Consider the following 57,671-nt stretch of genomic DNA (forward strand, 5'->3'; position numbering starts at 1 on the left):
AGGAAGGCCTGAGTGAAGAGGAGATCGCCACCACTCTGGGGATCCCGGCAGGAACGGTGAAGTCCCGCTTGCATCGAGCCAGGGCCGCGTTCCGGGAGGCGTGGGAATCGTGAACGATCCAGCCATCGACCCGATCGACCGCCTTGAAATCCTCGCGGCCGCCTTGCCCGGCTCCCACGTTCGACAGCGTCGCATAGCCGCGCCGTTCGACGCCGTGTGGCAGGTCGTCGCGGACCTGGAGAACGCCACGCCTCGATACGAGCCCGGGGTCGCCCAGGTGCGCGTCATCGAGCAGGACGGCGAGTTTCTACGTCTGCAGGTGCAGGACACGGCTGGGCGCGAAGAGGAGATGGACGCCAGGCTCCGGTCGGGCTGGTGCCTCATGCAATCCAGCACCATCGTCATCGCGTTCGCCGCCCGCAGCATCGGCAGCGAGACCCTGCTGGCTCATCTTGAACATCGGCGAGTGGCAGCGTCCTCGCCCAGTCCGGACCAGTCACCTGACCACCAAGCCGCCCACGCGAAAATCGACGCGGAGCTCCAGACGATCGAACGACTCGTCACCGACTACAAGTCCTGAGTTCGGACATGGAGCGAGTCGGATTGTCAGTCGGTGGGATTAGTCTCCGTAACTGGGTTCTGCTCTGCTGCGCCTGACCTGGCGGGCGGCCGTTACAGAGCGATGGGGCGGTGGCTCATTGCGGCGTCGGCGATTTGCTCAGGTGAGGCGTCTTGGAGTTCAGCGGGAGGATAGAAGATCAGGTCCGTGATGGCGGGGTGGCTGAGACTGGCGTCCAGGATGCGCAGGTAGTAGTCGGTGCCGGGGTCCGCGGCCATGATGCGCTTGATGAGCTCGGCGACCTCGTCGCGGGTGATGTCGGGGACTCTCGGGTGTGCTGGCCTGGCCGCTTCTAGAGCGAAGTCGGAGAGGCTGCGAGAGGCCCAGTATTCGGCGAAGTCGTGTGGGGCGTAGTGGTGGCCGGTCAGTTTGTTGAAGGCCTCAATCGCCTCGGCGGCCGGCTCGTTGTGCTGGATTCGATCGGAGATTCGGGCGATCTGCTGGCTGAGCGCCTCGAGGTGTTGCTCGTTCACGAGTGGAGGCAGCAACTCTGAGCGCAGATCCATGAGCGGCAGTATGACGGGCGCGAGCGTCAGGCCTGGCGAGGGGTTGGTTGGCTGCACAGGCTGGGCATGTCCGTGACGCGCCAGGCTTACACGATGCCGGGGTGAGGGTGGCCTGTGAGCCCTCGTCAGTCATGGCGGCCGTTCAGTGCGTGGCGGCCTGGCCGTCTTCGGCGAGCTGGTGGTGGAGGGTGACCGCCAGGTCGGGGTAGGTGCGGCGGTGGTTCGCGATCGGCTACATCATCTCGGCCAGCCCTTGCGCGGCGTAGGGGTCGTGGTGGACGACGTGGCGGCGATGGCCCCATCCAGGCGGTCCAGATCGCCGCTGGGGCGTATGTCGAACGCGATGCGGGTGGCGGCCTTGCGGTCTAGGGGCCCGATCGCTCTCCTTTGGCGTGTTTTCTTGTTTGGGTGTCTCGGTTCAGTCGCACGGGGTTTGGGGTGGTTTCGGGGAGGCCTTGTCTGAAGATCACTATGCTCTGGTGCTTCTGCTCCCCTGGAAGGACTTTCTGTGGCTACGCATGCTGAACTCGTTGCGGTCTTTGGCTCGGACGGCGTCATGACGCTGGATCGGGCCGATGTCGAGTCGTATGAGGTCCGGGCGGATGTCGCTGAAGTGCTTTGCTCGGTGGGGATCCCGGTTGCCGCTGACATGCTCTTCTCGATGCAGGTGGACGGGCCGTACGAGGCTCTGACCATGTTTCAGGCCGAGACGCAGGACCGGCCAGCGCGTTTTCTGATCCTGGGAAAGGGCGGGCGGGGAGATGAGGTCGCGGGTGCCGACCAGATCCGCTATGCCGTGGAGTTGGGGAGCGGCAACGTCTTCATGCTCGCGATTGAGGACGGCGAGCTCACCAGTGACATTGAGACCATCAACACGACCTTGGGCTCCTTTGTGGAGTGCCTCTATCGGATCGAGCTTCGGCGCAGGGAGATGGCTGGTGCTTCGGCTGAGGAGGCCCGTCCTTACACCGAGAAGGTGATTGCTGAGCTGAGGGAGTTGGATGAACGGGCGCTGAGTGAAGAAGCATTTTGGGGCGGGGTTTTCGAGGCGCTTCTGAAGTCTGGTGTGCCGAAGATCGGTGAGGGTAGCCGCGGGGCGATTGCTGCTGCAGTGGAGGCTCTTGTGCCTGGGCAGCCGTTGCGGTGGTCGACCGAGACCGCCGTGGGCAAGGGCGTTCAGGAATTGAGCGCGCATGCCGGGGACGGCTACTGGCTGCTGGTCACGTGGGGATTCAGTGACCTGGACGGCCAACTTGAGGCTGTGGCGGGGCTCAGCGGACTCGGGTTCGAACTGACCATGCGGGTGCCTCGTACCGATGATGACGAGATGCCGCCCGGGTGGGCCCTTCAGACGCTGCGCAAGTTGGGCGAGTACGTCTTCGGCGAGGGATACGCGTTCGCCGACGGGCACCGGATGGGCGTCGCCGGGAAGCTTGGGCCGGAGAGCAGTCGACTTGATGCGTTGGCGTTCGTCACCGACCCGGAGCTCGGCGCGATCGACACGCCTGGTGGACGGATCGAGTTCATCACGGCGGTGGGGGTCACTCGGGAAGAACTCGCTGAAGCCAAGGCGACCAGCAACGACGAGGTCCTGGCCCAGTTGTCGGTGATCACCGATGTCAGCCGCTGACCGCGCGTCGCACCGCGTCGTGCCGGCCGGGGCCGCAGCGGACTAGGGACCTAGAGCATCTTGGGCCTGGAGTGCCCAGTGGCCTTGAGACCTGGTGGCCTGGTCGGCTAGTGGCCTGGCCGCCCCGCGGCCTAGGGCCTGACGGGCCTGGTGGGCCTGGTGGCCTGGGCCTAGAGGAGACTTAAGGGCCTCGGGTTTGAGAAGCCTGGTCTTGAAGTGCCAGGCCCGAGGGCCGAGCCCTCAGGCCTGGAGGTCTGGCCTCTGGCCTGGAGGTCTGGCCTGAGATCTGGAGGTCTGGCCTGAGATCTGGAGGTCTGGGGCTTGAAGGTCTGGAGTCTGCCAGGGGCCGGGGCCAGAAGGCCTGAGGCCTCGAGGTCTGGGCCCTATTAAGGGCGAATTGGCGGGGGCAGCACTCCTGGTTCGGCTCCATGGGCCGCGCTATGGCTGTGAGAGACGGGCGCTGTGGCCGTGAGCGGCCGGGGTTGGCCGCTCACGGCTCACTGGTCGGTCAGGCGCCCGTTCTGTTGAGCGTCATCTCGACCTGGGTGGGCTGGTTGAGCGACGAGGTGCCGCAGACCCAGACGGAGCCGGGCAGGTTCGGGTCACCGTTCTGGACGGAGACCTGGAACTGGGCGGTGTGCTCGGAGCGGATGACGGTCGCGGCGGTGAAGAAGCTCGTACCGCCTTGGGAACTGATGAGCTCGCCACGTCGGATGGTCCAGTCGATGGCGACACCGTTCGGGTGGGCGGCGTTGAACGCGAAGCCGTTGGCGGCCAGGAACTCGCCAGTGCCGAGGCGCACGTTGATCGGTCCGGCGCACACGGTGGTCCCGCGAGTGATGGTGCCCTGGGCGGAAGCGGTGTCCGAACCGGTCGCCGCTGAGGAGGCGGTGCTGAGGGCCAGCACGGTCGCCAGCGCGGTGACACCGGCGGAGGCGGTGGCGATGGCGGCCTTGTGCTGGGACAGAGGCGACCGAAGCCGCGCAGGAATGGCAGGACGCATGGATGCGACCCCTTTCACGAAATGAAGCCGGATGAATCAAAGGGGCCGCATCCCCTCGTAGGCTTCACGGAAAGGGCGTGGGCGGGGTTCAATCGCACGAGTGTCCGTATGCGGCCGAACGCGTCCACGTTTGACCCCGCCCACACACCACGCATTCGGTGCAGCGACCTACTCTGGCTTAGCGATGGCCTACCCCGGCCAGAGGAACGCTCTGAACACAGGCAATGGTGGTCATAATTGCCGCGCCCGATGGTTGTTATTGGCCTGCCGAGAGGATCGCACGGACTGCCGCATCGGTGTCGGTCAAGGAATTGAGGACCAACTCGGCACCGGCTTCTTGGAGTTGAGACTTGGTGCTGGAGCCGGTCGCCACGGCTATTACGCGGGCCCCGCCCTGGTGACCTGCAAGGACGTCGTTAGGAGTGTCGCCGATCAGGACGGTCGTGGCGGCGTCGAAGGTCTCGCCGTATTTGCTGGTCGCGCGATCCTGAGCCAGGCGGACGAGGGTCGGGCGTTCGGCGGCGTCTTGGCCGTACGCGCCCACCTCGAAGTCGACGAGGTGGTTCAGATCGAACGCGGTCAGCTTGTATTCGGCGACCGGTTTCATATTGCCGGTGAGGACGGACTGGATCACATCCGTACGGTCTGCCAACGCTTCCAGAACTGCTCGGGCTCCGTCGAGGGCGCGGCCTCGGGCCTTGATCTCGTGCCGGCGTGACGAGAATGCCTCGGCGAGCGCGCCCATGAACGCCTCTATTAGATCGGGGCTAGGAGTGATGCCATGGTGTCGGAGGGTCTCTGCCGTGATGGCCAGGTCAGTTTGACCGGCCATGCTCGCGACCTTCTCCGTTGGGCGGCCGGTGATTTCAGCGAAGACGTCCGCATAGATCTCACGGCTGAGGCCGTCGATGCTGACGAGGGTGTGGTCGATGTCCCAGAGCACGAGCGTTCGCACGGAACGAATTCTGTCGCATGGGCGTGAGAGCCTCGGAGTCAGCAGCCCTTCGGAGGACACCATGGACACCACCACCTCGCAGGACGGCAGCAGGATCGCCTACGAGTCGTTCGGGAACGGGCCGGCCGTCATCCTGATCGGCGGGGCGTTCAACAACCGCGGATCGGTCTCCGCCTTGGCGCAGGCCCTGACGGGGCATCGGGCGATCGTCTACGACCGGCGCGGCCGGGGAGACAGCAACGACAAGGCCACGGGCTTCGACCCTGCCCGGGAGATCGAGGACATCGCCGCCCTGATCGAGGCGGTCGGCGGGCAGGCCAGTCTGTTCGGCCACTCCTCCGGCGCCGTGCTCGCCATCGCCGCCGCGCTGCACGGGCTGCCCGTGACCTCCCTGATGGCGTACGAGCCGCCGTACGCGGTGGACGGCGCCCGGCCGCTCCCCCGCCCGGAGGTCCGCGGGCAGATCGAGGCCCTGGTGGCCAAGTACGATCGCGACGGCGCCGCAGCGCTCTTCCTGGAAGGCCAGGTCGGCGTTCCGGCACAGGTCGTCGCCGAGATGCGCAAGAGCCCCATGTGGGCCGACATGATCACGCTGGCCCACACGCTGCCGTACGACGTCGCGATCTGCGGCCCGGAGCTGGCCCTCCCCGACGGCCTGGGCGATCTCGCCACCCCGACCCTCGCGATCAGCGGAGACCGCACCCAACCCTGGATGACGGTCGCCGCCAAGGCCTTCGCCGCCGCCGTTCCCAACGGCCAGTACGTCTCCATCCCAGGCGAAGACCACAGCGTTCTCCACCGCCCAGAAAACCTCGCCCCTACCCTCAACAACTTCCTCAGCAAGACCTGACCCCCGCGCCACGACGCTGGCAGGCCACCAACACCACGCCCGCAGTGCCCGCAATGCGCGTGGCCCCCGTACGAGCAGCACAGACAGCGGCCGCAGCAACCGCAGTGTGCGTGACGCGCCAGCACGTAGCGCGGGCAGGGCACAGTCCAGGCAGCGTGCAGTGCTGGCAATGCACGGCACGGACAGCGCACGGTCCGGCCAACACGTGGCGCGGGCAACCCATGACGCAGACAGGGCGTGGTGTGGGTAGCAAGCGGCGCGAGCAACGCGCGAGCGAACAGCACATGGCTCGGGGCGCGATGCGGGCAGCGCGTGGCGCGGACAGCGCGTGACCAGGGCGGCGCACGTCCGGGCGCCACATGGCGCCGACAGCAGATCGGGCAGGCAACACGCGGTCCGGGCAGAGCACAGTGCGGCAGCGAACGGCACCAGCAACGCGGGGTGGGGGTGGGCCAGCGCAAGCAGCGCGCGGAGCACGCAGCGCGTAGTGCGGACAGCACGTAGCGCGGACAACGCATGGCGCGAGTAACGCGCGGTGCGGACAGCGCGTGCCAGGGCGGCGCACGTCCGGGCGCCACATGGCGCCGACAGCAGATCGGGCAGGCAACACACGGCGCGGGCAACACGTGTCCGGGCAGCGCGCAATACGGGCAGCCCACAGTACGGCAGCGTGCGGCGCCAGCAATGCGGAGTGCGAGCAGCACATGGCGCGGATTGGGGCGGGACGGGCGGCGCGCAGTGCGGGCAGGGCATGGTGCGGGCCAGCGCATGCAGCGGGCGGCGCGCGCAGTGCGTCGCGCGGGCAGCGCGCGGTGCACGCAACACGTGGCGCGGACAACACGTGGCGCGGACAACGCATGGCGCGGACAACGCATGGCGCGAGTAACGCGCGGTGGGGACAGCGAGTGCCCGGGCGGCGCACGTGCGGGCGCCGCATGGCGCTGGCAGCAGATCGCGTAGGCAACGCGCGGCGCAGGCAACGCGAGTGCGGGTAGTGCGGGGTGCGGGCGGCTCGCGGTGGGTGTGGTTGTTGCTGTGTGGGTTGGGCGTGTGGTTGTGGGGGTTACGGGGATCGGGGGGTTGTGGGGGTCAGCCTTTTACGGCGCCGGCGGTCAGGCCTGTGGTTACTCGGCCTTGGAGGATGAGGAAGATGGCCAGGACGGGGAGCATGAAGAGGGTTGAGGCGGCCATGGTGGCTCCCCAGTCGGTGCCGAAGACGTTTTTGAAGGAGGAGAGCCAGACGGGGAGGGTGCGGTCTTCCTGGTTCTTGATGATGAGCATGTTGGCGAAGGCGAACTCGTTCCAGGCGGTGATGAAGCCAAAGAGGGAGGTGGCCAGGAGGCCGGGCGCCAGGAGGGGGAAGACGACGCGGCGGAAGGCTTGGGCTCGGGAGCAGCCGTCTACTTGGGCGGCCTCTTCTAGGTCGACGGGGATCGCGGCTAGGAAGCTGCGGAGGGTGACGATGGTGAAGGGCAGCGTCATCATGAAGTAGACGAGGCTCAGCATGGCCAGGTGGTCGAGCATGTCGGTGTCGCGGGCGATGATGTAGACGGGGATGAGCAGGGCCTCCCAGGGGGCCATCTGCGCGATGAAGACCATCAGGATGAACGGGCGGCGGCCCTTCCAGCGGAGGCGGGCCACGGCGAAGGCGGAGAAGAGCGCGACTGCCAGGGCCATGAGGACGCCGGAGAGGGTGACGGTCAGGCTGTTGGCCCAGAACGTCCAGAAGCCGTCGACGTGGATCGCCGTGCGGAAGTGGTCGAGGGTGACCGCGGTGGGGATGAAGCGCGGGGTGTCGGACTGGATGTCGCGCGTGGGCTTGAGCGCGGTGATCAGCATCCAGTAGACGGGGAACGCGGCGATGGCGATGGTCAGGAGGGCGGCCACGTTGAGGGCGGCGCGTCTGGTCATGTCTGGGCCTCCTGCCGGTACACCTGGCGGAAGTACGCGATGAGGACGACGGTCAGGATCAGCACGGTGAGCATGGAGATCGCGGCTCCCAGGTCGTACTGACGGAGGGACTGCGCGACCTGGTAGGCGTAGACGGGGAGAGTTGTCGTCGCGCCGTCGGGGCCGCCTCGGCTGATGGCCCAGATCTGGGCGAACGCCTTGAAGACCCAGATGACCTCCAGGGACGTGACCAGGCCGAAGATGGGCCGCAGCATCGGGAAGAGGATCGAGCGGAAGATGCGGGTCGGGCCCGCGCCGTCGATGCGGGCCGATTCCAGGACCTCGCCGGGGACCGTGGTCAGGGCGGCGTAGAGCGTCAGGGCGCCGAACGGGACGGACTGCCACACGATGAGGATCACCAGGACGGAGAAGGTGGCCCAGCCGTGGGCGAACCACGGGTATTCGGAGTAGCCGTCCATGCCGAGTCGGGTGAGCAGCCAGTTGACGACGCCGTAGCGCGAGGCGAAGAGCCACTGGAAGACCGTTGTCGCGGCGATGATGGGCATGGCCCACGTGAGGACCAGGGCGCTCATTACTGCCAGGCGCATTCGTTTGCCCAGGCGGGTCAGCATCAGGGCCACCAGGGTGGACAGCACCATGATGAGGACGACGTTCAGCGCGGTGAAGAGGAACGTGCGCCGAACCACCGTCCAGAAGTCGCCTTCGGAGAGGACCGCGCGGTAGTTGTGCAGGCCTACCCAGGTGGCGTGGCCCCTGATGAGCTCGCCGAAGCGGAAGTGCTGGAAGGAGATGAGGAGGTTGCGGAGGAGGGGGTAGAAGAGCAGGAACGCCGCGCCCGCAACGGTCGGGGCCACCATGAGGTAGGGGCCCCAGACGCGGGGACGCCAGGCGCCGCGCAGCCGCCCGGCCGCGCGGGGGCGAGGCGGCGGCGCGGGCGGGGTGCGGTGTTGCCGGGTCTGAACGGACTGCATCTCAGGAGTTCAGGGCCTTGGTGATGATGTCGTCGGCCTCCCGGGCAGCTGCGGCCGGGTCCCCGCCTGTGAGCACCTTGGTCTCGTACTCCTTGATGGGGTTCTTGGCCTCGACCGCTGCCCAGTCAGGGGAATTGGGGGTGGCCCGGCCGTTGACCGCTGCTGCGGCCATGGCGGCGGTGCCCGGCTGGGAGCTGACCGCGGAGGTGAGGGTGAGCTTGTTGGGCACGTAGCTCATCGCTTGGGCGAGTTCCTTCTGCCAGCGGTCGCCGGTGAGGGACTTGACCACCTCGATGGCCTGCGACTGGTGCTTGGAGGCCATGGGGATGATGAGGTCGGAGCCGCCGGTGAAGACCGTGCCCGGCTTGTCAGCGGTCTTGCCCGGGATGGGGAAGAAGCCCATGCGGTCCTTGAGCTTGGGGTTGGCCTTGGCGACCAGGTTGGCCGCGCCGGGGGTCGCGATGAACTGGGCGACGTCGCCCTTGGCGAAGACGTCGATCTGGTTGGGCTTGGCCTCGTCGGAGTCCTTGGGGCCCTTTCCGAGCGCCTGCAGTTTTTTGTAGAAGTCCATGCCGGCGAGCGCCTGAGGGGTGGAAAGCGCGCCCTTCCACTTGCCGCCCTCCTGAACGGCAAGGTCTCCGCCCTCGTCCCAGACGAAGCCCGACAGGACGTACCAGTTCTGGCCGGGCAGGTAGATGCCCTGCTGCTTACCGGTGTTGAGCTTGCCGGTGTCCTTGAGCCACTCGTCGCGGGTCTTGGGCGGCGCGGTGATGCCCGCCTTGCTGAACTTGCTCTTGTCGTAGATGACGACACGGTTGGCCGCGTAGAACGGGATGCCGTACTGCTTGCCGTCGACCTTGCCCGGCTCGGCGAGGCCGGGCAGCCAGTCCTTGCCGCCCCACTCGGCCGCATGGTCGGACAGGTCGGTCACGCCGCCGCTCGCGGCGTACTGGGCGACCTGGGTGTTGCCCACCTCGATGACATCGGGGGCGTCCTTGCTGGCCAGCGCGCTGCTGATCTTCTCGCCGATGCCGTCCCACTCCTGGATCTGCACGTCCAGGCGGACGCCCGGATGCGCGGCCTCGAAGTCGGACTTGTAGGCCTTGACGAAGTCGTCGCTGGCGGTGTCGCGCATCAGCCACACGGCGAGCGTGGTCGAGCCGGTCTTACCGCCGGACGAGGCGTCGTCTCCGGAGCCGCCGCAGCCGGCCGCGGCCACCGCCACGGTCGCCGCCCACGCCGTCACCCCGATGGCGCGCAGCAATCCCTGCTTCACGGGCCATCCTCCTTGAACTCAACTGGTCCACTCACTGGTCTGCACCAGTGCGCGAACATTGGCATGGACCAGTTCGGCTGTCAAGAGAGGAATGCGAGGCCTGAGGAGCCGCCCAAGGAAGCGCCCGCCGAAGCGGCCCGACGAACGGCTTCGAGGGCGGGGCTCAGAAGGCGGGCTGGACCTCGCCGACCGTCGAGCTCGGCAGGTCACCGCGATAGGCCAGGTCATCGGGCGGAATGCCGGGGTGGTGCTCCCCGGCGGCACCGGCGCGCGGCGCACCCGGTGACCCCTCGGAAGGCGCGCCGCCCGGCTGATCCCCCAGCGTCAGCCGCGACACCGTCCGGTAGCGGTCGCCCCGGTAGATCGAGTGAACGTACTCGACCGGCCGCCCGGTGGTGTCGGTGGTCAGCCGCTCGAACAGCAGCGCCGGCGACAGGTCGGGAACGGCCAGCAGCTCCGACTCCGACTGCTGGGTGACCGTGGCCTCCATCGACTGCACGGCCTCGTGAACGTGCACGCCGTGCCGGTCGCGCAGCCGCTCGTACAGGCAGCCCGACTCCAGGTCGTCCAAGGTCAGGCCGGGGGCGATCGCCTGCGGCAGGTAGAGGTGCTCGATCGCCATCGGTTCGCCGTCCACCAGGCGCAGCCGCGAGATGTAGACCGTCGGCGCGCCGGGCGAGATGTGCAGGCGGCGGCCCACCCGCGGGCCGGCGGGCATGGTCTCGAACGTCAGCACCTGGCTCTCCCACACGCCCTGCGCCTGCGGGAGGGCGAGCGTCCGGTCCTCCGCGACCAGTTCCTGCGTGATCTTCCGTTCGGCGACGAAGGTGCCCCGGCCGTGCTCGCGGACCAGCATGCCCGCCCGCACCAGCTCGTCGATCGCCGAGCGCAGCGTCGGCCTGGCCACCTCGAGCTCGGCGCACAGCACGCGCTCGGACGGGATGGCGTCCCCCGGGGACCGCGACTCGACCAGTTCGAGCAGGAAGTCCCGGACACGTTCGCGCTTGAGCGCGCCCTCCTGCTTGGCCATCGCTCCCCCTCGGTCGCTCGGTCGGCTCGGCACGACCATTTTCCGCCCATTTCCACCGGCGCCCGGCGTACATACCAGCCGTTGCCCGCGTGCGGACCAGTATGCCAGTTCAGGCCACTGGTTAGGTAACCACCTCTTGACGAGCCAACTGGTCTATGCCACTTTCCAGTCTGGCTTTACCAGTTGAGCCGTCGCGAGTCCGCCGTCGCAAGACCGTGTGAGTCCTCAGGAGGCCCGGTGATCGTTCCCCGTCCCGTCAAGCTGGAGGCTCCCGGCGGCGCCTTCGAGCTCGATGCCGCGACCTCCCTGCGGGCGCGTCCAGGTGCCGAACGCGCGGCAGACCTGTTGCGCTCCTCGCTGGCCCCGGCCACAGGCCTACCCCTGCCGCCGTCTCCAACCGGGTCGATCCGTTTTGAGCTGGACGCCACGGATGGCATTGAGCCCGAGGGTTACCGGCTCCGCATCGACGAAGACGGCGTTCACGCACGTGCGGCGACCGAGGCGGGGCTCTTCCACGCCGTTCAGACGATCCGGCAACTGCTCCCCGTCGAGGCACTGAGCCAGAACCCCGCGCCCGCCGGCGTGCCGTGGCGCATCCCGTACGGGCGCATCGACGACGCGCCGCGCTTCGCCTGGCGCGGGTTCATGCTGGACGTCGCCCGCCACTTCCAGCCCATCCCCTACCTGCGCCGCCTCGTGGACGTCCTGGCGTTCCACAAGCTCAACGTGCTGCACCTGCACCTGACCGACGACCAGGGCTGGCGGATCGAGATCGACCGCTACCCGGCGCTCACCGAGGTCGGCGCCTGGCGCACCGAGAGCCTGATCGGACCGGCGGGCACGTCCCACCGCGACGGCACCCCGCACGGCGGCTTCTACACGCGGGCCGAGCTGCGCACCCTCGCCGCCTACGCCGATGAACGCGGCGTACGGCTCGTTCCGGAGTTCAACATGCCGGGACACGCGCGCGCCGCGCTCGCCGCCTACCCCGAGCTCGGCAACCGGCCCGGCGAGCGGCTGCCGGTGTGGTCGGACTGGGGCATCAGCGAGCACGTCTTCGGCGTGCACGACGCCGCGCTCGGCTTCTGCCGGAACGTGCTGGACGAGATCATGGACACCTTCCCCGGCCAGTACGTGCACGTCGGCGGCGACGAATGCCCGACCAGCGAGTGGAAGGCCGACCCCGCCGCGCGCGCCCGCGCCGCCGAACTCGGTCTCGCCGCGCCCGAGGATCTCTACGGGTGGTTCGTCGGCCAGATGACCGGCCACATCCTGCGCGCCGGACGCCTCCCCATCTGCTGGGACGAGGCCGTCGCGGGCGGCACGCTCGACCCGGCCGTCACCGTCATGGCCTGGCGCGACATCTCGTACGGCACGACCGCCGCGCGCCGCGGCCATCCCGTCGTCATGGCGCCCTGGCGGCACACCTACCTGGACTACGCGCAGACCGACGGCCCCGATGAACGCCCTGGCCAGCCCGGACGCACCACCACACTTTCCGACGTCTACGCCTTCGAGCCGATGCACGCGTTCGAGCCGACGAACGACTCCACGAACGGCCCGGCGAACGCCTCCGAGTCAGCGAACGGCTCCGCGAACGGCTTCTCGAACGACTCCACGAACGGCCCGTCGAACGGCTTCAGCGTCCTCGGCACTCAGGCCCAGCTGTGGTCGGAGTTCGCCCGTACGCCCCACGACGTGGACTACCTCACCTTCCCGCGCCTGTGCGCCCTCGCCGAGGTCGCCTGGTCGGCGGTGCCGCGCGATCCCGCCGACTTCCAGGAACGCCTCGCCGGGCACCTGGCACGCCTCGACGCCCTGGACGTCCGTCACGCCATGAGAGCCGTCACGCCATGAGATCTGTCACGCAATGAGAGGAGATCCATCGTGACCTCACCGCCCCGCCCCCGACCGCAACGGAGACCCGGCCGCCCAAGACCAGACCGCAGAACCCTCGGCGCCGCGCTGGCGGCGACGACCGCGACGGCCGCGGCGGGCGTCGCGCTCGTCGCCGCCGCCCTGCTGACCGCCGCGCCCGCGTCCGCCGCCGACGAGATCCACGCGCAGTACCGGACCAGCGCCACCGGGGCCACCGCCGACCAGGCCGAACCCTGGTTCAAGATCGTCAACCACGGGTCGCAGGCCGTTCCCCTCAGCGGCCTGACCCTGCGCTACTACTTCAAGACCGACGCGGGCGCCTCGTACGTGTTCGCCTGTTCGTGGGCCGTGCGCGGCTGCGCCAACGTCCACGGAACGTTCGGCACGCTCAACTCCTCGACCGCCGACCGCTACCTCGAGGTCTCGTTCACCTCCGGCGCCGGGTCCCTCTCCCCCGGCGCCGACACCGGTGACCTGCAGCTGCGCTTCTACCGCAGCAACTGGGCCACGCTCCGGCAGAGCGACGACTACTCGTTCGGCTCCGCCCAGACCTCCTACGCCGACTGGTCCAAGGTGACCGTCTACCGCGACGGCGCCCGCGTCTGGGGTACGCCCCCGGACGGCTCCGACCCGACCGACCCGCCCACCGATCCCCCGACCGACCCGCCGACCGACCCGCCCACGAGCGGTGTGCTGTTCGACGACTTCTCCTACGCCTCCAGCTCCGACGCCCGCATCAGCCAGCGCGGCTGGACGGTCCGCTCGTACTCCGGCGGGCCCGGGGTGCCCGGCGCGACCTGGGACCCGTCCAAGGTCACCTTCCCCACCGTCGGCGGCAACCCCGTGATGCAGCTGGAGAGCTCGACCGACGGCACCGGCGGCGGAACGAGCCAGACCGAGCTCTACCACCAGCGCAAGTTCCGCGAGGGGACCTACGGCGCCCGCGTCTACTTCAGTGACGCGCCCGCGACCGGCGGCCCCGACGGCGACCAGCTCGTCCAGACGTTCTTCACCATCACCCCGCTGAACGCGCCGCTCGATCCCGACTACGGCGAGATGGACTTCGAGTACCTGCCGAACGGCGGCTGGGGCGAGCAGAGCAACATCATCTACATGACCAGCTGGGAGACCTACCAGAACGACCCCTGGCAGGCGATCAACACCCACAACGAGATCCGGCAGAGCTTCGCCGGCTGGCACGACCTGGTCATCCAGGTCGCCGGCGGCCACATGAGGTACTACATCGACGGGCAGCAGGTCGCCGACCACGGCGAGCCGTACTACCCGGAGACCCCGATGTCGATCAACTTCAACCAGTGGTTCATCTCCGGTGGGCTGCAGGGCGCCTCGACGCCGCGCGCCTACCGCGAGCAGGTGGACTGGGTGTTCCACGCCCAGGGCGCCACGCTCACCCCGGCCCAGGTCACCGCCAAGGTCAACGCGTACCGGACGGCGGGCACGACCTGGGTGGACACCGTCCCCCAGCCCTAGTTCCGCAACCGACGACGTGACCCGGCGCCGGTGTCAGTACCGGCGCCGGGTCGGCCGCGAACCGGTCAGGCGACGCCGCCGCTCAGGCGACGTCGAGTTCGCGGCGTCGCTCGGCCCACTGGAGCGAGTGCCGGATCGCGTCCCCGATCGTGTACTCGGGCTTCCAGTGGAGGAGTTCCCAGGCCTTGACCGGGTTGACGAACGCGCCGACGACGTCGCCCGGGCGGGCGGGGGCCTCCTCGGCGCGGAAGCCGTCGCCGACGACCTCCTGGAACGCGGTGACCAGCTCGCGGACCGTGGTCCCGTCGCCGGTTCCGAGGTTGATGACCTCGTACGGCCGCTGCCGTCCGGCGGGCTGCACCGGCGGCAGGATCGCGTCGAACCGGCTCGCGGCCTCGTAGAAGGCGCGGGCGATGTCCCACACGTGGATGTAGTCGCGGATGGCGGTGCCGTCCCGGGTGTCCCACTCCACCCCGGTGATCTTGAACGGCACGCCCAGCTCGTACGACTCGATCATCTTGCCCAGCGCGTGGGTCGGCTTCTTGTTCTGCAGGCCCGTGCGCAGTTGCGGATCGGCCCCGATGGGGTTCAGGTAGCGCAGCGAGATGACCCGCAGGCCATTCGCGGCGGCGAGGTCGGCGAGCATCAGCTCGGCCATCATCTTCGAGCGCGTGTAGGGGTTCTGCGGCGCGAGTTCGGACTCCTCGGTCACCGAGAGATCGGCCTCCGGCAGGTACATGCCGGCCGTGGACGCGAAGATCATCCGGTCGCAGCCGTTGCGGACCAGGTGCCCGGCGAGGTCGAGCGTCTTGGTCACGTTGACCCGGTAGTAGCGGATCGGATCGGTCATGGAGTCGGGCACGACGATGAGCGCCGCGCAGTGGACGGTGACGGTGATGTCGGGGTGGTCTCGGAAGATCTGGTCGACCAGCTCTCCGTCCCCGATGTCGCCCTGGTAGAAGACCTTTCCGTCGATGAATTCCTGCCGGCCTGTGATCAGGTTGTCGAGCACGATCGGGGTGACACCGCGCTCGGCGAACGCCGAGGCGATGGTGCTACCGATGAACCCGGCTCCCCCGGTAATCAGGACCTTCACGGCACATCCCCTGAATCCGTTGAGCTTCCCCTTGGATCTGTACGCACAGGATCAACAGGGGGTTGCGGACGGTCAACGTCGCATCCTGCAACTGACCGAGTGCGGACGGGCGTGAACCCGTGCCCCCGAACGGGCGTCCGCGCGCGATTCGCCCCGGGGACGGACCCGGCGTCCGGTTCGGTCGGGTCCGCCGGCGCGTTCGTGCGGATCCGTTTTCCACCTCGGGGCGCGCCGCGCCGTCGCAGCCCGTGCACGTGGCCTCACCCGGCCCCCGAGATGCGAGTACAGCGTTTGCAGGATCCGCCGCGGCCGCGCACGCGGCATCGTCGGGGCATGCAGCCCATCCGCGTCCTGATCGTGGACGATCACGCCCTGTTCGCCGAGGCGCTGGCGGCCCGGCTCGGGCGGGAGCCCGACCTGGTGATCCTGCCGGTCGCCCCCGACGGCCGCCGCGCGCTCGCGCTCGCCGCGACGGAGGGTCCGGACGTGATCGTCCTGGACATGACGCTGGCGGTGGAGAACGGCCTGGACGTGCTCGACCAGGTCCGCGAGCGGCATCCGGACGTGCGCGTGGTGGTGCTGACCGCGATGAGCGACCTGGACGCGATGGTGCAGGCGCTGCGCCGGGGCGCGATCGGGTGGCTGTCCAAGACCGAGAGCGCCGACCTGGTCGCGCAGGTGATCCGCAGCGCGGCCCGGCGCGGCGGCTGGATCCCGCCGGAGATGCTCGGCGACGTGCTGCGCCGGCTGCTGGACGACCGGCCCGAGCCGGGCGGCGGCGGTCAGGTGCTCGCCGAGCTCACGCCGCGCGAGCGCGAGGTGCTGCAGTGCATGGTGGACGGCCTGAACCGCGCGGAGATCGCGGCGCGCCTCGGCCTGTCGGCCAACACCGTGCGCACCCACACCCAGAACCTGCTGGCCAAGCTCGACATGCACTCCGCGCTCGAGGCCATCACCCTCGCCATGCGAGCGGGCATGCGCCCCAGCATGCGCCCCGGCCACGCCGACTGACCGTGCGGCCTCGCCACCCCGGCTACCCCGACTGACCCGCGGCCTCGCCACCCCGGCTACCCCGACTGACCCGCGGCCTCGCCACCTCGGTCACTGCGGCTGACCGCGTCTCCGGCTGCCCGCGGCCAACGCCCGCCTCAGGCGCCGAATCCTGGCGCGGTGGTGCAAACGTCGTAGCGGTCCATCGTCTCGTTGGGCGATTCGGCCCCTCTGACGGCTTCTTACGCTCGGCGCAACGGAGACCGGAGGGGATTGATCGTGGAGATCGACGAAGTCGCCGCGCGAGTGGTTCGCAGCTACTGGGCGCTCCTGCTGGTCATGACGGTTCTCCCCATGTTGCTCGTGGGATACGTGATGAGCGGGCAGACGCCTCCGTACGCGGGCAAGTCCCGGCTGCAGGCGACCAGCAAGGCCACCGACGCGGCACCCGGGGACGCCGGGGTCAGCATCGTGGTGAGCCAGGTCAAGGCGTTCGCCACCAGCCACAACCTGCTGCAGAACGTGCTGCAGGCGCAGCACGTTGACCGCAACGCCGACAAGGTCGCCAAGCAGATCTCGGTGACCGGCCTCGGCACCTCGACGGTCGTCGAGCTGTCGGTGAAGGACCGCGACGCCACTGTGGCGCGCAAGCTCACCGACGCGATCGGCACCGCCGTGGTGGACGAGATCAACGAGTCCAACCAGGGTTCGATCAACAGCCAGCTGAAGGACATCGACAAGCGCGTCCGCGACCTGGAGAAGCGGCTCGGCCCGCTGGCGCAGAAGGCCGGGCAGGTGCCGGTGCCCGACATCGCGGCGGGCAACGAGCGCGAACGCGTCCAGGCCGAGCTGACCGACCTGCGCGACAGCCGCAGCGAGCTGCGTACCCAGCTGTCGGCGGCCGGCGAGGCCTCGGTCGTGCAGCCGGCGGTGCTGGCACCGCGTACGAACCCGGTCGTGATGATGGCGGCGATCGGCGGCCTGGTCGGGCTGATCGCGGGCATCCTCATCGCGGTCGTGATGGAGATGGTGCGGCCGACCATCCCCGGGCAGGGCCGGGTCGCCAAGCGTCTCGGCGTTCCGCTGCTCGGCTGGGTGGACCGCACCGACGCCGAGCTCGCCGACCTCGGCCGCCGCATCCGGCTGTCGGCCAAGCGCGCGGGCGTCACGCAGGTGACGCTGGTGAACGCGGGCAGGGAACCGCTGCCCGCGGAGCTGATCTCCAAGGTCGCCGCGGCGGTGTACGGCGACGAGACCAAGCTCGTCACCGCCCGCGCGGGCGCCGCGCCCGGGGCGCCGAAAAAGGTCGCGCCGAAGGCCGCCCGCGATGACGACGACGGGAGCGCCGCCGCCGGGGCGAACGGCCAGGTCAAGGCGCCCGGCAAGGACGGCGGGACGCCCAAGGACGGTGGCAGCACGTCGGTCGTACGGGCCGGCAAGGGGTCCTCGGTCATGACCAAGCAGTCGTCCGGCGAGGTCGTGTCGCCGACCGACGTCACCCAGCCCGTGCAGCCGGTCATGCTGCGCGCCCAGTGTCACGTGCACGCCTTCGAGGACATCGACCCGGGCTCCGACGACGAGGTCGGCGTGGTCGCGGTGGCCGGTCCGGTGACCCTGATCTCCGACCTGGAGTCGGTGCAGGACCTGGTCACCGCCGCCGGCTGGCCGCTGCTGGGGGTCGCCGCCGCTTCAAAGAAGATCAAGGGGTAAACAGCGGATGAGCACAACCAACGCCGAAAAGACCGGCGCCGAGCAGACCGGCGGCGACAATGCCTCCGGGCAGCAGGCCCAGAGCACCGTCCCGTTCGCGGTCCCGTCGTTCGCGGGCGAGGTCTCCGACGCCGTCGTCAAGGTGCTGGACTCCGGGTGGGTCACCACAGGTCCGCAGACCGGCGCCTTCGAGCAGGACTTCGCCGACTATCTGGGCGCCGCGCACGTCGTCGCGGTCGCCTCGTGCACCACGGCGCTGGAGCTGTGCCTGCGCGCGATGGAACTGCCGCCCGGTTCGCCGGTGCTCACGCCGAGCCTGACGTTCTGCGGCGCGATCAACGCGATCCTGCACGCGGGGCACCGGCCCGTCCTGGTCGACATCGACGAGGACACGCTCGTTCCGAGCGTCGCGACGACCGCCGCGGCCGCCGCGCGGACCCGGCCCGCAGCGATGATCGTGCAGAACCAGGGCGGCTACCCGGTGGACGTGCCCGCGCTCACCGAGGCCGCCGGGCTCGACCGTACGCGCGTCATCGAGGACGCGGCGCACGGACCGGGCGCGGCACGCGACGGCGTTCCCGTGGGCGCGAACTCCTATGCGGCCTGCTTCAGCTTCTACGCCACCAAGAACATGCCCATCGGTGAAGGCGGCGCGGTCGCGTCCAGCGACCAGGGCCTGGCCGACCGGGTGCGGGCCATGCGGCTGCACGGTATGAGCAAGGACTCCTGGCGCCGGTACCTGCCCGGCGGGAGCTGGCGGTACGACGTGAAGACGGTCGGCCTGAAGGCCAACATGACCGACATCCAGGCGTCCATCGGCCGGGCGCAGCTAGGGGCACTCCCTGGCTGGCAGCAGCTACGCGCGGAGATAGTCGCCCGCTATGACCAGGCTCTGAAAGACCTGCCCGGCCTGGTCCTCCCTCAGCGGAGCCTGGACGGCGTCCAGCACGCCTGGCATCTCTACCAGGTGCGCGTCCAGAACCGTGACGCCCTCATCGCCGACCTCGAGGCGGCGGGCGTCGGCACCTCGGTGCACTTCATCCCCGCCAGCCACATGACCTCCTACCAGGAGATCCTCGGCGCGGACGAGTGCGCGACCGTGCCGGTGACCGACCGGGTCGCCGAGGAACTGCTGTCCCTTCCGCTGTACCCGGGGCTGTCGGTGGACGGCCAGGACCGGGTCATCAGCGCCGTCACCGAGGCTCTGCGGACCCGGAGCTGACCGTGCGCAGGTTCTCGTGGCGCCGCGTGCGCACCACCGCCACCACCGTCCCGGTTCCGGCCGAGACGTCTCCGCTCGCCCGGCTGATGGGCCGGGACGAGGTGGTGCTCGCGGGGCTGCGCGGACGCCGGGCCATCGCGGCGCGGCGGGTGCTGATCACGGGAGCCTGCGGCACGATCGGCTCGGCGCTGAGCCGCCAGGTCGCCAAGCTCGATCCGGCCGCGGTCTGGCTGGTCGACAAGGACGGGCCGAAGCTCAGCGCGCTCGGCGACGAGCTGCGCGAGCTCGACATGAGCCGGATCGACCTCGCCGAGGCGGATGTGTGCGACACCGGGGCCATCCACGACACGCTGCGGACGGCCCGGCCCGAGCTGGTCTTCCACGCGGCCGCGCTGAACGAGCTGGTCAAGGTCGAGTGCGCGCCGTGCCGCGGCGTCACCGACAACGTGCTCGGCACGCGCAACGTCGTGGACGGCTCGGTGCGCCACGGCGTCGACCGGCTCGTCTTCGTCTCCTCCGACAAGGCCGCCGACCCGACGTCGGTGTTCGGCGCGACGATGCGGCTCGGCGAGATGCTGCTGCAGGGCGCGACCGGCGGGCCGACCTGCTTCGCCGCCGTACGGGTGGGCAACGTCATCGGCGAGCCCGGCTCGCTGCTCAGCATCCTCGCGCACCGCATCTCCTCCGGTGAGGTCGTCACCATCACCCATCCCGAGGTCGCGCGCCACTTCATGACCGTGGACGAGGCCGCCGGGCTGCTGCTGGAGGCCGCCGCGCTCGCCGAGGAGGCCGAGACGTTCGTCCTGGACATGGGCAGCCCGGTGCCGGTGATCGAGCTCGTGCACCGGTACGCCGAGCAGCTGCGGCTGCCCGAGGTCACGATCCGCTTCAGCGGCCTCGGCCCCGGCGAGAAGCTCGCCGAGAAGACCTTCTCCGACTCCGAACGCCGGATCCGCACCGCGCACCCCAAGATCTGGGCCACCCGTCCCGCGCCGCCGCCCGCCGGGCTGCCGCAGCTGCTGGACGCCCTGTGCGGCGCGGCCCGCGACGGCGACGAGGACGAGGTGCGGCTGCTGCTGCGCCGGCTGCTCCCCGAATACCACCCCGCACGCCGCCCGCGTCCCCAGCGCGGACCGGGCGACTCCCCCTCGTTCTGCGACGCGGGCTGCAGCCCCGACCCGCCCGGCCTGTGAGGTGCCCGTGAGTACGAACCGCAAGCTCAGAGTGGCCACGGTGATCACCCGCTTCAACGGCGGCGCCGGCCAGGTGGCGCTGAACGGAGCGCTCGCGCTGCCGCCCGGCGACTACGAACGCGCGATCGTCACCGGCGCCGTCGGCATCGACAGCGCCAGCAGCGAGACCGACGCGGACGTTCTCTACGGCGACGAAGCGGTGGCGAACGCGGCGGCCGGCGACATGACGCCGCAGGCGCACGCCGCCGGGATGGAGATCGTTCAGGTCCGGCCGCTGGTCCCGCAGATCTCGCCGCGCGACGACATGGCGGCCCTGAAGACGCTGACCCGGGTGCTGGCCGAGGGCCGGTACGACGTCGTGCACACCCACAGCGCCAAGGGCGGCGTGATCGGCCGGGTCGCGGCGGCGCGCGCCGGGGTGCCGCGGATCGTGCACACCTGGCACGGCTTCCCGTTCAACGAGTTCCAGTCGTGGGCGCGCCGGACCGCCTACATCAGGCTGGAACGGATCGCGGCCAAGCACACCGACGCGTTCCTGGCCATCGGGTCGGAGACGATCACGACGGCGCTGCGGCTCGGCCTCGCGACGCCCGAACGGATCCGGCTGTCGTGGCCCGCGGTCGACATCGGCGCGTACGCCACCGCGCCCGGCTCGCGCGCGCAGGCCCGCCGCAGGCTCGACCTGCCGCTCGGTGTGAAGGTCGTCGGCTCGATCGGGCGCCTCACGTTCCAGAAGGGCCCGGAGATCTTCGCCAGGGCGCTGGCGCGGCTGCCCGACGACGTGTTCGGGCTGTGGGTCGGCGGCGGCGCGATGGCGGACGAGCTCGCCAAGCTGACCGCCAAGCTCGGCATCGAGGACCGGATGCGCTGGCTCGGGCACCGCGACGACGTCGCCGATGTGCTGCCCGCCTTCGACGTCATGGCGATGAGCAGCAGGTGGGAAGGCCTGCCGTGCGTGCTGGTCGAGGCGATCGGCGCGGGCATCCCGCTCGTCGCGACCGCCGTGCCGTCCAACCAGGACCTGGTGCAGGCCGGGGAGACCGGGATGCTCGTGCCGCCCGCCGATCCCGAACAGCTGGCGGGCGCCATCGGCCATCTCCTCGACAACCCGGCCGCGGCTGCGCGGATGGCCGAACGGGCCCGCAACCGCGTCGGCGACTGGTTCTCCCCCGGCTACCTCGGCGGCGTCCTTGACGACACCTACCGGGGCAACTCGCAGCGGCCGTACCGGAAGCAGGCCGGATGACGACGACGGACGTACAGCCACCGGAGCACAGGCCCGCCCCGCCCTCGGCGGGCCTCCCGGGCCCCGCCCGAACGCCGCAGGCTCCGCCGCGGCGGGAGTTGCGGCGGAAGCGGCAGGTCACCACGCTCGTGCTGGTCGGCGGCATCGCCTCGCTGCCGATGCTCCAGCCGTTCGGGATGGGACCGGGCCCGGGCAACACCGGCCTGCCCGACCTGACGCTGGTCATCGTCACGGCGACCATGCTGCTGTGGGCGGGCACGCGGCGGCTGCCGGTGCGCTGGCCGTACCTCATCCCGACCTGCCTCACCATCATCGCGGGCGGCATCGCCGCGATCGTGAACGACGGCGCGGGCGCGCTCACCCTGGTCAAGGATCTGTTCGTGCTGCTGTGGGCGGTCAGCATCGCCAACCTGTGCCGCGATCCGAAGACGCTGAAGTTCGCGATGCGCGCGTGGGTCTGGATCGGCACGTTCTATGCGCTGGTGATGATCGTCGGCTTCGTCCTGGGCATCGAGGCGCTGTCGGGCAAGCAGCTGGACGGCGAGCGCGCGCAGTTCACCTTCGGCGACGCCAACTACGCCTCCAACTGGTTCATCTGCGTCTACTTCATCTCGCGGGCCTCGCACATCCCGGAGAAGACCTGGCAGCGCTGGACGGTGTGCGGGATCCTGCTCGCCGCCGAAGGCCTGACCGGCTCGAACGGCGGCGCGCTCGCGCTCGGCGCCGCGATCTTCCTCGGCTACCTGTTCCGGCTGGTCCGCGAGGGCAAGGCGCACCACGCCATCGCGGTCGGCGCGCTGGCGACGATCGTCGGGGGCGGCGGGATCGCCGTCCTGTCGGTCGTCGACATCCAGCCCTACCTGCAGCAGGCCAGCGACGCCTCGCCGATCCTGCGCGACTCCATCGGCCGCACCACCGGCGAGAGCACCAACTCGCGCAGCACCGTCCTCAGCACCACGGTACGGATGATCAAGGAGCAGACCCATCCGTGGGGCATCGGGCCCGGCCGCACCGAGAAGGACATGCTCTACAACCAGGAGACCTACGTCCGCGAGGCCCACAACGACTACATCGCGGCGGTGCTGGAACGCGGCTTCCTCGGCGGGATCGCGCTGATCGTCCTGCTGTGCACGGTGCTGCTGCAGTGCGTGCGGATCGCGCGGCGGAACGCCCTGAAGCCCGAGTTCGCCGCCGTCGTGCCACGGCCGGAGCTGTTCGGGTGCCTGATCGCGGTCTTCCTCATCTCCGGGCTCTTCTACGAGGTCCTGCACTACCGCCATGGCTGGGCCTTCTTCGGCCTGATAGCGGCGGTCTATCTCTTCGGGCGCAAGGAGACGGAGACCACGCGATGACCGAGACCCAGCGACCCGTAGAGCCCGTAGAGATAGAGGCCCCGGCACAGCGGCGGACGGTCAGCAAGAAGATCGTCGCGTTGATGGCGGGCAACATGGTGGGCCGCGTCGGCGCGCTCGCCTCGCTCGGCCTGGCGACCATCATGGTGGCGCGGATCGGCGGGCCCGAACTGGTCGGCGCGTTCACGCTCGTACGGATCCTGCCGGGCCTGCTCTGCCAGCTGTCGAACGCCGGGCTGCCCGCCGCCGCGCCCTACTTCCTTGCCGACGGCAGCGCCAGCGGCCGGGTCTACGACCAGTCGCGCGTACGGCCGACGCTGGCCTGGCTGACCGTCGTCGGCGCGCTCATCGGCGGGCTGTCGTGGCTGGCGCTCACACCTCTTCTCTACCTCGTCTTCTTCAAGTCGTTCGGGATCTGGGTCACGGTGGCCGCCGCGGTCCCCTCGTTCACCCAGGGGTACGTGTCGGTGGGCAAGGGCCTGCTCCAGGGCACCGAGGACATGCGCGGCGCGAGCATGGCGATCGCCGTCGAGGAGTTCGTCTTCCTGCCCATCTACGGCGTGATCCTCATCGGCTGGTACGGTCCGGGCGCGCTCATCGCCGGGCTGGTCCTCGCCGACGTCGCCGCCGCGGCCTGGATCGCGCGGCGCCTCGCCCGGCGCGGGTTCTTCGCCGGCTGGGGACGCCCCGACCTGCGCCTGGCCCGGACGATCTCCAGTTACGGCTTCCGCGGCTATCTCGGCCAGCTCATCGACCTGCTCCAGCTGCGCTTCGACATGGCGCTGCTCGGCGGCCTGGCCGGGCCGAAGGTGCTGGGCGTCTACACGGTCGCCAGCAAGTTCGCCGAGCTCGTGCAGCTGCCCGGCCTGGCGCTCAACTACGTGCTGTTCCCCGACTTCGCCAAGGACGACAAGGCGGAGGCGACGCGCCGCACGCGCAAGCTGATCCTGCCCGCGTTCGGGGTCTCGGTCGTCGCCGCGCTCCCGCTCGCCGCCATCGCGGGCACCGCCCTGCCCTGGATCTTCGGCGACGTCTTCGACGACGCGGTGGTGCCCACCTACATCCGGCTCGCGGGCGTCGTCACGTTCGGCGTCACCGGGCTGATCATGGCCTACCTGTACGGGGTCGGCCGGCCCGGCGCCGCCTCCACCTGCCAGGGCATCGGTCTCGCCGTCGTCGTCATCGCCGGCGTCATGCTGATCCCGTCGTTCGGCGCCGAGGGCGCCGCGACCGCCACCGCCCTGTCCTTCGTCGCCACCACCGCCGCGCTGCTGGTGTGGTTCTTCCACGTCGAGAGGGCCGAGAGGAACGGCCGGGCCGACCAGGCCGTGAAGGTCGAGAAGGTTGAGAAGAAGGGGTGACCGCCGTGCCCGAGAACCCGTCCGAGAAGGAGCTGGAGACCCGCTCCGTCGACCCGTCCGACGGTGTGCCGCCCTCGGCGGCCCGCCGAGTGCTGGACGTCGCGGGCGCGCTCACCGGCCTGATCCTGCTGTCGATCCCGCTCTTCCTCCTCTATCTCCTCGTACGGCTGTCGAGCTCCGGCCCCGGCGTCTTCAAGCAGACTCGCGTCGGGCAGGGCGGCCGCCCGTTCACCATGTTCAAGTTCCGCACGATGCGGCAGGGCGTCGGCGGCCTCACCGTGACCGCCAACTGCGACCCGCGCCTCACCAAGGTCGGCAAGCTGATGCGCGAGTGGTCGCTGGACGAGCTGCCGCAGCTGGTGAACGTGCTGCGCGGCGACATGACGCTGGTCGGGCCGCGCCCGGAGACCTACGACCTCGCCGTGCACTACGACGCGCACTGCCGCTGGATCTTCGACCACCGGCCCGGGCTCACCGGCGTCTCGGAGGTGCGTTTCCGTGACTTCGATGTGCTCCCGCCCGGCGAGGAGGTCGATCTGGTCAACTACATCGAACGGATCGTGCCCGCCCGCGTCCAGGTGGACGCGGTTTATCTGGCCGACCCTTCGATGGGCGCGACGTTGCGGGCACTATGGGACACGGTGCGGCACATTCTCGGCTTCACCATCCCGCCGCTCGAGGTGACCGCCCACGGCACCGTCACCGAGCGAAGCCCGCACCAGCCCGCCGACGCGCAACGGCCGGCGGAGGAGCCCGGCTCCGCCGCCTGAGCCCCACTTCATCGGGGAGAAAGATGGACATGCGTTTCAAGGTCTCGGCCGTGGTGGCCACGTTCATTCTGGTGGTGGGCTTCCTCTACTTCGTGCAGCGCAGCTCGGACGATCCCTACGAGCCGTACCGCGGACCGCTGGCCAGCCCCGGCACGACGCCGCCCAACCCCGGCGCCACCCGGCACATCGCGCTGAACACCGAGCCGAAGGACTACCCCAAGCTGAAGGAGCTCGGCTACAACCTGCTCGACGTGGACCCCGACGAGGTCGCCTCCATCCCCGAGGGCACGCAGGCGCTGGTGTGGGTCGGCAACTTCCAGTGCGAGAAGTTCGCGACCTCCTACGAGAACTTCACCGCCGCCGTCCAGCGCCTCGGCCACGACCCCAAGGTGTACGGCTGGTACCTGTCCGACGAGCCCGACCCCGGCACCTGCCCCAAGATCGCCGACGAGATCAAGCGCCGCGCCGCCTACGTCCGGCAGCAGGCGCCCCGGCAGATCAGCTTCATCTCCCTCACCGACTTCCCGATGGAGCCGGTCACGCCGAAGAAGGTCGGCGTCGACCTGGTCGGGCTCGACCCGTACCCCTGCAAGGGCTCCGCGCAGGCCCGCGACGAGTGCAACGTCGACGCGATCGACCGCATGGTGCGCATGTCCGACGACGCCGGGATCCCGCGCCGCCTGGTCGTCCCGGTCTTCCAGGCGTTCGGCACCGAGTGCTCCAGGGGCGCCAAGCAGTACTGGATGCCGACCGTGGACCAGTACAAGCAGCTCCTGCGCCGCTGGGACCGCCTCGTGCCGAACCCCCTGATGGACATCTCCTACTCGTGGGGCCACCAGGGCGAATGGGCCTGCCCGACCCTCGCCGACGCCAACGGCCAGAACGGCCGCCCCGACCTGCAGACGCTAATGAAGCGTCACAACGCGAGCAAGATGCCCGGCTGACCAACACGCCGATCTTGCTCTGAGCGCCCTCATTTCCCCCCGGAAAGGGCGCTCAGAGCAAGATCGGCGTGTTGTCGGGGCGGGGTTAGGGGAGTTTGCGGCTCGTGAGGTTGGCGGAACGGGCGTTCACGCACTCGCCGCTGGCGAGGTCGAAGGTGAAGTTGTGCGCCAGGCAGCGCAGGCGGCCGTTGTCGATGACCGCGCCGACCGACAGGTCCTCGCCCGCGTGCGGGCAGTAGCGCGGGATGTCGTAGGAGTGCCCCGCCGAACGGACCGTGATCCGCTCGCGCTCGTCGCGGCCGGTCTCGTACGCCTCGACGGCGTCCAGCGCCATCGCGTTGGCGTGCTTCAGCAGGCCGACGAGGTAGTCGTTGTAGACGTCGGGGTCGCGATAGAGGCTGAGCCGCATCGAGATGAGCAGGTCCTCCCAGGCCAGCTTGCCGGTGAGGACGCCGTCCAGCCAGCGGCCGGCGGTGGTGATGCGGTAGTGCGGGCGCACCGAGGCGCTGGCCTCGCCGACCTTCAGGCCCTCGGGCGAGAAGTCGACGTCCCACGTGCCGCCGTTCGGCCCGGTGATCTCGAACCGGACGATCATGTTGATCTGGCCGCGGAAGTAGTCGCTCAGGCCGCCCAGGAACTCGAAATGGTTGCGGAAGCGGTCGAAGAGCCCCGCGTCCGGGATCGGGTACCCGGCCATCTCGCCCTCGATGAGCTCGGCGCGGTCGGCCGCGTAACGTTCCAGGTAGCCGGGGCGGAACGCGTCGGCGAACGAGAACCGGGCCGACACCGGGTCGCGCGTGACCTCGCCGGTGACCAGGTCGACGGCGTCGCCGGGCTTGAACGACTCCCAGCGCTGGTTCGGCAGGTGCTCGCGCAGCCAGCCGGCGCTGACCTCGGGGTCGCAGAACGCCCCGTCCTCCTGGTCGAGCACCCAGTTGAGGTGGTGCACCTCGGGGTCCAGGAAGCACGGCGGCCCGGCGAACGGGACGGCGAGGTCGGGCTCGGTCTGGCGGACGAGGCGCTGTGCCGCGCGGAGCTTGGCGATGCGCTTGTCCATCGAGACCTTGGCCATCTCCTCCGGCGGGTACTCGTAGCAGATCGGGTGCCAGGAGGCGCCCGAGGTCTGCAGGGCCATCAGGCTCAGCCCACCGGCCAGATGCTTGGCCCGGCGCGCCTGCGCGGCGGTCAGCCTGGCGTCGTTGCAGTGCAGGATGCCGTGCCCGTCGGCGACGACGAGAAATGCGGCGTCATGACACATCGGCGATAGTTCCGGAATCACCGTGATCCATGATCCGCGATTGTCGAGAGGGAATTTCTCCCAGGCCCCTATCTCGATTACCTGACGACTGCCCGCGGCCGCCAGCATCCGTTCCCGGAAGGCGGGGCCCGGATAGCCCGGAATGAGGATTCGGGTGCGCTCGGGAAGCCGCTCGATGACCCAGGGATCGAAGTGATCTAGATGTTCGTGCGACACCGCGACCCAGTCCGCGTCGAGCACCGCGGGAACGCCGAGGTGATCGTTTCTCGGGTACTGGTGCCACGCACCGAGAAACGCGCCTGTTGGAGCGAGCCAAGGGTCCGCTAGCAGGCGGAACGCCGCCCCCTGGACCGCCAGCCCCGCATGTCCGAGAAAAGTGACCGTTGGCATACGGAGACTGTCTCTCCGGGGACTGGCGTTCACACCCATCGGAATGCGCAAGACGGCTACGCCGTAGGCATGAAAGAGCGGATAGGAAAAAATGGCGGGAAGGAAACCGACAATCCTGACTTAGACGCCCCGACAATGGGGGCGGTTTACCACACTTCACCCCTGTCCGCTTCCGGCCATACGCTGGTCGGTTGCGGTCAATTGACTGGACACAAGTGACCTTCGGGGCGACGGTCGAGAGGGTGCTGGTATTAGGGACGGGGGTCTTCCATGAACCACGGGCAGTCTCGGTCTTCGCCGGACGACACGCCCGCTTTTGCCACCACGCTCCCCATGCGGAGCCCTTTGGAACCCGAGCCGGGGGACCCGGGTCTCTGGCGGCGACGGCTGCGGCACGACATCAGGCACGAGCTCGGCACGATCATCATGCTGGCCTCGGCGGTCGTGGTGGCCGACGACATCGGCGCCGGCAGCCGCGAGCGGATCGAGCAGCTGCTCGGTGAGACCCGCTGGCTGGACCATCTGCTGCGCCGCCTCGACGAGGACGACGACCCGCAGCCGCTCCCCTGCCCGGAGCGCATCCGGGTGGACGGGCTGACCGCCGAGGTCGTCACGGGCCTGAGCCTCGCGACTCCGCACGAGGTGTGCTTCCAGGGCTCGGAGGCCTGGGCCCACATGGACGCGGTCGCGCTGTGGCGCGCGCTGCGCAACGTTCTGGACAACGCCTGCCGGGTCGCGGCGGGCCGGGTGAACGTCAACGTCGCGGTCGACCACGGCTGGGTCGTCATCCAGGTCGACGACGACGGCCCCGGCTTCGGCGCGGGACCGGGCACGAGCGCGGGCACGGGCGCGCCGCGCGGCCTGGCCTCTCTCGGCCTCGGCATCGTGCACGACCTCATCTCCGGCTACGGCGGCAGCCTGGAGATCCGCACCTGCGAGATGGGCGGCGCGCGCGTGCGGATGTCGCTGCCCTCGGCGCCCCCGGTGCGGATGAGCCCGGCCGTGAACCCGGCCGCCGTCATCGGCGCCGACGACTGGCGGCCGCATCGATGAGGGTCATCATCTGTGACGACCACGCGGTCTTCGCCGACTCGCTGTCCCTGGTGCTCGGCGACGCCGGCCACATCGTCGCGGGCGTGACCTACTCCCCGCAGGACCTGCTCGCGGTCCTGCGGGGGCGGCGCGCGGACGTCTGCCTGATCGACCTGCACTTCCCGTCCGGCACCGCGCTGGACTGGATGCCGAGGCTGCGCGCCGCCGCTCCCGAGACCATGTTCGTCGTGCTGACCGGCTTCATGGACCAGGAGGTCCTGGACGCCGGGCTGGCGGCGGGCGTGCGCGGCTTCGCGCACAAGGGCCAGCAGGCGCACGACATCCTCACCGTGCTGCGCCGGGTCGCGGCCGGCGACGTGGTCGCCGACCTCGGCGGCCGCGGCGGCGCGCGGCACGGCGGCGCCGCGGCGGGCGCCGGCGGCGACGCGCGGACGCGCAGCCAGGCCCAGAAGGTCGCGCAGTTCCTCACTCCGCGAGAACGCGAGGTCCTGACCAGACTGGCGCGCGGCGAGTCAACCCAGGCCCTGGCCAAGGCGATGGGCGTGACCCGCAGCACCGCCCGCAGCCACGTCCAGAGCGTGCTCAGCAAGCTCGGCGTGCACTCCCAGCGCGAGGCGGTCATCGAGGCGGCACGGCATGGACTGGTGAGCGTGGAGACCGGTGAGTGGCTCGCCGGCTGAGGAGCGTCGAGACCAGCGGAGGACCCGCCGGTCGACGACCGAAGCGGCCACGCGAACCCCGACTCCCGTCAGATCGTCCGGGTTGCAGGCATGCGTAGGCCAAATCCGGACATAGAGGCTTCGGTGCGAACCGGGTTACGTTCCGGGTGAAGAGGAGGTGCCCCCATGCCTCAACGACGAGGCGCGCTGCCCATCTCCGACGCCGAGGTCCTCGGGTGTCCGGACACCTATGTCCGCGGCGTCCCCTACGACAGCCTGGATCGGCTGCGCGCCAAGACCCCGGTGGTGTGGCTTGATGGGCGACTGGCCGACGAGCCCGGCTCGTGGGCCGTCCTGCGGTACGACGACGTACGAAGGGCGCTCTCCCGGCCTGAGCTGTTCACCCCCGTTCTCTATGACGCGCTGCACGGCCCGGTCTACGACGACGACAGGACGCAGGGTCACCCCGACGGTGGCGAGGAAGGCGGCGGCGAGCCGGAGGCCGCGGCGATGCTCATCGACATGGAGCCGCCCGCCCGCGCCATGCTGAGCCGCGTCACGGGCACCACGGTCGACTTCATCCACGACGTGCTCGCCGAGATGCCCGAGACCATGCGCAACACCCTGGCGGGCGGCGTCTACGCCCTGCTGCGCAACCCCGACCAGTACGCCCGGCTCCGCGCCGCGAAGCTGACCGCCGCCCAGCACGAGGGCGACGGCTACCGGGGCGACGGCAACGGTTCCCGAGCGGACGGCGACGGTCATCGGGCCGACGGGGACGCCTACGGGCAGGCGGAGGCCCTGCTCGACAGCGCGGTCGAGGAGATGTTGCGCTGGTGGACGCCGGTGCTGCACGTCCGGCGGCTCGTACGGCGGAACACGGTGATGGGCGGCGTGCCGCTGCTGGCCGGTGAGCACGTCTCGCTGTGGCTCACCGCCGCCAACCACGATGAGGCGGCGTTCGCTCAGCCGACCCGGTTCGTGCCCGAGCGGTTCCTGGAAGGGACAGACCATCACCTGAGTTTCGGTCAGGGCACAAGGGCCTGCCTGGGGGCCCGTCTTGCCCGGGTTCATCTCCGCGCGATGATCAATGCCGTGCTGGAGCGCCCCGGGCGGCTGGAACCGGCCGGCGAGGCCGTCCCCGTCCGCTCGATCGCCCGCCATGGCTTCGAAAGACTCCCCGTGCGCTGGGCGAATGGTCCTGCCTGAGATCAATCTCACGCGCTCGTCACCAGACCAAGCACGGCCGCGGCTGAGACCCCTGAAACAGGGCGCAACCTGCCGGACAAGGACATTCTGAAGACGTTCCGGCGACGCCCCGCGGCTACGATCATGACCGTTGGCTTAACGTTCGCTGGAACTCTCCTGCATGCCAGTTGAGTTGTTCATTGCGCGCCCATGCCGTCGGGGGCAGGGTCGATCGGACGAGGGGTGCCGTCACGTGGGACTGACCAGCGGGGGGCTGATCGCGCTCCTCAGCGTGCTGACGATCGTCGCCCTCGCGGGCACCGTATGGGTGTGGCCTCGCCTCACCACCGGCGGGATCCGCTTCCTGGCGCTGCGCGCGGGCGTGCTGCTCGGCGGGCAGACGCTGATCGTGCTGCTGCTGCTCGTGATCGTGAACGCGTACTACCAGTTCTACGGCAACTGGAACGACCTCATGGGCGCGGCAGGCGGCAAGACCACGATCCACCAGCACCCGCAGACGCGGCCGAACGCGGCGGCGACCACGCAGGTCACCCGTACGATCACCGCCAAGCTCGGCCCCGGCCACGGCGAGCGGCCCTCGCGCGACGGGCAGCTCCAGCACCTGGAGATCCACGGGGTGCGCACCGGGCTGAGCGGCGACGCCTACGTCTACCTGCCGCCGCAGTACTTCAAGAAGGACGCCGCGACCAAGCGCTTCCCGGTCGTGATGCTGATCGCCGGCTACCCGTCGGTCGACCACCTCACCTGGATCGACAAGGGGCACGTCCCCGACGAGGCCGCCAAGCAGCTGAACGCGGGCCAGATCCAGCCGATGATCTACGTGATGATGCGGCCCACGGTGGAGCCCGGCTGGGACACCGAGTGCGCGGACGTGCCCGGCGGGCCCAAGGTCGAGACGTTCTTCGCCCAGGACGTTCCAGAGGCCGTGCAGAGCGCCTACCGCACGGCACAGACCCGCAAGGGCTGGGGCATCGCGGGCTACTCCACCGGCGGCTACTGCGCGACCAAGATCGCGATGCTGCACTCCGACCGGTTCAGCGCCGCGGCGAGCATGGCGGGCCACTTCAACGCCATTCTGGACCGCACCACGCGCAACCTCTACGACGGCAGCGCCGACCTGCGCCGCGACAACAACCTCACCTGGCGGCTGAAGAACCTCCCGCAGCCGCCGATCTCGCTCCTGGTGGCCTCGGCCAGCATCGGCGAGAAGACCTATCCCTCGGCCGTGCAGTTCATGAAACAGGCCAGGCCGCCGCTCATCGTCGACGAGAAGCTGCTGCCGACCGGCGGCCACAACTTCAAGACGTTCCGCAAGTACATCCCGCCGGTCATCCACTGGATGAGCACCCACCTCCAGGGGGAATGACATGCCATTCGCCGACATGCCCCTCACCGCCGGAACGCCCCTCAGCTCAGGCACTCCGCTCGCCGATGCCGGGCCGTTCGAGCCCACCAGCGCGGGCCTGCTCCTCCCGATCTGCCTGCTGGCGGCCGCCGGCTTCGTCCTCACGCTGTGGGCGTGGCGCCGCACGGCGGGCCGCAGCGTCCTCGCCGTGCTGTCGCGAACGGGCCTGCTGCTCACCTGCCAGGTCCTGATGACCGCGACGCTCGTGCTGCTCGCCAACAAGTACTTCGTCTTCTACCAGTCCTGGAACGACCTGTTCGGCAGCGACCGCGTCAACGTGGGCGTCAAGAACGTACAGAACAGCAAGGGCCAGGAGACCAACCCCGCGGACCTGATCAAGCGGACCACGACCGACCTGGCGCCCAAGCGCAAGGGCCGTACGCCCGACCCCGCCAAGGACGGCCGGGTCGACAAGCTGGAGATCCGCGGCGCGCGCAGCGGCCTGGACACCGAGGCCTACGCCTACCTGCCGCCGCAGTACTTCCAGCCGCAGTACGCCAAGAAGCGGCTGCCGGTCACGCTGTTCATGTCGGGAGGGAACGGTCCCTCCGACGACAAGCTCGCCTGGATCAAGCAGGCCAAGCTCGCCGAGGTCTCCCTCAAGGAGGCCGCCGACGGCCGCGCCCAGCCGATGATCTTCATCATGCTGCGCTCGTACGCCGGGCTGAACCCGGCCAAGCAGCCCCCGGCGGGCCCCGAGGCGACCAAGGGCCTGCCGAAGACCCAGCCGGTCGGCGGCGGCCACCCGACGACCTGCCTGGACGTGCCGGGCCTGCGCGGTGCCCAGGCCGAAACGTTCTTCGCCCAGGACCTGCCGGTCTCGCTCGCCGACACCTACCGGCTGCCCCGCACCCGCAAGGGCTGGGGCGCGGTCGGCTACGGCACGAGCGGCCAGTGCGCCGCCCGGCTGGCGATGTTCCACTCCGACAGGTTCGCGGCCGCCGCCAGCATCGACGGCAACTTCGACCTGCCCGACGGCGGCGTCGGCACGACCGCCAGGGGCAGGCACGCCGACCTGTACGGCGGCAGCAAGGCGTTCCGCCAGGACAACGACCTGCTGTGGCGCATGCGCAACCTGCCGCAGCCCCCGATCGCGATGTTGCTCGCCGCCGGGACCGGCAGCGGCAGGCCCGCCCAGCAGGCCACCGAGTTCGCGGGCCTCGCCCGGCCGCCGATGAAGGGCGACAAGATCCTCATCGACGGCGTCCCCAACTCCCTCAAGGCCTGGCACGCCGACCTCCCCGCCATCGTCGACTGGCTCGGCGCCCACCTGCAGAGCGAGACACCGGAAAGCGCCTAACCAGGGCATACGCCTGCGGGAGTACGGGCGATCACTCCTCCCAGCCGACGCAGCCCGGGTGTCCGGGTAGTTAACGTGCAGGAATGAGCGCTCTACTGCCCGTGGGGGGACGACCCCCCACACCCCCCGGCGTGAGGGAGGGGCTTCGCCGATGAGCACTGCCGAGCCGCATCGTCCGCGCTGGCCGCGCCCGTCGCGCTGGCCCGTGTGGGTGGTCCCGCTGCTCCTGCTGCCGTTCCAGATCGGCGGCTCGTTCGGCGCTCAGCACGGCGGCGGACCCGGCGGGCACGGCCCCTGGGACTCCGGCGGGCAGGGCCCCTGGGACTCCGGCCGCCCGGCGGGGAGCCATCGGGATCGCCCGCCCTGCGAGCCCCTGGACGCGTTCGGCGTCCTGCTGCTGATCGCCGGGCCCGCGCTGCTGCTGTTCCGGCGGCGCTACCCCCGGGCGACGCTCGCCGGGGTCGGCGCGGTCACGGTCGTCTACTTCCTGCACGGCTACGTCTACGGGCCGGTCTTCCTGTCGGCGGTGGTGGCCCTGGTCGCCGCTGTCGTGGCCGGACACCGCCTGGCGGCGTGGGCGGGTACCAGTGCCACCATCGCCGTCTATTTGGCCCTCACAGCCCTGTTCGGGCAGAACGTGCGCGGGCACGGCTCGGGGCTGATCCAGGCGGAGAAGCCCGACTGGGGCGGCACGATGATGGTGATCGGGTGGGCGCTGGTCACCCTCACGGCCGCCGAGTTGATCAGGCTGCGGAGCGTCCGGCTGGCCGAGGCGGCGCGGACGCGCGCCGAGGAGGCACGGCGGCAGGCCAGCGAGGAACGGCTGCGGATGGCCCGCGAGCTGCACGACGTGCTGGCGCACAACATCTCCATGATCAACGTGCAGGCGGGGGTCGCGCTGCACCTCATGGACGACGACCCGCAGCAGGCCAGGACGGCGCTCGCGGCGATCAAGGACGCGTCCAAGGAGGCGCTGAGCGAGATGCGGTCGGTGATCGGCGTGCTGCGGTCGGACGGCGAGACCGCGCCGCGTTCGCCGACCGCCGGGCTGGACCGCCTGGAGGAGCTGCTGGAACGGGCCCGTACGGCCGGGTTGCCCGTGGACGCCCAGATCGAGGGCGAACGGCGGCCGATCCCCGCGGGCGCCGACCTGGCCGCCTACCGGATCGTCCAGGAGTCGCTCACCAACGTCACCCGCCACGCCGGGACAGGCCCGGTGACGGCCACCGTGCGGATCGCCTACGGTGATCGGGACATCGCCGTCCAGGTCGACGACGACGGCCGGGGCGTGTCGCTGCTGGACGACCACCCCGAGGGGACCGGAAGCGGGATCCGCGGGATGCGCGAGCGCGCGACGGCGCTGGGCGGCCGGTTCGAGGCCGGACCGCGGCCCGGCGGCGGCTTCCGCGTCACCGCGACCCTGCCGATCGACGGGAGCTCACCATGATCAAGGTCCTGCTGGCCGACGACCAGGTCCTCGTCCGCGCCGGGTTCCGGGCGCTCCTGGACGCCCAGTCCGACATCGAGGTGGTCGGCGAGGCGAGCGACGGCGAGGAGGCGGTCGCCCAGGCGCGGCGGCTGCGCCCGGACGTGATCCTCATGGACATCCGGATGCCCGGCATGGACGGCCTGACCGCGACCCGCCAGATCGCCGCCGACGAACGGCTGGACGGGGTGCGCATCGTCATCCTCACCACGTTCGAGCTGGACGAGTACGTCTTCGAGGCGCTGCGCGGCGGGGCCGGCGGGTTCCTGGTCAAGGACACCGAGCCGGTCGAGCTGATCCACGCGGTCCGTGCCGTCGCCGCCGGGGACGCCCTGCTGTCGCCGAGCGTGACCCGGCGCCTCATCGCCGAGTTCGCCACCCGGGCCAAGGAGCCCGCGCCCTCGCCCCGCCTGAACGCGCTGACCGAACGCGAGCGCGAGGTGATGGCGCTCGTCGGCGAGGGGCTCACCAACGAGGAGATCGCGGCGCGCCTGGTCGTGAGCCCGGCGACGGCCAAGACGCACGTCAGCCGGACGATGGTGAAGCTCGGCGCCCGCGACCGCGCGCAGCTGGTCGTCTTCGCTTATGAGTCGGGGTTGGTCAAACCGGGCTGGCTGTCCTGATTCTCTCACTCTGCGCGGATCCGCTGTCACGCCGCGCGAGGACATGACAGGGTGTAGGGGTAGACGCCCGTGCCGAATCGGGCCGAGGGGAGAGTCGAGGGAGAACGGTGCCGCACGCGACGAAGATCCTCGCCGTCGACGACCGCGAGGAGAACCTCACGGCCCTCGCCGCCGTCCTCGACTCGCTTCCGGTAGACGTCGTCACCGTCACCTCGGGGCGCGACGCCCTGCGCGAGCTGCTCCGCGAGGAGTTCGCGCTGATCCTTCTCGACGTCGTCATGCCGGACATGGACGGCTTCGAGACCGCGGGCCACATTAAGAGCCGCGCCCGCACCCGGGACGTCCCGATCATCTTCCTCACCGCCGCCGGTTCGGCCGGTGACCAGGCGTTCCGCGGTTACGAGGCGGGCGCGGTCGACTACCTGACCAAGCCGTTCGACCCCTGGCTGCTGCGCGCCAAGGTCTCGGTCTTCCTGGAGCTGCACCGCCGCGACCTCCAGGTCCGGCGGCAGGCCGCGGTGCTGCGCGAGGCGATCTCCGACGGCGTCGGCGAGGCCGCCTCCGACCGGGTCCTGAAGTCGCTGCACGACGGCGTGACGCTGATCGAGGACGATCTGGCGGAGCTGCGCGCGCACGCCGCCGGGGCGGCCGCGCTGGACCGGATCGAGGGGCACGTCGCCGAGCTGCGCGCGACGCTCGACACCCTCGCCGAGGGCGGCTGAGCCCCCGATTCCGGCCGTCCAGGGCGGCCGATCCGGCGTTCATCGCCACGCTGCGTAGCCGGATTTCAGACGTCCGAAACTCCCACTATTGACGGCCTGTCGAATATTTCCCCAGGTCAGACGCCCGAGTTTTTACCTTTTGAGGTTGTATTTGGGTTTTGCGCAAGTAAGTACTTGGGGGTAACTTCGCACCAGAACGTCACGTAAGTGACGGGCGTCACCCGTGTCCGGTTTCCCGGGCCACCTCCCCCTGGAGTGCTTCATGACCAACTCTCCCGAGGCCCCCCTCGGCCGCGTCCGCTGGAAGCGGCTGGCCGCCATCGCGGCCCCCGCCGCCCTCGGCGCCGGCGCGCTGATCTTCATGACCGCGTCCGGCACCATCGCCTCGTCCTTCGCGGTCTCGGGCAGCAGTTTCAAGGTCAGCGCCGACTCTCTCGACGGCAAGGGCTTCGTTCAGTACGGGGACGTCGACCAGTCGAAGAACGGCGACAAGCACCCGGTGCAGATCTCCGGCATCCGCTCGGCCACGATCAAGAACATGTGCCAGTCGGTGAAGGTCGGCCCGTTCACCCTGCGGCTCACCGCCGGCACCGGCGGCAAGCCCGTCGAGGCCACCAACCTGGTGCTGGACGTGGAGCAGCTGAACGCCGACGCCACGTTCAAGAACATCCAGATCGGCCAGGACGCCTCCACCCTGTCCAAGGGCCCGAACGGCGTGAAGGGCCAGGCCGGCGGCTTCGGCCAGCAGGCCAACGAGGTCCAGCTCAACAACGTCAAGCAGGTCGCCTGGGCGACCACCGCCGGCACCTTCAAGCTGAGCAACCTCAGCATGAAGCTCGGCGACGAGTGCTTCTAGAGTCCTGAGTTCCGAGGTCTGAGAGACGTATGACATCCGCCGAACCGCACGGGTTCCGCCGCTGGCGGCGGACACGCCCCTTCTGGGGTGGCGTGTTCGCCATCCTCGGTGGCATCGAACTCATCGCCATCCCCATGGCGCCCATGCCCCTGACCATCCACCAGGGCATGGCCGGCATCGCGAGCTGGCTCATCGGAGCGCTGCTCATCGTCGCCGGTGCGCTGTTGTGGTTCCAGCCGGCCCAGCGCAGCTTCTACGGCATCCTCGCCGTGCTGCTGTCGCTGGCCTCGTTCCTCACCTCGAACTTCGGCGGCTTCCTGCTGGGCATGCTGCTCGGCCTCATCGGCGGGACCATGGGCTTCGCGTGGTCGCCCATGGCCCGCCGTACGCCCCCTGAGCCGCCGCAGAACGCCGAGCCCGACTACCTCATCGAGCCCAAGCCCGCCGTGCACGCCGATCCCCTGCCCACCCGCACGGGTCCCCGGCACGGCAAGATGATGGCGTTCGCCGCCCCCGCGATCCTCCCGATCGCGCTCGGCGCGCACTTCTTCTCGCCCTCCCCCACGCCGACGCCCTCCTCGCCGACGGCTCCGGTCACCAGCCCGACGCCGGCCCCGAGCACGTCGACCACTCCGGGTCCGGACGCGACGCCGACGCCCGGCACGAGCGCGACGCCCGGCGCGACGGACGACGCGGCCAAGGCCAAGGAGTGCCCCGAGCTTCCGGCCGACACCTCCGGCCTCTCGCAGGCGCAGGCGGGCATGCTCCTGAACGAGCTGAAGGACGCCAAGAACCCGCAGTCCTGCCTCAAGGACGTCAAGACCAAGTCCGCCGGGTCCGGCTTCCACGCCTACACCGACCTGTCGACGCTGCGCGCGAGCTCGCTCACCATGTCGGGCCTCAGCTACGACGGCGTCGCCGAGCTGGACACCCCGAGCGGCACCGTCCGGGCGCTCAAGTTCTCGATGAGCAAGGCCGTGCTGAAGAACGTCGACCAGACGACCGGGCACGGCGGCGCGAGCAACAGCCTGAAGACCGGCAACCTGACGCTGAACGACGGCGTGACCATGTACACGACCAAGATGTCGTCCAAGCTGATCGGGATCCCGCTCACCTTCACCCCCGACAGCCCGCCGCCGCTGGTCCTGCCCTACATGATCATGACGGACGTGGTGTCGGAGCAGGCCGCGGTCGACGCGGGCGGCGCCCAGATCTCCGGCCTGACCGTCAACGCCTGACCCCTCGCCTCAGGCCGCTCAGCTCACCCTCGGCTCAGGCAGCTCAGCTCACCTTGAAGGTGGCGAAGGCCGTCGTCCTGACCTGCTCCATCTTGGCCCAGTCGGCGGCCGGGGTACGGAAGTAGATCGCCCACTGGACCCCGTTGATCACGACGAACCGGTCCTTGACGTGAATGTCCTGGCCGCCGAGCTCGGTGAAGGTGAACTCCCAGTCGGCGGCCTGATGCCCTTGATAGAGAACCGGTGCCGGTGCGGTGACCGGCTTGTAGTTGCGCCTGATCCGCGGCGAGGTCGGCGCCTGGGCGTTGGACAGCTGGGCCTGCGCCATCGGGTTCGCGGCGACCCAGCTCTTGGAGTCGGCCAGAAGGAACGACTTGCCGTCCGGCGACTGGAGCTGGGGCTTGCCGTCCTTGTTGTTCTTGAAGGCCCAGTCCTTGGGGACCGTGACGCTGTAGCCCACCCCTTGGATGACCTTGGTGGCCTGCGCGCTGCCGGTGATGCCGCCGGGGCCGTTCGAGCCGTTCAGCTTCTGGCGCAGGATGACGGCGCCGACCAGTACCGCCGCGACCACCAGGACGACCGCGAGGACGACGATGAGGACGGTCTTGGTGCGCTCGCGGCGCGGGTTCGGCGCGGGCGTCGGCTGCTGGGTCCACTGGCCGGGCAGCGCCTCCCAGGGCGCCTGCGTCCGGTGCGACTGCTGCGGAGCGGCTCCCCAGTTGCTCTCCAGCAGCGTGCGGGACTCGGGGTCGGCGCTGACGTTCGGGTCCGGCCGCTGGACTCCCGAGGGCGGCGAGGCGGGGCCGCCGTGGGGAGCGTCCTGGCGGGTGGCCGCCTCGATCTCGGTCGAGTCCAGCACGGTCTCACCGGGGAGCTCGGCCGAGGCGGCGATCGGGAACTGCGCCGGCGGCTCGTCCATCATCGTCTCGTCGGTGATCGACAGCGGGCCCTGACCGGCCGGGGCCTTGGGCGCCGGCGCCGGCATCGTGGCGACCTCGGTGAGCAGCGGTGCGGCCTGCGCGGCGTTCATCCGGTTCACCGGCTCGCGCGCCAGCAGCCCCTCCAGCACCCGGTTGAGCGGGCCCGCGTTGCGCGGCGGCGGCACGGGCTCGGCCAGGGCCGCCGCGAGCGAGGCCATCGCGTCCGCCCGCTCGTAGGGCGAACGGCCCTCCAGCGCGGCGTACATGGTGGCGCCGAGCGCCCACAGGTCGGACGCGGGCACGGCCCGCTCGCCCTGAGCCCGTTCCGGCGGGATGTAGGCGGGCGACCCCATCACCAGGCCGGTCTGGGTCAGCGTGGCGTCGCCCTCGACCTGGGCGATGCCGAAGTCGGTCAGCACCACCCGGCCCGCGTCGGTGATCAGCACGTTGCTGGGCTTGATGTCGCGGTGCAGGATGCCCTTCTCGTGGGCGTGCCGGAGCGCCTTCAGCATCTGCAGGCCGATCTCGGCGACCTCGCGGGGCTGGAGCAGCCCCTCCTCGATCATGTCCTGCAGCGACCTGGCCTGGACCAGCTCCATCACGATCCAGGGCCGGCCGGTCTCCTCGACCACGTCGTGCACGACCACCACGCCCGGGTGGTTGAGGCGGGCGGACGCCCGCGCCTCCCGGAAGGTCCGCTCGTAGAGGACGTCCCGCTCGGACGCGCTCAGGCCCGGCGGGAGCACGACCTCCTTGACGGCGACCTCGCGGTCGAGCATGACGTCATAGGCGCGCCACACCGTGCCCATCCCGCCGCGGCCCACCACCGCGTCCAAGCGGTAGCGGTTGCCCAGCAGATGACCCTCTGCCATGACTAAATGGTCCCCCGTAGTACAGGTCGTTGCCTAGACGAGCGCCCCGTGCCCGTCTCAACGGCAACTCTCGTAACTGGGACGCGCCGAGCGGTCGTGGAGTTCATTGGGCGGTCACGGCCGGAAGCCGCCCAGGACATTCTTCACGGTGTCCCGGTACTGGTTCCAGCGCGACGCCGGAGCCACGAACGCCAGCGCGTAGTGGCGGCCGTCGGCGGTGAGGATGCCCCGGTTGACCGCGCGCATCGTCCCCCCGCTCGTCTGGAACGTGTACTCCAGGTCGACGGCCTTGGCTCCCGGCACGGCGGCGGGGCTCGGGCCGCCGATCCGGTTGTAGCCCTTCAGGTCGTTCTTCGCGACGACCGTGTTCTCCCACTCGAGGGCGTGCTCCCTGGGCTCTCCACCCCACGGAGTGAGATCGAACTGGACGTAGGGGATGCCGGAGGTGCCCTCGCTCCAGAAGAAGGCCTGCTTCCTCTTGTAGGTCCGCCAGCCGGCCGGCACCTGGAGCGTGGCTCCGTCCCTGACGGTGCGGGCCATGCCGGGGGCCGTCACCGGCGACGCCGGCGGCGTCGGCCTGCTCCCGTCCGTGGACGTGCCGGCACCGTCCGTGGTCTTGCCGCCCGCGACGGGACTGGAGGACGCGGGGCCGGGCCCGGGCTTGTCGTCGCCCTTGTTGTTGAGCGCGACGAAGACGCCGACCGCGACTCCGGCGATCAGCACGGCCGCCGCCAGCGGGATGAAGACCTTGCGGGCCTTGCCTCCGCCGCCGGGAGTCGCCGGGTAGGTGGGCGGGCCGCCGATCGCGACCTCGGTCAGGTCGGGCGTGGGAACGGGCACCGGCACGGGAATCGAGGCGATGGGCGTGCCCGAGGGCGGCGGCGAGACCACGGGAGAGGCGGCGGTACGGGGCGCCGGGACGTGCTGTCCCCTGGCGACAGAGGCGAGCGCCTCCTCGGCGTCCGCGGCGGTCATCCGTTCCACCGGGTCCTTGGTCAGCAGCCCGGCGAGCACCGGGGCCAGCGGACCGGCCTTGCGCGGCTCGGTGGGCCGCTGGGTCATCACGGCGGCCAGCACGGCCATGGCGTCGCTGCGGTCGAACGGCGGGCGGCCCTCGACGGCCGCGTACAGGGTGGCGCCGAGGCCCCACATGTCGGCGGCCGGGGTGGCGCGCTCGCCGTTGATGCGCTGGGGCGACATGTAGGCCGGCGAGCCCAGCAGGCCCCCGGTCGAGGTCAGCGTCGCGTCCCCGGCGATGTGCGCGATCCCGAAGTCGGTCAGTACGGCCCGGCCGTCGCTCGCCAGCAGCACGTTCGCCGGCTTGACGTCCCGGTGCATGATCCCGATCGCGTGCGCGGCGCTCAGTGCCCCGACCACCTGACGGCCGATCTCGGCGACGCGCTCGGGCGGCAGCGAGCCGTCCGCGTCGATGATCTCCTGCAGGGAACGGGCCGCCACCAGCTCCATGACGATCCAGGGACGGTCGTCCTCGTCCACGACGTCATGTACGGTCACCACGCCCGGGTGGTTCAGCCGGGCCGTCGCCCGCGCCTCCCGCAGCGTCCGCTCGTGCCTGCTCTCGCGCTCGGCGTCGCCCGCGCTGTCGGTCAGCTGCACTTCCTTGATCGCGACGTCCCGGTGCAGCACCTCGTCGACGGCGCGCCAGACGGTCCCCATGCCGCCGCGGCCGACCACCGACACCAGCCGGTAGCGCCCGGCCAGGATCCGTCCGGCCCCCTGAACAGCCTGATCCCCCAATGCCATGGGAGGGGACACTACCGACCTCACCTAACAGAACGGCATACAAGGTCCGGATCGGTATCCCTCGGACCGCCTCGCGCCTGGGTCCCGCCCTCGGTCCCGCCTCGGTCCCCGGCCGCGCCGTACGGTCAGTCAGCGGGTTTGAACTGCTCGTATACGGGGGCCAGGTCCGCGAGGGACTTGTCCCAGCCGCTGTCCTGCGTGACGAGAACGATGGCGTAGCCGATCCCGTTCATCACGAAGCCGCGGTTGAGGCCGTGCATCCGGCCGCCGTCGCCGTCGTAGGTCCACTCCCAGTCGGCGGACTTGGCGCCGGTCGGGTCGCTGATCGGGGACCCCTTGGCCACGGGCGCGATCTTGATCTTCTTGTAGCCGGGGAAGCGGCCGCGGGCGCTGGGCTCGTACTCCTCCCAGTCCTTCAGGGCGCTGGGGTTCGGGTGCGAGGTCTGGTCGACCTGGATGTAGCCGCCGTGCGGGGCATCGAAGAAGACGCTCGACTCGGAGCTGCCGCGCTTCTTCGGCCCCTTCCAGCCGTCCGGGACCAGGATGGAGAAGCCCGTCTTGTCATCGTGCTTGTGGAATCCCGCGGGGACGGACGGGCTGGAGGGCTTGGCCGAGGTGGGCGGGGCGGAGGTCGGGGGCGCGGACGACGCCTTGGTCTGGGTGGCCTTCGTCGAAGGAGACTTCGTGGGGCCGGCGTTCTTCTTGTCGCCGCTGGACATCGCCATCGCGACGCTGACGATCGCGATCAGGAGGATCACGACGATGGCGGCGACGATCAGGATGTTGCGGCCCATCGGGACGACGGGCCGGTGCGGGGCGTGGGTGACCGGCGGGAAGTGGGTGCCCGCGGGCTCGGTCGCCGCGGGGCCCGGCCGGTCGGCCTCGGCCAGGTCGGCGGGCATGGAGCTCACGCGGGTGCGGTTGTCCTCGGCCGGAGGCTCCAGGTAGGCGTCGTCGAACTCGTGCTCACCGAAGGTGCCGAACGAGTCGTCGTAGGCGTCCGACGGCTTGGGCTCCTCGGGCTCGGAACGGCGCTTGACCGGCGCTTCCAGGGGAAGCTCGACCGCGAGGGTACGCTGAGTGTCGACAGTCTCACGGCGGACGATCTCGTCCAGCATGATGCCGGCCTCGATGGCATCCATGCGCTGGTCGGGGTTCTTGCGGAGCAGGCCCTCGATGACCGGGGAGAGCCGGCCGGCGCCCGCCGGGGGCTCGGGGTCCTCGGAGATGATCGCGACGAGGGCCGCCATCGGTTCACTGCGTTCGAACGGGGACTTGCCGTCGACCATCGCGTAGAGCGTGACGCCCAGGGACCACAGGTCCGAGGCCGGTCCCGCGGTGCGCCCGCGCGCCCGCTCGGGGGCGATGTAGGCGGGCGACCCCATCACCAGGCCGGTCTGGGTCAGCGTCGCGTCGCCCGAGGCGGTCGCGATGCCGAAGTCGGTGAGGATCGCGCGGTCGCCGCGGGTGAGCAGCACGTTGCTGGGCTTGACGTCGCGGTGCAGCACGCCCGCGTCGTGGGCGGCGTGCAGGGCGGCGAGCATCTGGCGGCCGATCTCGGCGGCCCGCCGGGACTCCATCGGCCCGTCCTGCTTGATCACCTGGTCCAGGGACCGCGCGTGGATGAGCTCCATGACGATCCAGGGGCGGCCGTCCTCCTCGACGACGTCGTAGACGGTGACGACGCCGGGGTGGCCGAGCCGGGCGGCGGTGCGGGCCTCGCGGAAAGTGCGCTTGTGGTGCACATCCCGCTCCTCATCGGTGAGACCATGCGGCAGGATGACCTCCTTCACCGCAACGTCACGACCGAGGACCTCATCGTGAGCCTGCCAGACCGTGCCCATGCCACCGCGACCGACCTGGGTCACCAGTCGGTAGCGGTGAGCGAGCAACCGCTCGCCGGTGGACTCGTTCGGCATATCCGCGACCATATCGACTTTTGCTGACAATCTTGGACTCGGCCCTCGCGGGCCTCGCCCCCCACTATCCCCCCACCTGTACGACGTCCGGTGTAACCCCCGAGTTCACGCCGGACAATTGACCGACAGAGCGTGATGGACGTGACAACCGGTACAAATAAGAGACCACGACAGCACCGCGACGGGGGGACCATGGCGGAGAAGGGCCAGCGGGCCGGGCACGGCGCTCCGGCAGGTGGTCTGCGCGGAACGTGGCAGAACATGCTCGAGGCGGTCCCGACCGGGTTCTTCTGGTACACGCGGCTCTCGGGGATATTGTCCCTGCTGGCCTGGGTCTCGTACGGCCTGATCGAGGAGATCCTCGACTTCTGGGCGATGCGCTGGATCAAATTCCTGGCGATCTTTCCCAGCGTGCCGATCGGCCTGATGTGGATCCTGCTGTCGATGGGCGTACGGCGGCGCAAGAAGGCCGCCTGGCGGGTGCTCACGCTGCTGTTCGGCCTGTTCGCCGCCCTCAGCACGCTCGGCATGGTCGCCACGCTCTTCGACCCGGGCGAGCCGACCCCGATCCGGTTGATCATCACCACCGCGCTGTACGTCGCCGTCCTGGCCCTGCTCGTCGCCGCGCGCGGACAGTTCACCACGCTGCCCGACCGGGCCAACCGCCGGATGGCCGCGGCCGTCTTCTCGGTACTGCTGATCACCATCGGCGGCGTCGGCACGCTGCTGGTCCGGCTGACCGACAGCAACCCCGAGAGCCGCCACGGGTTCTGGGACCACCCGCTCTACGTGGTCCTGCAGACCGTCCTCGGCCCGCGCGTCGGCGGCAAGCTGACGACCGTCGACGTGCCGATCTGGGTGGACGGCATCCTGTGGATCCTCGGCACCGGGCTGCTGATCGTCACGGTCTGGGCACTGTTCAAGCCGGGCCGCCGCGACCCGGTCCTGTCCCCCGAGGAAGAGCTCCCGGCGCGGGCCCTGCTGGCCGAGTACGGCGACCAGGACTCGCTGGGCTACTTCGCGTTGCGGCGCGACAAGGACTTCATCACCGCGCCGAACGGTAAGGCCGGAATCGCGTACCGGGTAGAGGGTTCGGTCTCCCTGGCCAGCGGCGACCCGCTGGGCGACCCCGAGTCCTGGGACCAGGCCATCGAGGCCTGGCTGGACGAGTGCCGGGCGCACGCCTGGATCCCCGGCGCGGTCAGCGTGAGCGAGCGCGGCGCGCACATCTACCGGCGGCACGGCTTCGACGCGCTGGAGCTCGGCGACGAGGCGATCATCGACCTCACCGACTTCAACCTCGACGGCCGCGAGATGCGGCAGGTCCGCCAGGCCGTCCGCCGCGTCGAGCGGGCCGGCTACACCGTGCGGATCCGCCGGCACTCGCAGATCCCCGACTGGGAGATGGCCAAGCTGATCCGCAACGCCGACGCCTGGCGCGGCGAGAACACCGAGCGCGGGTTCTCCATGGCGCTCGGCCGCCTCGGCGACCCGACCGACGGCCGCTGCGTGATGCTGGAGGCGTTCGACGCCAACGGCGAGCTGCGCGGCCTGCTCAGCTTCGTGCCGTGGGGCCGCGCGGGCCTGTCGCTTGACCTGATGCGGCGCGACCGTTCGGCGGAGAACGGCCTGAACGAGTTCATGGTCGCCAAACTGGCCGAGAAGGCCGCCGCCGTCGGCGCCCAGCAGCTCTCGCTGAACTTCGCGATGCTGCGCTCGGCGTTCGAGCGCGGCTCGCAGATCGGCGCCGGACCGGTCGCCAAGGGCTACTACCGGATGCTGTCGTTCGCCTCCAAGTTCTGGCAGCTGGAGTCGCTGTACGTCTCCAACTCCAAGTACAACCCCGACTGGTTCCCGCGCTTCATCTGCTACACCCAGAGCCGCGATCTGGTCCGCCTCGGCCTCGCCTACGCCCGCGCCGAGGGCTTCCTGCCGAGCTTCAACCGGCCCAAGCTGGAGCGGGTGGCCAACGCCGCGCCCTCACCCGACCTGGTCGCCCGGATCAAGGAGATCGAGGACGCCGCGGACGCCGCCCGCGCGCCGCAGCGCCGGCTGTCGGAGCAGGAACGGGTCCGGCACGCCAAGCTCGACCAGATCCGCGCCCAGGGCATGGAGCCCTACCCGCTCGGCTTCGAGCGCACCGCCTTCGCCGCCGACATCCGCGAGCGCTTCGCCGGCCTGGAGCCGGGCGCCTGCACGGGCGAGCACGCGGCCATCGCGGGCCGGGTCGTGCTGGCCCGCGAGCACGGCAAGCTGATCTTCGTGACGCTGCGGGACGAGACCGCCGACATCCAGGTCATGCTGACCGCCGACGCGCTCGGCGAGGACTCGCTGAACTCCTGGAAGTCGCTCATCGACCTCGGCGACCAGGTCGGCGTCGCCGGTGAGGTCATCGCGTCCAAGAAGGGCGAGCTGTCGCTGCTGGCCGGCGAGTGGAAGCTCACCGCCAAGTGCCTGCGGCCGCTGCCCAACAAGAGCACGGGCCTGTCCGACCCCGAGGCGCGCGTCCGCCAGCGCTACGTCGACTTCATCGTCAACGACGAGTCCCGCAAGATGCTGCGGATGCGCGGCGACGCGGTCGCGGCCGTACGGGACGGGCTGCGCGACCGCGACTACCTCGAGGTCGAGACGCCGATGCTGCAGCCGATCCACGGCGGCGCGACGGCCAGGCCGTTCACCACCCGCATCAACGCCTACAACATGCAGCTCTACTTGCGGATCGCGCCCGAGCTGTACCTGAAGCGGCTGCTGGTCGGCGGCGTCGGCAAGGTCTTCGAGCTGAACCGCAACTTCCGCAACGAGGGCGTCTCGCAGAAGCACAACCCCGAGTTCACGATGCTGGAGGCCTACGAGCCGTACGGCAACTACGACACCATGGCCGCGCTCACCCGCGACCTGGTCCGCGACGCCGCCCGCGCCTCGCTCGGCACGACCGTCGTGGTGCGCGACGGGGTGGAGTACGACCTGGCCGAGCCGTGGCGCGAGATCACCGTCTACGGCTCGGTGTCGGAGGCGCTCGGCGAGGACGTCACCCCGGACACGCCGGTCGCCGCCGTGCGGAGGTTCGCCGAGAAGGCCGGCCTGAACGCGGCGCCCGAATGGGGCCAGGGCAAGATCGTCCAGGAGCTGTTCGAGGCCCTGGTCGAAGAGGAGCTGATGGCGCCGACGTTCGTCCGCGACTACCCCGCCGAGACCTCGCCGCTCACCAGGCCGCACCGCAAGGACCCGCGGCTGGCCGAGAAGTGGGACCTCATCGTCTTCGGCATGGAGCTCGGCACCGCCTACTCCGAGCTGATCGACCCCGTGCTGCAGCGGCAGCGGCTCACCGAGCAGTCGCTGCAGGCCGCGGGCGGCGACCCCGAGGCGATGGAACTGGACGAGGACTTCCTGCGCGCCCTGGAGTACGCCATGCCCCCGGCGGGCGGCATGGGCATGGGCATCGACCGGCTGCTCATCACCCTCACCGGCCGCAGCATTCGCGAGACGATCCCGTTCCCCCTGGTCCGCCCCGGCTACTGACCCTCGCGGACGAGTGCCGCCTCAAGCTCGCGCGGGGCCGCCAGAGCTCGCGGGCTCGCCTTGAGCTTGTGGGCTCTCCTAGAGCTTGTGGGCTCTCCTGGAGCTTGTGGGCTCTTCTAGAGCTCGTGTGGGGCGGAACGGTAGCCGCGCGCGGCCAGCCAGGCGCGGGCGCGGCCACGGGAGGCCTCTTCGGAGTACGGGACGCCCCTCGGCTCGGGCGTGAAGACGAGCCAGCGGTGCGGGTCGTACTCCTGGCTCCGGGCGTCGAACGCGGGGGCGCCGTCCAGCTCGTCGATCGAGAGGACCTCGCCGCGCAGCAGGTCGAGAACGTGCGGCCCGCTGCCCGCGCGGCCGTCGAGCGCGCCCGCGAGATCGCCGAGCGGGACCGGGGCCCGGCGCAGGCCGGTCGAACGCCTGCCCAGGGCCACCGCGAGCTCGGTTGCCAGTTCCTTGTCCCCGGGTTGGCCGCGTTCGGCCAGCTCGCGCAGACAGTCCTCGGCGAGCCGCCCGGCCTCCGGAACGCCCGCCTCGACCGCCACGGCCAGCACGTCGCCCGCGTACTGCAACACCGGTCCCAGCGGCCTGACCTGCAACAGCGCGACGCCCGTCGCGCCGAGACCCCGGTTCGCCGCGCCGCGCAGGGTCGCGAGCGCCTCCTCGTCCCAGCCGATCACGCGTTTCATTGTGTCGATGGTCCTCAGAAATTTCTCGGGCATCGCTGAAACTTTGGGCCACTGCCGGACATTGTCTCTATGTCGTATCTGAGTCGGCGAATGCCGGTCGGACGTTCCGCGCAAAGAAAGCGGGAACGGGACCCAGCTCGCCACTGCGACGTACTCCCCGATCATGCCCGTGCCCCTCCACGGGCGTCGTTCGCGTGCTCGCGCGAACGCTGGAAAACGGAGGACTGTCATCAGCAACAGACGTTTTCGCCTAGGACGTCCGATTGCCATCACGACCGCGGCCGTTTCACTGCTCGCCATGGGCGCCGCACCCGCGGCGCTGGCCGCCACCAAACCCCCGAAACCCAAGCCGACGCTGAGCCTGCTCGCCGCCACCTCCGCGGTGACGCTGGACAAGTACAAGGACGGCGGTGACCGGGTCGGCCTCGACCTGGGCATCCATGTCGGCGCCCCGAACGCGCCCTTCGAGATGCGCGTTCACCGCAAGTCCTACCAGGACCCGATCGTCGCGGAGCAGATCGTCCGGCAGGGCGGCAAGACCCGTACCAAGACCCTCCCGAAGGGCCTGGTGAAGAGCTTCTCGGGGTTCACCAGGTTCCTGCACGTGACGGTCACCGACGCCAAGGGCAAGAAGGTCGCCGACCTCTACCAGAACGTCTGCCCGTCCAGCGAGCAGGCCAGGATCCGGCCGGGTGCACCGAGCACCTCGCCCTATCCCACGTCCTGCTCCGACAACCCGTGGACGCGCGGCTCGGTGTGGGGCATCCAGCGCGGCTGGGCGAGCAAGGTCTCCGGGTGGAACGCTCCCCAGGTCAAGCTGGCCGACGGCAAGTACACCGCGACGGTCGGCGTCACCGCGCCCTACCAGAAGGCCTTCGGGCTCACCGCCGCCACCAAGAAGATCGCCGTCACGGTGCGGACCGTGGACGACGGGCACGGCAGGCCGATGTCGGGGAAGGCGGCTCTCAAGGCCGGGCCGAAGCCGAAGGGTAACGGCAGCGTTCCGAAGGGCCCCAAGCCCGACCTGGCCGCCCTGCCCGCGTGGGGCATCCAGCTGAACCACGGCGAGGACGACATGCCTCCCGGCCCCCCGCCGACCAACCCGCCCGCCCCCGGACCCAAGCGCGACTACCTCGCGTTCAGCGCCACCGTCTGGAACGCCGGGCCGTCCCCGCTCGTCGTGGACGGATTCCGCGTCAAGCCGGGACTGATGGACGCCTACCAGTACTTCTTCGACGGCCATGGCAAGCAGGTCGGCTACGCCAAGACCGGCGGCATGGAATGGGACCCGCGCGAGGGCCACATGCACTGGCACTTCAAGGACTTCGCCAGCTACCGGCTGCTCGGCAAGGACAAGAAGGAAATCGTCCGCAGCCAGAAGGAGGCGTTCTGCCTCGCCAATACCGACGCCATCAACCAGCTGGTGAAGAACGCCAACTGGAATCCCGACAACACAGACCTGCACACCGCCTGCGGCGACCTGTCCTCGCTGTCGGTACGCGAGGTCCTGGACGTCGGCTCCGGTGACACCTACGCCCAGTTCCGTCCCGGCCAGTCGTTCGACGTGACCGACCTGAAGAACGGGACGTACTTCATCCAGGTCATCGCCAACCCGAGCCACCGGCTCTTCGAGGGGACCGCCAAGAACAACATGTCGCTGCGCAAGGTGACCCTGGGCGGCACGCCGGGCCACCGCACGGTGAAGGTCGCGCCGGTCGGCCTGGTCAACGCGCCCTAAGCGGTCCCTGAGGCCTCGGACGGTTCGGAGGCCTCGAACGGTTCGGACGGTTCGGAGGGCTCGCGGAAGGTCTCGACGGCGTAGTGCAGGCGCGCGCTCACCAGCAGCGTCTCGTCGTCGGGGCAGCCGAGGATCTCTCCGGCCCTCTCGACCAGCTGCTCGTCGGACAGGCCGGGCTCGCCCGCGTCGATCCGCCCGATGAGCTCGACCAGCTGGGGCCGCTTGTACGCGACGATCGACCGCCCTCGTTCGATCGTGAGGGCGGGCGGCGGGTCGCCCTGTTCCGGGGCGGCCCGCTGCGGCGCGACGAGCTGCGGCGCGACGAGCTGCGGCTCAGGCTCGGCTGCGACGGCGACCGAGGCGGCCCTCTCCGGCGCGGGTCGTTCTCCCGGGGCGAAGCGGGCGCGGAGGGTCTCGAAGAGCGGGGCGGTCGGCGTGACCGCGCCGTCCAGCACGTCCGCGATGAGGTCGATGGTCCCCTCGGGATGCGGCAGTTCGGGGCCGCCCTCGCCGACGAGGATGACCCGGGGTGCCAGCCACAGCAGGAACAGCGCCTCGGCACCGGCGCCGTGCTCGCCGTCGACGATGACCACGTCGAACGAGTCGGGCACCGCCGGGAGCAGTTCGGGGACGTGCCACAGCGGAGCGATCCAAGCGGGTGCCTCGGAACGGGACAGGCACGCCTCCCATGCCTCCGCCGTGCTCAGTTCGGCGCTCACCTCGGCCTGGCGTTCCTCTGCCTCGGTCAGTGCCTCGCGCAGCCGGTCCTCGGCCGGGGATCCCGGCAGCTCAGCGAGCCGTACGGACGCGTGCGCCCAGGCCCACGCCTCGTCCCAGTGCTCGGGAACGGTCCCTCCGATGAGCGCCTCGGCCAGCTCTGGGTGCACGGCGCGCACCCTGTCCAGCAGCGCCTCGCAGCGCATCTGCAGCCCCCGCTCGTGCCGCGCCTCCAGCAGCGCGGTGAGCGAGCGCGCGTAGCCGTCGGCGTCGCGCGAGTCGATCGCGACGAGGGCGGACAGCAGTTCGGGCGGCTGGCCCTTGTGGTCGGTGCTGATCGAGTCGCGCAGTGCGTTCAGGTCGGCGCTCGCCCGGTTGACGCTGAGCTCGGACAGCGCGCTCTGCAGCCCGACGACGTAGCCGTGCCACTGCAGCGGATGGGTGATCGGGATGCCCAGGCCCGCCAGGTGCCCGGCCGACTCCTCGATCGCGGGCAGCACCTCGCGGATGCGGGCCAGCCGCAGATGGGCCCGGCGGAACGCGGCGACGCGCTGGTCCAGCGGCCCGTCCTCGAACGGCATCCCGGCGGCCTCCCAGACGTACTCCAGCTCCTGGAGCGACATCCGGACCATCAGCACCGAGAAGACGGCGTCCAGCAGCTCGGGCGTGGTCGGCGGCCTGCCGTCGACGCGCGCGCCGGTCAGCAGCGGCTCGGCCTGGCGTTGCGCGACCGAACGGAGCGGGCCGCGCTTCAGCGTGCCGCCCTCGGACAGGTGGTTGCGCAGGTCCTGCGCGGCGCTCGCCAGCCGCCGCAGGTGCAGCTCGCCGGGCGGCAGCTGAACGCGACGTCCCCCGAGGGAGGCGAGTGCGTGCTCGGCCCATTCGGCCTGGGGCGCCATCTCCGCGACGCGGGCCCAGATCGTCGGGCGCCGGCCCGCGAGCGCGTCGCTGAACGCGCGCGCGGCATGATCGGTGGGGTCCCACTCGCTCGGGTGGCCGTCCAGGCCGAGGTCGTGCAGCGCGGCGTCCACGGCACGCGCGGCGGCCTCAAGACGGGCCAGCAACGCGACGTCGAGGTCGCGCAACCGCCGCGACAGATCGGTCTGCGAGCGGGCGGCCCGTTCGACCTCCGCCGCCTCCGCCTCGATCAGCGACCGCACGTAGGGCGCGCTCGGCAGCGACCCGGGATCGACGTCGCGCTGCCAGGTGCGGGCCCGCCGCCCCGGCGTCTCCTCGTCGATCAGCGCGACCAGCTCTGCGACCTCGGACGCGGTGAGCGGCGGATCCGCGGGCATGCCCGTCCGCGGCGTCAGCCACGGATGGCTCTCGGACCGCAGCCTGCGGGTCAGCTCCGCGCGCGTCCCCCGGTAGCCGGGGCCAAGGTCGCAGGCGTCGGTCGCCTCGGTCAGCGCGAGCCGCGCGTCCAGCTCCGACACCTCGCGGTCGGCGGCGTTCTTGCGTTCGGCGAGCTCCTCGACGTACCGGCGGTGGCCGGCCGGGTCGTGCTCGAAGGCGCGGGCGCGCATCCGGTCGACGACCGAGGACTCCTCGGTGAGCGCGCACAGCCCGGCGACGTCCCCGGGCAGCGCGGCCAGGATGCGTTCGGCCTCGGGCGTGGTCACCAGCACCCGGCGCCCGCGCGCCAGCAGCCCGGCGAGCAGGTCGGCGATGGTCTGCGGCGAACGCTCGGCGACCTGCATGAGGCGGGCCGAACGTTCCGGCTCGATCAGGCGGCCGAGACCGCCCGGGACATCATGCATCCGGGCGAGCTGCGCGAGAAGGTCCTCGTAGTGGTCGGCGAGCGCCGCCCGGCCCGGTGGCCGTACGACGAGGGCGGGCGCGAGCCGCAGCTGCGGTACGCCCGGCGAGGCCTGCGCCGGGGTCCAGTCCTCGCGGAACGCGGCGCCGAACTCGGTGAAGGCGATCGAGCACCACTTGCGGAGCACGTCCGACACCGAGGCCCGCAACGCGAAGCCCTGGCCGGCGCGTACGGCGTCCCAGACCCAGTCGGTGCGGGCGGGACGGAACCCGCCGAGCCCGCCGAGCAGGTCCCGGTCGCGCAGCGAGGTGTGCCCGGCGAGGACGACGTCGACCCGTTCGGTCCGTTCGTCCACGACGATGCGGACCGGGGTGGTCAGCAGGTGGTCGTGCACGCCCTCGCCGTCGGGCGGCTGCCAGGTCAGCAGGCCGGTCGCGAGCACGACCTCGGCCCCGGCCAGGTCCCGCAGCGTCCGGTACCAGTGCCGCAGGCCGATCCAGCCGTCGAACTCCTCCAGCACGGTCGGCGGCGACAGCGGGATGACCGGGATGCTGAACAGCACCTCGCCGGGCCCCGCGTCGGTCTCCAGATAGACCTCGGCGGGCAGTTCGGCGAGCCAGCAGACCTGCTCGTAGGCCCCGAGGTCGCGCGCCGGCTCGCGGCGCGCGCCGGCCAGATCCCGCAGGAACCCCAGCAGCCGCGCCGCGGTGGCGTGCACGTCCGCTCCGGGCGCCGGGGCCTGGTCCAGCACGGTCGATTCCTCCCGCCCCTAGCGAAGTCCGTGCACTGATCTAACACTGCCGTTGGCACGGCGCCAAGGGACGGGAGGTGACGAGGGGCGGGCGAAGATGATCTATGGAGGTCAGGGGCCGCGGGCCGAGTGTCAGTAGCCGCGGGCCATGTGGCGGTCCTCGCTCGGGAGCATGACCCACAGCACCAGGTAGACCACGAACTGCGGACCGGGCAGCAGGCAGGACAGCAGGGCAAGGATGCGGACGGTCCAGGCGCTCATGCCGAACCGCCGGGCGAGGCCGGCGCAGACGCCACCGATCATGCGTCCGTTGCGCGGACGGTAAAGGCCGTTCATATCGTTCGTCTCCCCGTTCAGGTCGATCCGTATGTACCCGCGATCTGCGGTTACGTGTTCCACGGTACGAACCGGAGCCCCGGGTACGGATCAGCCGAACGGGCGGTCTTGCGCCCATACTCGCGAATTAGGGGATGCCCCTTAGGGGGTGCTCAGGGGGTGTCCAGGGGCTGGGCATTATGGGCGGCGACCAGCGCCGGAAGGTCGATCAGGTCGTCCAGGACGAAGCGGCACCGCGACAGGGCCTCGTCGTCCTGCTGGATGTGCCCCCACGGGCCGCGCCGCAACAGCGCCATCTGCATGCCGTACGCCAGCCCCGGCCGGATGTCGTTGTCGATCCGGTCCCCCACGTACAGGACGTGCTCGGGCAGGACGTCCGCGAGCTGCGCACACCGTTCGAAGAACTCCATGGACGGCTTGCTGATGCCCCAGACGTCGGAGATCCCGACGACGTCGGCGTCCAGCCGCAGCGCGGCGATCTGCTCGGCCGCCTCGACCGGCTGGTTGCCCGCGACGCCGACGTACAGCCCCAGGTCGCGCAGCCCGGACAGGCAGGCGCGGGCGTCCGGGTAGAGGTCGTCGGCGCCGAAGCCGTTCGGCACCCCGGCGGCGGCCCGCTTCTTCTCCTCCTTGGCCAGGTCGAACCCGGGCCGGAAGTACTCGAAGAGGTCCATGTGCGTGCCGCCGGTCACCAGGATCGCGCCCAGCTTGGTGAGAAAGGTGTGCCGCGGAACGCCGAGCCAGTCGGCCCAGCGGCCGTAGATCTCCCCCTCGTTGATGAGGGTCTCGCCGATGTCGAAGAAGACGGCCTCGATCTTCACGCCGCTCCCGACAGGTCGACCGACTCGCCGGGCTTCAGGCGGCGGAAGTCCTTGCCCGCCTCCTTGGCCGCGTTGCCCACGTGCGTCTCCATGATGCCGAGGCCGAAGTCGTTCAGGAGGCCGTCGTGGATCACGAAGGCCCGTTCGGGCGCCACCTCGCGCACGTAGGTGTACATCTCGGGGACCTTCATCCACGGCGCGTTGCCCGGCAGGCACAGCGTCGGGACCCGCGCCTCCGGAACGGTCAGGGCGTCGCCCGGGTGGAAGACCTCGCCGTCCACCAGGAAGCCGGTGTTGGGGATCGGCGGGATGTCGGGGTGCAGGATCTCGTGGTCCTCGCCGTAGACGTGGACGTCGAAGCCGGCGGCGGTCACCGCGTCGCCGTGCCCCACCTGGTGAACGCGGGATCCCAGGTCGGCGAGGCTCTCGGCGACCACCCGGGACGTCCACACCTCCAGCAGCGCGTCCTCCGCCATGGCCTTGCGGAGCGCGTCGGGCTGGAAATGGTCGGGGTGCTCATGGGTGATCAGCACCGCGTCCGCGCCCACCAAGGCCTCGGCCGCCGCGCTGAACGCGCCCGGGTCGATGACCAGGGTCCGATCGTCCTTCTGGAGCCGTACGCAGGAGTGTCCGAGCTTGGTGAGACGCATGTGGCCGATTTTTCCACGGCGCGCACTCATGCCGAAATGGCGGGGGGCCATAACAAAAGCGAGCGCTTGACCGGGTGTTCACCCCTTGGTAGAACACGTTTCACTTTCTGCTTTTCGAGGCGGCCCCGGCTCGGAGGAGTGCGCATGCCCGTTCCCGACCAACGAGACCCCGAGGTCACCCGCGCCGTTCTCACCACCTGGCTGGACCGGCACCTGCCCGGCGTCCGCATCCCCATGATCGAGACCCCCAAGACCAGCGGCTTCTCCAGCGAGACGCTGATCTTCGACGCGGAGCACGAGGGCGAGCACGAGGCGCTCGTCGCCCGCGTCGCCCCCGCCCACTACCAGATCTTCCCCGAACCCAGGTTCGAGGAGCAGTACCGCCTGATGCGGACTCTGGACGAGCACACCGACATTCCCGTCCCCCCGATCCGCTGGTACGAGCCGTCACCCGACCTGCTCGGCGCGCCCTTCTTCGTGATGGGCCGCATCGACGGCGACGTCCCCACCGACATGCCCCCGTACCACCAGGACGGCTGGGTCACCCAGGTCCCCGACCAGGAACGAACCGAGATGTGGTGGCGCCCCCTGGAGATCCTGGCGCGCCTGCACAAACTCGACGTCGAAGCCCTCGGCCTGGGCTTCCTCGACCAACCGGCCTGGGGCGCCACCGGCCTCGACCAGCGCCTCAACTATTACGAGCACTACCTGCACTGGGCCTACCCGGGCCCGCAGGAGATCGCGCTCAAGGCCCTGGACTGGCTCAAGGCCAACAAGATCGACGAGCCCGACCCGCCCCGCCTTCTGTGGGGCGACGCCCGCATCGGCAACATCATCTTCCAGAAGGGCGAGCCCCGCGCCGTCCTCGACTGGGAGACCGCCATGCTCGGCGCCCCCGAGGAGGACCTGGCCTGGTACATGTTCCTCGACCGCCACCACTCCGAGGGCATCGGCGTCCCGCGCCTCTCGGGCTTCCCCTCCTACGAGGACACCATCGCCCGCTACGAGGAACTGCTCGGCCGGCCCCTCCGCGACATGGCCTATTACGAGATCCTCTCCGGCTTCAAGTTCTCGGTCATCATGGCGCGCATCGGCCAGGCGATGATCGACTTCGAGTGGATCGAGCCCGACAACGACTTCCCCTACAACAACAACTGCACCCAGCTCCTGTCGCGCATCCTCGGAGGAGACCAGTGACGCTCTCGCCGCTCGACGACTACCCGATCCATCAGGCGCCGGAGGTCATGCGGCATCCCGCGACGTCGGACCGGAACTTCTACGACCGCTACTACTTCAACGTGCACGGGTGCTCGGACGAGCTGATGATGCTGATCGGGGTCGGGCAGTACCCGAACCTGGGCGTCACCGACGCGTTCGCGGTGGTGCGGCGCGGCCCGATCCACAAGGTGGTGCGGGCCTCGCGCGAGCTGGGCGCGGACCGGATGGACACCAACGTGGGGCCGTTCCACGTCGAGGTGATCGAGGGCCTGAAGAAGCTGCGGGTGACGCTGGACGAGAGCGAGCACGGGCTGACGTTCGACCTCACGTGGGAGGGCGCGATCCCCGCGCAGCTGGAGCCGCGGCACTACCTGCGGTGGCAGGAACGGCTGATGTTCAACTCGCAGCGGCTCGCGCAGACCGGCTACTGGACGGGCTGGATCGAGATCGACGGCGAGCGGATCGAGGTCACGCCGGACCGCTGGTGGGGCTCGCGGGACCGCTCGTGGGGCATCCGGCCGGTGGGCGAGCCCGAGCCGCCCGGCATCCAGGTCAAGAACGCGGGAACGTTCTACTGGCTGTACGCGCCGATCCAGTTCGCGGACCACTCGATCCTGTGCATCATGCAGGAGGACGAGAAGGGGCGCCGGGTGCTGGAGGAGGCCATCCGGGTCTGGCCCGACGAGTCGCGGGAGCCGGAGTTCCTCGGCCGCCCCGAATATCACCCGGTCTACGTGGAGGGGACGCGCGACGTCTCGACCGCGACGATCGCGTTCAGCCCGCCGGGCGGCAAGCCGTTCGAGGTCCGCGCCACCCCGCTCGTGCCGCTGCACCTGATGGTCGGCACCGGCTACGGCCTGGAGCCCGACTGGAAGCACGGCATGTACCAGGGGCCCGACCTGAAGGTGCAGGGCGTCACCTACGACGCGCGCAAGGAAGAGGACGCGGCGCGGATGTGGGGCATGGTCGACGCGGCGGCGCGCTACGAGTACCTGGACGGCGCCGCGCCCACGGGCGTCGACACCGGCTATGGGCTGTTCGAGTACTGGGCGCTCGGACCCCACCCGAGCTTCGACGGGGGCTGAGTCAGCGAACGGCGAGGACGAAGGCGAGGATCGCCAGGCCGAAGGCCACGGTGGTGAGGATCCCGAAGGCGGCGATCACCACGCAGGCCAGCCCCTTGGGCTGGTCGCGCCACGTGCCGTAGTGATCGCGCACCTGCTGGTCCAGCTCCTCCCGTGACGGCCGGTCGGTGTCGGGCGGCTGGTCGTCCCCGGCATCGGTCACGGGACCAGTTTCGCAGCACGGAGCCGCGGTGCGCTGGGCACCACCACGAATCCAGCGCACCGCGGCCCACGTTTCTCTGGCGGAGCGGCCACTAGCGGATGCGGCCGCTACACGTCGAGTCGTCTCGGCGCCGCGATCAGGTGGCGGCGGGCTGGCCGCCTTCGGCGATGGTGAACGCCACGTCGCCCTGCTGGTCGACCTCGGCGTCCAGGGTCTTGTCGTCGAGCAGCGTGGCGACGTTCGATTCGAGGTAGACGCGGGCGCCCTCCTCCTCGACGATCTGGTCACCGGCCTCGGGGGACGACGCGACCGACAGGCGCAGCGCGTCGGAGCCGTCGTTCCCCGGCTCGATACGGATACCGGTCTCCGGCGGCAGTTCCGGGTTGGCGGTGACGGTACGGATCACCTGGACAGCGCCGCTGGTGAGGGTGAGCACGATCAGCTCCTCCGATGGGTTTCTCGATGTCAGAGCTCGGACCTGCCCCACCCTCCCCGGGAATCACGCATGTAAACA

General features: G+C 70.3%; 48 protein-coding genes and 1 pseudogene (1 of these 49 cut by a window edge). 29 read left to right on the forward strand and 20 right to left on the reverse strand.

Features of this window, described 5'->3' with window-relative positions; translation table 11 throughout:
- Both J4573_RS53955 and J4573_RS14150 read left to right on the forward strand, forming a co-directional pair.
- Nucleotides 1-113: the end of an RNA polymerase sigma factor gene (locus J4573_RS53955; protein WP_307796627.1), read on the forward strand. Its footprint begins 382 nt before the window's first position; 113 of the gene's 495 nt are visible here — the last part of the coding sequence; its start codon lies off the left edge, out of view; its stop codon occupies nucleotides 111-113.
- Entirely contained in the window at nucleotides 110-580 is a 471-nt protein-coding gene (locus J4573_RS14150) for an SRPBCC family protein (protein ID WP_208255886.1), read from the forward strand. The genes J4573_RS53955 and J4573_RS14150 overlap by 4 nt, the downstream gene beginning before the upstream one ends.
- 92 nt (nucleotides 581-672) lie before the next feature.
- On the opposite strand, the gene J4573_RS14155 is transcribed toward J4573_RS14150, so the two are convergent.
- A complete protein-coding gene (locus tag J4573_RS14155; protein WP_208255887.1) occupies nucleotides 673-1,125 on the reverse strand; it encodes a bacteriocin immunity protein in 453 nt (150 codons plus the stop codon).
- A 508-nt stretch (nucleotides 1,126-1,633) separates the two neighbouring features.
- On the opposite strand from J4573_RS14155, the gene J4573_RS14160 reads away from it, so the two are divergent.
- Nucleotides 1,634-2,755 carry a suppressor of fused domain protein gene (locus J4573_RS14160; protein WP_208255888.1) on the forward strand — a complete coding sequence of 374 codons (1,122 nt, stop codon included), beginning with the start codon at nucleotides 1,634-1,636 and terminating at the stop codon, nucleotides 2,753-2,755.
- A gap of 508 nt (nucleotides 2,756-3,263) precedes the next feature.
- On the opposite strand, the gene J4573_RS14165 is transcribed toward J4573_RS14160, so the two are convergent.
- Both J4573_RS14165 and J4573_RS14170 read right to left on the reverse strand, forming a co-directional pair.
- Nucleotides 3,264-3,758, reverse strand: a complete 495-nt coding sequence (locus tag J4573_RS14165) for a hypothetical protein (RefSeq protein ID WP_208255889.1) — start codon at nucleotides 3,756-3,758, stop codon at nucleotides 3,264-3,266.
- A gap of 256 nt (nucleotides 3,759-4,014) precedes the next feature.
- A complete protein-coding gene (locus J4573_RS14170; RefSeq protein ID WP_208255890.1) occupies nucleotides 4,015-4,713 on the reverse strand; it encodes an HAD family hydrolase in 699 nt (232 codons plus the stop codon).
- 61 nt (nucleotides 4,714-4,774) lie between these two features.
- Between J4573_RS14170 and J4573_RS14175 the strand changes: the two genes are divergently transcribed.
- Nucleotides 4,775-5,563 (forward strand): alpha/beta fold hydrolase, encoded by a 789-nt coding sequence (locus J4573_RS14175; protein WP_208255891.1) that lies wholly within the window; start codon nucleotides 4,775-4,777, stop codon nucleotides 5,561-5,563.
- Nucleotides 5,564-6,652: 1,089 nt separating this feature from the next.
- Here J4573_RS14175 and J4573_RS14180 read toward each other — a convergent pair.
- The 4 genes from J4573_RS14180 to J4573_RS14195 all read right to left on the reverse strand — a co-directional run bounded on the left by J4573_RS14180 (nucleotide 6,653) and on the right by J4573_RS14195 (nucleotide 10,751).
- Nucleotides 6,653-7,474, reverse strand: coding sequence for a carbohydrate ABC transporter permease (locus J4573_RS14180; protein ID WP_208255892.1), 822 nt, complete (start codon nucleotides 7,472-7,474; stop codon nucleotides 6,653-6,655).
- Nucleotides 7,471-8,445, reverse strand: coding sequence for a carbohydrate ABC transporter permease (locus J4573_RS14185; protein ID WP_208255893.1), 975 nt, complete (start codon nucleotides 8,443-8,445; stop codon nucleotides 7,471-7,473). The genes J4573_RS14180 and J4573_RS14185 overlap by 4 nt, the downstream gene beginning before the upstream one ends.
- A gap of 1 nt (nucleotide 8,446) precedes the next feature.
- Complete coding sequence (locus J4573_RS14190; RefSeq protein ID WP_307796628.1) at nucleotides 8,447-9,721, reverse strand: extracellular solute-binding protein; 1,275 nt, start codon at nucleotides 9,719-9,721, stop codon at nucleotides 8,447-8,449.
- Between the two features lie 163 nt (nucleotides 9,722-9,884).
- The gene (locus J4573_RS14195; protein WP_208255894.1) at nucleotides 9,885-10,751 is read right to left on the reverse strand and encodes a GntR family transcriptional regulator; all 867 of its coding nucleotides are present in this window, start codon (nucleotides 10,749-10,751) and stop codon (nucleotides 9,885-9,887) included.
- 237 nt (nucleotides 10,752-10,988) lie between these two features.
- Between J4573_RS14195 and J4573_RS14200 the strand changes: the two genes are divergently transcribed.
- Nucleotides 10,989-12,608, forward strand: a complete 1,620-nt coding sequence (locus tag J4573_RS14200) for a beta-N-acetylhexosaminidase (protein WP_208255895.1) — start codon at nucleotides 10,989-10,991, stop codon at nucleotides 12,606-12,608.
- Between the two features lie 30 nt (nucleotides 12,609-12,638).
- Nucleotides 12,639-14,120 (forward strand): cellulose binding domain-containing protein, encoded by a 1,482-nt coding sequence (locus tag J4573_RS14205; protein ID WP_307796629.1) that lies wholly within the window; start codon nucleotides 12,639-12,641, stop codon nucleotides 14,118-14,120.
- Nucleotides 14,121-14,202: 82 nt separating this feature from the next.
- On the opposite strand, the gene galE is transcribed toward J4573_RS14205, so the two are convergent.
- Nucleotides 14,203-15,216: a UDP-glucose 4-epimerase GalE gene (gene galE / locus J4573_RS14210; protein ID WP_208255896.1), complete on the reverse strand. Its 1,014-nt coding sequence runs from the start codon at nucleotides 15,214-15,216 to the stop codon at nucleotides 14,203-14,205.
- Between the two features lie 333 nt (nucleotides 15,217-15,549).
- On the opposite strand from galE, the gene J4573_RS14215 reads away from it, so the two are divergent.
- The 9 genes from J4573_RS14215 (at nucleotide 15,550) to J4573_RS14255 (ending at nucleotide 26,004) form a co-directional block, all read left to right on the forward strand.
- Nucleotides 15,550-16,227, forward strand: coding sequence for a response regulator (locus tag J4573_RS14215; RefSeq protein ID WP_208255897.1), 678 nt, complete (start codon nucleotides 15,550-15,552; stop codon nucleotides 16,225-16,227).
- 258 nt (nucleotides 16,228-16,485) lie between these two features.
- A complete protein-coding gene (locus tag J4573_RS14220; RefSeq protein ID WP_208255898.1) occupies nucleotides 16,486-17,916 on the forward strand; it encodes a YveK family protein in 1,431 nt (476 codons plus the stop codon).
- A 7-nt stretch (nucleotides 17,917-17,923) separates the two neighbouring features.
- Nucleotides 17,924-19,138 (forward strand): DegT/DnrJ/EryC1/StrS family aminotransferase, encoded by a 1,215-nt coding sequence (locus J4573_RS14225; RefSeq protein ID WP_208255899.1) that lies wholly within the window; start codon nucleotides 17,924-17,926, stop codon nucleotides 19,136-19,138.
- A gap of 2 nt (nucleotides 19,139-19,140) precedes the next feature.
- On the forward strand, nucleotides 19,141-20,331 hold the full coding sequence (locus tag J4573_RS14230; protein ID WP_208255900.1) for an SDR family NAD(P)-dependent oxidoreductase: 1,191 nt from the start codon (nucleotides 19,141-19,143) through the stop codon (nucleotides 20,329-20,331).
- A 7-nt stretch (nucleotides 20,332-20,338) separates the two neighbouring features.
- Nucleotides 20,339-21,577 carry a glycosyltransferase gene (locus J4573_RS14235; RefSeq protein WP_208255901.1) on the forward strand — a complete coding sequence of 413 codons (1,239 nt, stop codon included), beginning with the start codon at nucleotides 20,339-20,341 and terminating at the stop codon, nucleotides 21,575-21,577.
- Nucleotides 21,574-22,929 (forward strand): O-antigen ligase family protein, encoded by a 1,356-nt coding sequence (locus J4573_RS14240; protein WP_208255902.1) that lies wholly within the window; start codon nucleotides 21,574-21,576, stop codon nucleotides 22,927-22,929. Before J4573_RS14235 ends, J4573_RS14240 begins: the two co-directional genes overlap by 4 nt.
- Nucleotides 22,926-24,290, forward strand: coding sequence for a lipopolysaccharide biosynthesis protein (locus J4573_RS14245; protein WP_208255903.1), 1,365 nt, complete (start codon nucleotides 22,926-22,928; stop codon nucleotides 24,288-24,290). Before J4573_RS14240 ends, J4573_RS14245 begins: the two co-directional genes overlap by 4 nt.
- Complete coding sequence (locus J4573_RS14250) at nucleotides 24,287-25,060, forward strand: sugar transferase (protein ID WP_208255904.1); 774 nt, start codon at nucleotides 24,287-24,289, stop codon at nucleotides 25,058-25,060. The genes J4573_RS14245 and J4573_RS14250 overlap by 4 nt, the downstream gene beginning before the upstream one ends.
- Nucleotides 25,061-25,083: 23 nt before the next feature.
- On the forward strand, nucleotides 25,084-26,004 hold the full coding sequence (locus tag J4573_RS14255; RefSeq protein ID WP_208255905.1) for a hypothetical protein: 921 nt from the start codon (nucleotides 25,084-25,086) through the stop codon (nucleotides 26,002-26,004).
- An 85-nt stretch (nucleotides 26,005-26,089) separates the two neighbouring features.
- On the opposite strand, the gene J4573_RS56070 is transcribed toward J4573_RS14255, so the two are convergent.
- Both J4573_RS56070 and J4573_RS56675 read right to left on the reverse strand, forming a co-directional pair.
- A complete protein-coding gene (locus J4573_RS56070; RefSeq protein ID WP_307796630.1) occupies nucleotides 26,090-27,283 on the reverse strand; it encodes a Rieske (2Fe-2S) protein in 1,194 nt (397 codons plus the stop codon).
- A gap of 105 nt (nucleotides 27,284-27,388) precedes the next feature.
- Nucleotides 27,389-27,691 (reverse strand): annotated as a pseudogene (locus tag J4573_RS56675) (MBL fold metallo-hydrolase); the annotation flags it as partial.
- A gap of 294 nt (nucleotides 27,692-27,985) precedes the next feature.
- Here J4573_RS56675 and J4573_RS14265 point away from each other — a divergent pair.
- The 10 genes from J4573_RS14265 to J4573_RS14310 all read left to right on the forward strand — a co-directional run bounded on the left by J4573_RS14265 (nucleotide 27,986) and on the right by J4573_RS14310 (nucleotide 38,203).
- The gene (locus tag J4573_RS14265; RefSeq protein WP_208255907.1) at nucleotides 27,986-28,705 is read left to right on the forward strand and encodes a sensor histidine kinase; all 720 of its coding nucleotides are present in this window, start codon (nucleotides 27,986-27,988) and stop codon (nucleotides 28,703-28,705) included.
- Entirely contained in the window at nucleotides 28,702-29,385 is a 684-nt protein-coding gene (locus J4573_RS14270) for a response regulator transcription factor (RefSeq protein ID WP_208255908.1), read from the forward strand. Before J4573_RS14265 ends, J4573_RS14270 begins: the two co-directional genes overlap by 4 nt.
- 165 nt (nucleotides 29,386-29,550) lie before the next feature.
- On the forward strand, nucleotides 29,551-30,573 hold the full coding sequence (locus J4573_RS14275) for a cytochrome P450 (protein ID WP_208255909.1): 1,023 nt from the start codon (nucleotides 29,551-29,553) through the stop codon (nucleotides 30,571-30,573).
- Nucleotides 30,574-30,805: 232 nt separating this feature from the next.
- On the forward strand, nucleotides 30,806-31,939 hold the full coding sequence (locus J4573_RS14280; RefSeq protein WP_208255910.1) for an alpha/beta hydrolase: 1,134 nt from the start codon (nucleotides 30,806-30,808) through the stop codon (nucleotides 31,937-31,939).
- Nucleotide 31,940: 1 nt separating this feature from the next.
- A complete protein-coding gene (locus J4573_RS14285) occupies nucleotides 31,941-33,278 on the forward strand; it encodes an alpha/beta hydrolase (protein ID WP_208255911.1) in 1,338 nt (445 codons plus the stop codon).
- A gap of 151 nt (nucleotides 33,279-33,429) precedes the next feature.
- Nucleotides 33,430-34,725 (forward strand): sensor histidine kinase, encoded by a 1,296-nt coding sequence (locus tag J4573_RS14290; protein WP_208255912.1) that lies wholly within the window; start codon nucleotides 33,430-33,432, stop codon nucleotides 34,723-34,725.
- Entirely contained in the window at nucleotides 34,722-35,387 is a 666-nt protein-coding gene (locus J4573_RS14295) for a response regulator (protein ID WP_208255913.1), read from the forward strand. The genes J4573_RS14290 and J4573_RS14295 overlap by 4 nt, the downstream gene beginning before the upstream one ends.
- A gap of 107 nt (nucleotides 35,388-35,494) precedes the next feature.
- The gene (locus J4573_RS14300) at nucleotides 35,495-36,109 is read left to right on the forward strand and encodes a response regulator (RefSeq protein ID WP_208255914.1); all 615 of its coding nucleotides are present in this window, start codon (nucleotides 35,495-35,497) and stop codon (nucleotides 36,107-36,109) included.
- A 262-nt stretch (nucleotides 36,110-36,371) separates the two neighbouring features.
- Nucleotides 36,372-36,965, forward strand: coding sequence for a DUF6230 family protein (locus J4573_RS14305; protein WP_208255915.1), 594 nt, complete (start codon nucleotides 36,372-36,374; stop codon nucleotides 36,963-36,965).
- A 29-nt stretch (nucleotides 36,966-36,994) separates the two neighbouring features.
- Nucleotides 36,995-38,203, forward strand: coding sequence for a DUF6114 domain-containing protein (locus J4573_RS14310; protein WP_208255916.1), 1,209 nt, complete (start codon nucleotides 36,995-36,997; stop codon nucleotides 38,201-38,203).
- Between the two features lie 43 nt (nucleotides 38,204-38,246).
- Here the strand turns inward: J4573_RS14310 and J4573_RS14315 are convergent, their stop codons facing one another.
- From J4573_RS14315 to J4573_RS14325, 3 genes are all read right to left on the reverse strand, one after another.
- Nucleotides 38,247-39,995 carry a serine/threonine-protein kinase gene (locus J4573_RS14315; RefSeq protein WP_208255917.1) on the reverse strand — a complete coding sequence of 583 codons (1,749 nt, stop codon included), beginning with the start codon at nucleotides 39,993-39,995 and terminating at the stop codon, nucleotides 38,247-38,249.
- Nucleotides 39,996-40,109: 114 nt separating this feature from the next.
- Nucleotides 40,110-41,759 carry a serine/threonine-protein kinase gene (locus J4573_RS14320; RefSeq protein WP_208255918.1) on the reverse strand — a complete coding sequence of 550 codons (1,650 nt, stop codon included), beginning with the start codon at nucleotides 41,757-41,759 and terminating at the stop codon, nucleotides 40,110-40,112.
- A 125-nt stretch (nucleotides 41,760-41,884) separates the two neighbouring features.
- Nucleotides 41,885-43,678 (reverse strand): serine/threonine-protein kinase, encoded by a 1,794-nt coding sequence (locus J4573_RS14325; protein WP_208255919.1) that lies wholly within the window; start codon nucleotides 43,676-43,678, stop codon nucleotides 41,885-41,887.
- A gap of 261 nt (nucleotides 43,679-43,939) precedes the next feature.
- Here J4573_RS14325 and lysX point away from each other — a divergent pair, with 261 nt between their 5' ends.
- Complete coding sequence (lysX, locus tag J4573_RS14330; RefSeq protein WP_208256138.1) at nucleotides 43,940-47,197, forward strand: bifunctional lysylphosphatidylglycerol synthetase/lysine--tRNA ligase LysX; 3,258 nt, start codon at nucleotides 43,940-43,942, stop codon at nucleotides 47,195-47,197.
- 116 nt (nucleotides 47,198-47,313) lie between these two features.
- Here the strand turns inward: lysX and J4573_RS14335 are convergent, their stop codons facing one another.
- Nucleotides 47,314-47,880 carry a hypothetical protein gene (locus J4573_RS14335; protein ID WP_208255920.1) on the reverse strand — a complete coding sequence of 189 codons (567 nt, stop codon included), beginning with the start codon at nucleotides 47,878-47,880 and terminating at the stop codon, nucleotides 47,314-47,316.
- A gap of 298 nt (nucleotides 47,881-48,178) precedes the next feature.
- Here J4573_RS14335 and J4573_RS14340 point away from each other — a divergent pair, with 298 nt between their 5' ends.
- Entirely contained in the window at nucleotides 48,179-49,618 is a 1,440-nt protein-coding gene (locus J4573_RS14340; RefSeq protein ID WP_208255921.1) for a lysyl oxidase family protein, read from the forward strand.
- On the opposite strand, the gene J4573_RS14345 is transcribed toward J4573_RS14340, so the two are convergent.
- The 4 genes from J4573_RS14345 to J4573_RS14360 form a co-directional block, all read right to left on the reverse strand.
- Nucleotides 49,615-52,845, reverse strand: coding sequence for a DEAD/DEAH box helicase family protein (locus J4573_RS14345; protein ID WP_208255922.1), 3,231 nt, complete (start codon nucleotides 52,843-52,845; stop codon nucleotides 49,615-49,617). The genes J4573_RS14340 and J4573_RS14345 overlap by 4 nt on opposite strands.
- Before the next feature lie 132 nt (nucleotides 52,846-52,977).
- Nucleotides 52,978-53,181, reverse strand: coding sequence for a PspC domain-containing protein (locus J4573_RS14350; protein ID WP_208255923.1), 204 nt, complete (start codon nucleotides 53,179-53,181; stop codon nucleotides 52,978-52,980).
- A 152-nt stretch (nucleotides 53,182-53,333) separates the two neighbouring features.
- Nucleotides 53,334-54,002, reverse strand: coding sequence for an HAD family hydrolase (locus tag J4573_RS14355; RefSeq protein ID WP_208255924.1), 669 nt, complete (start codon nucleotides 54,000-54,002; stop codon nucleotides 53,334-53,336).
- A complete protein-coding gene (locus J4573_RS14360) occupies nucleotides 53,999-54,652 on the reverse strand; it encodes an MBL fold metallo-hydrolase (RefSeq protein WP_208255925.1) in 654 nt (217 codons plus the stop codon). Before J4573_RS14360 ends, J4573_RS14355 begins: the two co-directional genes overlap by 4 nt.
- Nucleotides 54,653-54,796: 144 nt before the next feature.
- Between J4573_RS14360 and J4573_RS14365 the strand changes: the two genes are divergently transcribed.
- The gene (locus J4573_RS14365; protein ID WP_208255926.1) at nucleotides 54,797-55,849 is read left to right on the forward strand and encodes a phosphotransferase family protein; all 1,053 of its coding nucleotides are present in this window, start codon (nucleotides 54,797-54,799) and stop codon (nucleotides 55,847-55,849) included.
- Nucleotides 55,846-56,955: an Rv3169 family protein gene (locus tag J4573_RS14370; protein ID WP_208255927.1), complete on the forward strand. Its 1,110-nt coding sequence runs from the start codon at nucleotides 55,846-55,848 to the stop codon at nucleotides 56,953-56,955. The genes J4573_RS14365 and J4573_RS14370 overlap by 4 nt, the downstream gene beginning before the upstream one ends.
- 1 nt (nucleotide 56,956) lies before the next feature.
- On the opposite strand, the gene J4573_RS14375 is transcribed toward J4573_RS14370, so the two are convergent.
- A complete protein-coding gene (locus J4573_RS14375; RefSeq protein WP_208255928.1) occupies nucleotides 56,957-57,157 on the reverse strand; it encodes a hypothetical protein in 201 nt (66 codons plus the stop codon).
- A gap of 136 nt (nucleotides 57,158-57,293) precedes the next feature.
- Nucleotides 57,294-57,593: a Fe-S cluster assembly protein HesB gene (locus J4573_RS14380; RefSeq protein ID WP_208255929.1), complete on the reverse strand. Its 300-nt coding sequence runs from the start codon at nucleotides 57,591-57,593 to the stop codon at nucleotides 57,294-57,296.
- Between the last annotated feature and the right edge of the window lie 78 nt (nucleotides 57,594-57,671).

The sequence above is a fragment of the Actinomadura barringtoniae genome, from assembly GCF_017573505.1.
Taxonomy (GTDB): domain Bacteria; phylum Actinomycetota; class Actinomycetes; order Streptosporangiales; family Streptosporangiaceae; genus Spirillospora; species Spirillospora barringtoniae.

Coding starts and splice junctions, on each gene's coding strand:
- J4573_RS14155 (WP_208255887.1), bottom strand. CDS start 1,125: ATGGATCTGCGCTCAGAGTTGCTGCCTCCACTCGTGAACGAGCAACAC.
- J4573_RS14165 (WP_208255889.1), bottom strand. CDS start 3,758: ATGCGTCCTGCCATTCCTGCGCGGCTTCGGTCGCCTCTGTCCCAGCAC.
- J4573_RS14175 (WP_208255891.1), top strand. CDS start 4,775: ATGGACACCACCACCTCGCAGGACGGCAGCAGGATCGCCTACGAGTCG.
- J4573_RS14180 (WP_208255892.1), bottom strand. CDS start 7,474: ATGACCAGACGCGCCGCCCTCAACGTGGCCGCCCTCCTGACCATCGCC.
- J4573_RS14185 (WP_208255893.1), bottom strand. CDS start 8,445: ATGCAGTCCGTTCAGACCCGGCAACACCGCACCCCGCCCGCGCCGCCG.
- J4573_RS14195 (WP_208255894.1), bottom strand. CDS start 10,751: ATGGCCAAGCAGGAGGGCGCGCTCAAGCGCGAACGTGTCCGGGACTTC.
- J4573_RS14215 (WP_208255897.1), top strand. CDS start 15,550: ATGCAGCCCATCCGCGTCCTGATCGTGGACGATCACGCCCTGTTCGCC.
- J4573_RS14225 (WP_208255899.1), top strand. CDS start 17,924: ATGAGCACAACCAACGCCGAAAAGACCGGCGCCGAGCAGACCGGCGGC.
- J4573_RS14240 (WP_208255902.1), top strand. CDS start 21,574: ATGACGACGACGGACGTACAGCCACCGGAGCACAGGCCCGCCCCGCCC.
- J4573_RS14245 (WP_208255903.1), top strand. CDS start 22,926: ATGACCGAGACCCAGCGACCCGTAGAGCCCGTAGAGATAGAGGCCCCG.
- J4573_RS14255 (WP_208255905.1), top strand. CDS start 25,084: ATGGACATGCGTTTCAAGGTCTCGGCCGTGGTGGCCACGTTCATTCTG.
- J4573_RS14265 (WP_208255907.1), top strand. CDS start 27,986: ATGCGGAGCCCTTTGGAACCCGAGCCGGGGGACCCGGGTCTCTGGCGG.
- J4573_RS14270 (WP_208255908.1), top strand. CDS start 28,702: ATGAGGGTCATCATCTGTGACGACCACGCGGTCTTCGCCGACTCGCTG.
- J4573_RS14275 (WP_208255909.1), top strand. CDS start 29,551: ATGCCTCAACGACGAGGCGCGCTGCCCATCTCCGACGCCGAGGTCCTC.
- J4573_RS14285 (WP_208255911.1), top strand. CDS start 31,941: ATGCCATTCGCCGACATGCCCCTCACCGCCGGAACGCCCCTCAGCTCA.
- J4573_RS14290 (WP_208255912.1), top strand. CDS start 33,430: ATGAGCACTGCCGAGCCGCATCGTCCGCGCTGGCCGCGCCCGTCGCGC.
- J4573_RS14295 (WP_208255913.1), top strand. CDS start 34,722: ATGATCAAGGTCCTGCTGGCCGACGACCAGGTCCTCGTCCGCGCCGGG.
- J4573_RS14305 (WP_208255915.1), top strand. CDS start 36,372: ATGACCAACTCTCCCGAGGCCCCCCTCGGCCGCGTCCGCTGGAAGCGG.
- J4573_RS14310 (WP_208255916.1), top strand. CDS start 36,995: ATGACATCCGCCGAACCGCACGGGTTCCGCCGCTGGCGGCGGACACGC.
- J4573_RS14315 (WP_208255917.1), bottom strand. CDS start 39,995: ATGGCAGAGGGTCATCTGCTGGGCAACCGCTACCGCTTGGACGCGGTG.
- J4573_RS14320 (WP_208255918.1), bottom strand. CDS start 41,759: ATGGCATTGGGGGATCAGGCTGTTCAGGGGGCCGGACGGATCCTGGCC.
- J4573_RS14325 (WP_208255919.1), bottom strand. CDS start 43,678: ATGCCGAACGAGTCCACCGGCGAGCGGTTGCTCGCTCACCGCTACCGA.
- lysX (WP_208256138.1), top strand. CDS start 43,940: ATGCTCGAGGCGGTCCCGACCGGGTTCTTCTGGTACACGCGGCTCTCG.
- J4573_RS14335 (WP_208255920.1), bottom strand. CDS start 47,880: ATGAAACGCGTGATCGGCTGGGACGAGGAGGCGCTCGCGACCCTGCGC.
- J4573_RS14340 (WP_208255921.1), top strand. CDS start 48,179: ATGGGCGCCGCACCCGCGGCGCTGGCCGCCACCAAACCCCCGAAACCC.
- J4573_RS14350 (WP_208255923.1), bottom strand. CDS start 53,181: ATGAACGGCCTTTACCGTCCGCGCAACGGACGCATGATCGGTGGCGTC.
- J4573_RS14360 (WP_208255925.1), bottom strand. CDS start 54,652: ATGCGTCTCACCAAGCTCGGACACTCCTGCGTACGGCTCCAGAAGGAC.
- J4573_RS14365 (WP_208255926.1), top strand. CDS start 54,797: ATGCCCGTTCCCGACCAACGAGACCCCGAGGTCACCCGCGCCGTTCTC.